The 57,671-nt window shown below is 56.0% G+C and carries 49 protein-coding genes (1 of these 49 cut by a window edge); 10 read left to right on the top strand and 39 right to left on the bottom strand.

The window, feature by feature from the left end; all coding sequences use genetic code 11:
• Positions 1–8: 8 nt before the first annotated feature.
• The 17 genes from J2W36_RS22330 to J2W36_RS22250 all read right to left on the bottom strand — a co-directional run bounded on the left by J2W36_RS22330 (position 9) and on the right by J2W36_RS22250 (position 19,305).
• Positions 9–1,124, bottom strand: coding sequence for a DUF1972 domain-containing protein (locus J2W36_RS22330; protein ID WP_307691971.1), 1,116 nt, complete (start codon positions 1,122–1,124; stop codon positions 9–11).
• A complete protein-coding gene (rfbC, locus tag J2W36_RS22325) occupies positions 1,121–1,669 on the bottom strand; it encodes a dTDP-4-dehydrorhamnose 3,5-epimerase (protein ID WP_307691970.1) in 549 nt (182 codons plus the stop codon). Before rfbC ends, J2W36_RS22330 begins: the two co-directional genes overlap by 4 nt.
• Complete coding sequence (gene rfbA, locus J2W36_RS22320) at positions 1,666–2,553, bottom strand: glucose-1-phosphate thymidylyltransferase RfbA (RefSeq protein ID WP_307691969.1); 888 nt, start codon at positions 2,551–2,553, stop codon at positions 1,666–1,668. The genes rfbC and rfbA overlap by 4 nt, the downstream gene beginning before the upstream one ends.
• A 26-nt stretch (positions 2,554–2,579) precedes the next feature.
• Positions 2,580–3,470, bottom strand: a complete 891-nt coding sequence (rfbD, locus tag J2W36_RS22315; protein WP_307691968.1) for a dTDP-4-dehydrorhamnose reductase — start codon at positions 3,468–3,470, stop codon at positions 2,580–2,582.
• Positions 3,467–4,576, bottom strand: coding sequence for a dTDP-glucose 4,6-dehydratase (gene rfbB, locus J2W36_RS22310; protein WP_307691967.1), 1,110 nt, complete (start codon positions 4,574–4,576; stop codon positions 3,467–3,469). The genes rfbD and rfbB overlap by 4 nt, the downstream gene beginning before the upstream one ends.
• Before the next feature lie 34 nt (positions 4,577–4,610).
• Positions 4,611–5,684: a glycoside hydrolase family 99-like domain-containing protein gene (locus tag J2W36_RS22305; protein ID WP_307691966.1), complete on the bottom strand. Its 1,074-nt coding sequence runs from the start codon at positions 5,682–5,684 to the stop codon at positions 4,611–4,613.
• Positions 5,668–6,804: a glycosyltransferase family 4 protein gene (locus J2W36_RS22300; RefSeq protein WP_307691965.1), complete on the bottom strand. Its 1,137-nt coding sequence runs from the start codon at positions 6,802–6,804 to the stop codon at positions 5,668–5,670. Before J2W36_RS22300 ends, J2W36_RS22305 begins: the two co-directional genes overlap by 17 nt.
• Before the next feature lie 9 nt (positions 6,805–6,813).
• Positions 6,814–7,728 carry a glycosyltransferase family 2 protein gene (locus J2W36_RS22295; protein ID WP_307691964.1) on the bottom strand — a complete coding sequence of 305 codons (915 nt, stop codon included), beginning with the start codon at positions 7,726–7,728 and terminating at the stop codon, positions 6,814–6,816.
• Positions 7,729–7,880: 152 nt separating this feature from the next.
• A complete protein-coding gene (locus J2W36_RS22290) occupies positions 7,881–9,158 on the bottom strand; it encodes a hypothetical protein (RefSeq protein ID WP_307691963.1) in 1,278 nt (425 codons plus the stop codon).
• 17 nt (positions 9,159–9,175) lie between these two features.
• Positions 9,176–10,288: a glycosyltransferase family 4 protein gene (locus J2W36_RS22285; RefSeq protein ID WP_307691962.1), complete on the bottom strand. Its 1,113-nt coding sequence runs from the start codon at positions 10,286–10,288 to the stop codon at positions 9,176–9,178.
• Positions 10,257–11,480, bottom strand: coding sequence for an oligosaccharide flippase family protein (locus tag J2W36_RS22280; protein ID WP_307691961.1), 1,224 nt, complete (start codon positions 11,478–11,480; stop codon positions 10,257–10,259). The genes J2W36_RS22285 and J2W36_RS22280 overlap by 32 nt, the downstream gene beginning before the upstream one ends.
• Positions 11,481–11,484: 4 nt before the next feature.
• Entirely contained in the window at positions 11,485–12,651 is a 1,167-nt protein-coding gene (locus tag J2W36_RS22275) for a nucleotide sugar dehydrogenase (protein WP_307691960.1), read from the bottom strand.
• A gap of 71 nt (positions 12,652–12,722) precedes the next feature.
• Complete coding sequence (locus J2W36_RS22270; RefSeq protein ID WP_307691977.1) at positions 12,723–13,322, bottom strand: sugar transferase; 600 nt, start codon at positions 13,320–13,322, stop codon at positions 12,723–12,725.
• A 281-nt stretch (positions 13,323–13,603) separates the two neighbouring features.
• Positions 13,604–15,850, bottom strand: coding sequence for a polysaccharide biosynthesis tyrosine autokinase (locus J2W36_RS22265; protein WP_307691959.1), 2,247 nt, complete (start codon positions 15,848–15,850; stop codon positions 13,604–13,606).
• The gene (locus tag J2W36_RS22260) at positions 15,851–16,297 is read right to left on the bottom strand and encodes a low molecular weight protein-tyrosine-phosphatase (RefSeq protein WP_307691958.1); all 447 of its coding nucleotides are present in this window, start codon (positions 16,295–16,297) and stop codon (positions 15,851–15,853) included.
• Positions 16,294–17,445 carry a polysaccharide biosynthesis/export family protein gene (locus J2W36_RS22255; RefSeq protein ID WP_307691957.1) on the bottom strand — a complete coding sequence of 384 codons (1,152 nt, stop codon included), beginning with the start codon at positions 17,443–17,445 and terminating at the stop codon, positions 16,294–16,296. Before J2W36_RS22255 ends, J2W36_RS22260 begins: the two co-directional genes overlap by 4 nt.
• A 663-nt stretch (positions 17,446–18,108) precedes the next feature.
• On the bottom strand, positions 18,109–19,305 hold the full coding sequence (locus J2W36_RS22250) for a GGDEF domain-containing protein (protein WP_307691956.1): 1,197 nt from the start codon (positions 19,303–19,305) through the stop codon (positions 18,109–18,111).
• A gap of 220 nt (positions 19,306–19,525) precedes the next feature.
• Here J2W36_RS22250 and J2W36_RS22245 point away from each other — a divergent pair, with 220 nt between their 5' ends.
• From J2W36_RS22245 to J2W36_RS22220, 6 genes are all read left to right on the top strand, one after another.
• A complete protein-coding gene (locus tag J2W36_RS22245; RefSeq protein WP_307691955.1) occupies positions 19,526–19,648 on the top strand; it encodes a hypothetical protein in 123 nt (40 codons plus the stop codon).
• An 83-nt stretch (positions 19,649–19,731) separates the two neighbouring features.
• Positions 19,732–20,478, top strand: a complete 747-nt coding sequence (locus tag J2W36_RS22240; RefSeq protein WP_307691954.1) for a transporter substrate-binding domain-containing protein — start codon at positions 19,732–19,734, stop codon at positions 20,476–20,478.
• A 249-nt stretch (positions 20,479–20,727) separates the two neighbouring features.
• Complete coding sequence (locus J2W36_RS22235; RefSeq protein WP_307691953.1) at positions 20,728–23,268, top strand: polysaccharide biosynthesis/export family protein; 2,541 nt, start codon at positions 20,728–20,730, stop codon at positions 23,266–23,268.
• 107 nt (positions 23,269–23,375) lie between these two features.
• Positions 23,376–23,672: a hypothetical protein gene (locus J2W36_RS22230; RefSeq protein ID WP_307691952.1), complete on the top strand. Its 297-nt coding sequence runs from the start codon at positions 23,376–23,378 to the stop codon at positions 23,670–23,672.
• Positions 23,673–23,833: 161 nt separating this feature from the next.
• Complete coding sequence (locus J2W36_RS22225) at positions 23,834–24,433, top strand: YjbF family lipoprotein (protein ID WP_307691951.1); 600 nt, start codon at positions 23,834–23,836, stop codon at positions 24,431–24,433.
• Positions 24,430–28,065, top strand: a complete 3,636-nt coding sequence (locus tag J2W36_RS22220; protein ID WP_307691950.1) for a YjbH domain-containing protein — start codon at positions 24,430–24,432, stop codon at positions 28,063–28,065. The genes J2W36_RS22225 and J2W36_RS22220 overlap by 4 nt, the downstream gene beginning before the upstream one ends.
• A gap of 50 nt (positions 28,066–28,115) precedes the next feature.
• Here the strand turns inward: J2W36_RS22220 and J2W36_RS22215 are convergent, their stop codons facing one another.
• The 18 genes from J2W36_RS22215 to cynS all read right to left on the bottom strand — a co-directional run bounded on the left by J2W36_RS22215 (position 28,116) and on the right by cynS (position 46,831).
• Positions 28,116–28,421, bottom strand: a complete 306-nt coding sequence (locus J2W36_RS22215) for a hypothetical protein (protein WP_307691949.1) — start codon at positions 28,419–28,421, stop codon at positions 28,116–28,118.
• A 117-nt stretch (positions 28,422–28,538) separates the two neighbouring features.
• A complete protein-coding gene (locus J2W36_RS22210) occupies positions 28,539–29,465 on the bottom strand; it encodes a glycosyltransferase (protein WP_307691948.1) in 927 nt (308 codons plus the stop codon).
• Positions 29,466–29,473: 8 nt separating this feature from the next.
• Entirely contained in the window at positions 29,474–30,505 is a 1,032-nt protein-coding gene (locus tag J2W36_RS22205; RefSeq protein ID WP_307691947.1) for a glycosyltransferase family 4 protein, read from the bottom strand.
• Between the two features lie 27 nt (positions 30,506–30,532).
• Positions 30,533–31,894 (bottom strand): O-antigen ligase family protein, encoded by a 1,362-nt coding sequence (locus J2W36_RS22200; protein WP_307691946.1) that lies wholly within the window; start codon positions 31,892–31,894, stop codon positions 30,533–30,535.
• Positions 31,895–31,898: 4 nt separating this feature from the next.
• Positions 31,899–33,020: a glycosyltransferase family 4 protein gene (locus J2W36_RS22195; RefSeq protein WP_307691945.1), complete on the bottom strand. Its 1,122-nt coding sequence runs from the start codon at positions 33,018–33,020 to the stop codon at positions 31,899–31,901.
• Positions 32,998–33,975, bottom strand: a complete 978-nt coding sequence (locus tag J2W36_RS22190) for a glycosyltransferase family 2 protein (protein WP_307691944.1) — start codon at positions 33,973–33,975, stop codon at positions 32,998–33,000. Before J2W36_RS22190 ends, J2W36_RS22195 begins: the two co-directional genes overlap by 23 nt.
• A 39-nt stretch (positions 33,976–34,014) precedes the next feature.
• Positions 34,015–35,352, bottom strand: a complete 1,338-nt coding sequence (locus J2W36_RS22185) for a hypothetical protein (RefSeq protein ID WP_307691943.1) — start codon at positions 35,350–35,352, stop codon at positions 34,015–34,017.
• Positions 35,353–35,380: 28 nt separating this feature from the next.
• On the bottom strand, positions 35,381–36,316 hold the full coding sequence (locus tag J2W36_RS22180) for a transketolase family protein (RefSeq protein WP_307691942.1): 936 nt from the start codon (positions 36,314–36,316) through the stop codon (positions 35,381–35,383).
• A gap of 2 nt (positions 36,317–36,318) precedes the next feature.
• Positions 36,319–37,146, bottom strand: coding sequence for a transketolase (locus tag J2W36_RS22175; RefSeq protein ID WP_307691941.1), 828 nt, complete (start codon positions 37,144–37,146; stop codon positions 36,319–36,321).
• A 9-nt stretch (positions 37,147–37,155) separates the two neighbouring features.
• On the bottom strand, positions 37,156–38,241 hold the full coding sequence (locus J2W36_RS22170) for an NAD-dependent epimerase/dehydratase family protein (protein WP_307691940.1): 1,086 nt from the start codon (positions 38,239–38,241) through the stop codon (positions 37,156–37,158).
• A gap of 3 nt (positions 38,242–38,244) precedes the next feature.
• Positions 38,245–39,621 carry a lipopolysaccharide biosynthesis protein RfbH gene (rfbH, locus tag J2W36_RS22165; RefSeq protein WP_370869367.1) on the bottom strand — a complete coding sequence of 459 codons (1,377 nt, stop codon included), beginning with the start codon at positions 39,619–39,621 and terminating at the stop codon, positions 38,245–38,247.
• The gene (rfbG, locus tag J2W36_RS22160) at positions 39,609–40,691 is read right to left on the bottom strand and encodes a CDP-glucose 4,6-dehydratase (protein ID WP_307691939.1); all 1,083 of its coding nucleotides are present in this window, start codon (positions 40,689–40,691) and stop codon (positions 39,609–39,611) included. Before rfbG ends, rfbH begins: the two co-directional genes overlap by 13 nt.
• A gap of 1 nt (position 40,692) precedes the next feature.
• The gene (gene rfbF, locus J2W36_RS22155; RefSeq protein WP_307691938.1) at positions 40,693–41,466 is read right to left on the bottom strand and encodes a glucose-1-phosphate cytidylyltransferase; all 774 of its coding nucleotides are present in this window, start codon (positions 41,464–41,466) and stop codon (positions 40,693–40,695) included.
• 17 nt (positions 41,467–41,483) lie between these two features.
• A complete protein-coding gene (locus tag J2W36_RS22150) occupies positions 41,484–42,476 on the bottom strand; it encodes an FAD-binding oxidoreductase (RefSeq protein WP_307691937.1) in 993 nt (330 codons plus the stop codon).
• A 17-nt stretch (positions 42,477–42,493) separates the two neighbouring features.
• Positions 42,494–43,216 (bottom strand): sugar transferase, encoded by a 723-nt coding sequence (locus J2W36_RS22145; protein ID WP_370869366.1) that lies wholly within the window; start codon positions 43,214–43,216, stop codon positions 42,494–42,496.
• The gene (locus tag J2W36_RS22140; protein ID WP_307691936.1) at positions 43,194–44,516 is read right to left on the bottom strand and encodes a GumC family protein; all 1,323 of its coding nucleotides are present in this window, start codon (positions 44,514–44,516) and stop codon (positions 43,194–43,196) included. The genes J2W36_RS22145 and J2W36_RS22140 overlap by 23 nt, the downstream gene beginning before the upstream one ends.
• A gap of 847 nt (positions 44,517–45,363) precedes the next feature.
• Positions 45,364–46,194, bottom strand: a complete 831-nt coding sequence (locus J2W36_RS22135; protein WP_307691935.1) for a 2OG-Fe(II) oxygenase — start codon at positions 46,192–46,194, stop codon at positions 45,364–45,366.
• A gap of 193 nt (positions 46,195–46,387) precedes the next feature.
• Positions 46,388–46,831 (bottom strand): cyanase, encoded by a 444-nt coding sequence (cynS, locus tag J2W36_RS22130; RefSeq protein WP_307691934.1) that lies wholly within the window; start codon positions 46,829–46,831, stop codon positions 46,388–46,390.
• Between the two features lie 168 nt (positions 46,832–46,999).
• Here cynS and galE point away from each other — a divergent pair, with 168 nt between their 5' ends.
• Complete coding sequence (gene galE, locus J2W36_RS22125; protein WP_307691933.1) at positions 47,000–48,022, top strand: UDP-glucose 4-epimerase GalE; 1,023 nt, start codon at positions 47,000–47,002, stop codon at positions 48,020–48,022.
• A 58-nt stretch (positions 48,023–48,080) separates the two neighbouring features.
• Here the strand turns inward: galE and J2W36_RS22120 are convergent, their stop codons facing one another.
• The 3 genes from J2W36_RS22120 to J2W36_RS22110 all read right to left on the bottom strand — a co-directional run bounded on the left by J2W36_RS22120 (position 48,081) and on the right by J2W36_RS22110 (position 52,688).
• A complete protein-coding gene (locus J2W36_RS22120) occupies positions 48,081–48,881 on the bottom strand; it encodes an aspartate dehydrogenase (protein ID WP_307691932.1) in 801 nt (266 codons plus the stop codon).
• Between the two features lie 11 nt (positions 48,882–48,892).
• A complete protein-coding gene (alaS, locus tag J2W36_RS22115; RefSeq protein WP_307691931.1) occupies positions 48,893–51,517 on the bottom strand; it encodes an alanine--tRNA ligase in 2,625 nt (874 codons plus the stop codon).
• A 148-nt stretch (positions 51,518–51,665) separates the two neighbouring features.
• Positions 51,666–52,688: a carbon-nitrogen hydrolase family protein gene (locus tag J2W36_RS22110; protein ID WP_307691930.1), complete on the bottom strand. Its 1,023-nt coding sequence runs from the start codon at positions 52,686–52,688 to the stop codon at positions 51,666–51,668.
• 218 nt (positions 52,689–52,906) lie between these two features.
• Between J2W36_RS22110 and J2W36_RS22105 the strand changes: the two genes are divergently transcribed.
• Positions 52,907–53,872, top strand: a complete 966-nt coding sequence (locus J2W36_RS22105; protein WP_307691929.1) for a helix-turn-helix domain-containing protein — start codon at positions 52,907–52,909, stop codon at positions 53,870–53,872.
• 10 nt (positions 53,873–53,882) lie between these two features.
• Here J2W36_RS22105 and J2W36_RS22100 read toward each other — a convergent pair whose 3' ends face one another.
• On the bottom strand, positions 53,883–55,304 hold the full coding sequence (locus J2W36_RS22100; RefSeq protein WP_307691928.1) for an aminotransferase-like domain-containing protein: 1,422 nt from the start codon (positions 55,302–55,304) through the stop codon (positions 53,883–53,885).
• Between the two features lie 176 nt (positions 55,305–55,480).
• On the opposite strand from J2W36_RS22100, the gene gabT reads away from it, so the two are divergent.
• Together gabT and J2W36_RS22090 are read left to right on the top strand one after the other, a co-directional pair.
• A complete protein-coding gene (gabT, locus tag J2W36_RS22095; protein ID WP_307691927.1) occupies positions 55,481–56,773 on the top strand; it encodes a 4-aminobutyrate--2-oxoglutarate transaminase in 1,293 nt (430 codons plus the stop codon).
• A 28-nt stretch (positions 56,774–56,801) separates the two neighbouring features.
• On the top strand, positions 56,802–57,671 hold the 5' portion of the coding sequence (locus tag J2W36_RS22090) for an ABC transporter ATP-binding protein (RefSeq protein WP_307691926.1). It continues 225 nt past the right edge of the window; only the first 870 of its 1,095 coding nucleotides appear in the window; the start codon lies at positions 56,802–56,804; its stop codon lies beyond the right edge, outside the window.

The raw sequence follows: 57,671 nt of genomic DNA, 5'->3' as shown, positions 1-57,671 counted from the left end.
GCAATTGGTTATTTAACTCGGCTCTGCCAGCTCATAAGCATCTCCTCATACTCCCCAAGCACCCGTGTCCACGTAAACCGCTCGTGAAAACGACTGGCGCTTCCATTCTTCATGAGCTGAAGCTTTCCGTCATCATTCAGTAGCTGATCGAAGAGCGCTTCGCACTCCTGCTGGTTCTTGAAGTAAGCGGCCGACTTACCTGCCACCCAGCGATTGAACTGGTTGTCATGCGCGATCACAGCGCATCCCGCGCCCATCGCTTCGACCAACGACGGATTTGTCCCCCCCACAGTGTGCCCATGCAGATAGAAGCGGCTGTAAAACCGCAGCGCACCCACCACAGCCTTGTCGTAGATGGCGCCTGGAAAGATGACATCCGGGCCACCGGCCTTGATCACTGCACGGTGATAGGCATTGTTCTCTGCGTCGAATTTACCCAGCACCACCAGCTTGTGCGCCCGCGGTTTGGCGGAGAACGCCGTCACCATTTCCAGGAAAGAGTTCTCTGGTTCCGGGCGCGCAATGATCACCGAGAACTGGCCGGGTTGCAGGCCGTACTTCTCCAGCTTTGACACGTCGGCGGTGGTTACTTCATCGCCACCATAGGGAATGGTGGTGATCTTCGATTCACGCACCCGCGTTGCAAGGTGTGCCTTGATGGCGGGGTGATCGGCGACCAAGTGGTTGCCTACATAACAGCCCGCCCGTTCGTTCAGCCAGAACCACGCCTTGGCCACGCCACTCCACTTGTCGCGCTTCCATTCAATGCCATCCATGTTGATGACATTCACCTGGCCTTTGACGCGCTGGATGATGTTGAAGATGGCCGTGTTGTAGCCGAGGGTCAGGATCAAGCCGGTTTGCTTGCTGGCATGCCAGGCGGCGTGCCAATCGAAGATGACGGAGCCGGCAGAGCCTTCGCGCGCCACGGGAATATGAACGCGCTTTACGCCTTCCCACACGCTTTCGAACACCGGGCCTGCGCCGTCTTCCTGGCAATAAACGACCACTTCCCAGCCTTGGGCGACCAAGTAAACCGACAGCTTTTCAGCAAAGGTTTCGAAGCCGCCGTGCTGCGCAGGTACGCCGCGCGTGCCGAGAATGATCAGTTTTTTCTGGCTCAAGAGAAGACCTCTGCTGTGCTGAGTTGCTGGCCGACTGCGTCTTTGGCAGACAACTTCGGCGCCATCCCAATGTCCGGCCACTCAACCCCAATATCCGCGTCATCCCAAAGAATCGACCGCTCATACTGCGGCGCGTAGTAATCGGTCGTCTTGTACAGGAAGTCCGCCGTCTCGCTGAGCACCACGAAGCCGTGCGCGAAGCCCGGCGGCACCCACAGTTGCTTGTGGTTGTCTTCGTTGAGCTCCACGCCCACCCATTTGCCGAAGGTCGGTGACGATTTACGGATGTCCACCGCCACGTCGAACACCGCGCCGCGCGTCACCCGCACCAGCTTGCCCTGCGGCTGCTGGATCTGGTAGTGCAGCCCGCGCAGCACGCCCTTGCCGCTGCGGCTGTGGTTGTCCTGCACGAACTCCACATGCCGGCCCACCGCATCGTCGAAGGCCTTGCCGTTGAAGCTCTCGAAGAAGAAGCCGCGCGCGTCACCGAACACCTTGGGTTCGATCACGATCACCTCGGGGATCGCCGTGGGGGTGGCCTTCACTTGTGCACTCCTTCGGCCAGCAGGTGGTTCAGGTACTTGCCGTAGCCGTTCTTCTGCAGCGGTGCGGCCAGCTTCTGCAGCTGGGCGCTGTCGATGAAGCCCGCGCGCCAGGCGATCTCTTCGGGGCAGGCGATCTTCAGGCCCTGGCGGTGCTCCAGCGTGGCGATGAACTGCCCGGCTTCGAGCAGGCTGTCGTGCGTGCCGGTGTCCAGCCAGGCGTAGCCGCGCTGCATGATCTGCACGTTGAGCTGGCCTTGGTCCAGGTAGGCCTGGTTGACTGCCGTGATCTCCAGCTCGCCGCGCGGGCTGGGCTTGACGGCCTTGGCGATGTCCACGACCTGGTTGTCGTAGAAGTACAGGCCGGTGACGGCGTAGCTGCTCTTGGGCTGGGCGGGCTTTTCTTCAATGCTGCTGGCCTTGCCCTGGGCGTCGAAGGCGACCACGCCGTAGCGCTCGGGGTCGTTCACGTGGTACGCGAAGACGGTGGCGCCGCTGGTCTTGGCGTCGGCGCCGCCCAGCAGGGTCTGGAAGTCGTGGCCGTAGAAGATGTTGTCGCCCAGCACCAGCGCGCTGGGGGCGCCGGCCAGGAAGTCTTCACCGATCAGGAAGGCCTGCGCCAGGCCGTCGGGGCTCGGCTGCACGGCGTATTGCAGGTTGATGCCCCACTGGCTGCCGTCGCCCAGGAGCTGCTGGAAGCGCGGAGTGTCCTGCGGGGTGCTGATGATCAGGATGTCGCGGATGCCGCCGAGCATGAGGGTGCTCAGGGGGTAGTAGATCATCGGCTTGTCGTACACGGGCAGCAGCTGCTTGCTCAGGGCCAGGGTGGCCGGGTGCAGCCGCGTGCCGGAGCCGCCGGCGAGGATGATGCCTTTGCGTTGGGTCATGACGGGTTCGGTTCGAAGTTTGGAATTCAGAGGGTTTCGCGCAGCATGCGGGCGACGCCGGCCTGCCAGTGCGGCAGCGTGAGGCCGAAGGTGTCTTGCAGCTTCTGGGTGTTCAGGCGCGAGTTCTGCGGGCGTTTCGCCGGCGTGGGGAAGGCGCTGGTGGGCACGGGGTCGACGGCTTCGGGGCCGGCCTTCAGTTCGACGCCGGCGGCCTTCGCCTGTTCGAGCACGAAGCGGGCATAGCCGTGCCAGGTGGTCTCGCCACCGGCGACCAGGTGGTACAGGCCGGCCTTGGCCGGGTCGACCAGGGTGGCGCGGATGGCGTGGGCGGTGACGTCGGCCAGCAGCTCGGCGCCGGTGGGCGCGCCGAACTGGTCGTCGATGACGGTCAGGCGCTCGCGCTCCTTGGCCAGGCGCAGCATGGTCTTGGCGAAGTTGCCCCCGCGTGCGGCGTAGACCCAGCTGGTGCGCAGGATCAGGTGCCGTGCGCAGTGCTGGGCGACCAGCTGCTCGCCTTCGAGCTTGGTGGCGCCGTACACGCTCAGCGGGCCGGTGGCGTCGTCTTCACGCCAGGGCGTGCTGCCGCTGCCGTCGAAGACGTAGTCGGTGGAGTAATGCACCATGAGCGCGCCGATCTGCTGGGCGGCCTGGGCGACGACGCCGGGCGAGGTGGCGTTGAGCTTGCGCGCAAACTCCACTTCGCTCTCGGCTTTGTCCACGGCGGTGTGGGCCGCGGCATTGACGATGACGTCCGGGCGGATCTTCAGGACGGTGTCGGCCAGTTGCTCGGGGCGGCTGAAGTCGGCGGCGTAGTCGGTGCTGTCGAAGTCGAGCGCAACCAGCTCACCCAGCGGGGCGAGGCTGCGTTGCAATTCCCAACCCACCTGCCCGCCCTTGCCAAGCAGGAGGAATTTCATGCGGGGGCCTTGGCGGTGCCGGCAGGTTCAGTCGATTCGGCGTCGTACTGCTTCTCGACCCATTCGCGGTACGCACCGCTTTGCACGTTGCTCACCCACTGGGCGTTGGCCAGGTACCACTCGACGGTCTTGCGGATGCCGCTGTCGAAGGTCTCCGCGGGCTTCCAGCCGAGCTCGCGCTCGAGCTTGCGTGCGTCGATGGCGTAGCGCCGGTCGTGGCCGGGGCGGTCGGTGACGTAGCTGATCTGCTCGCGGTAGCTCTTGCCGTCGGCCTTGGGGCGCAGCTCGTCGAGCAGCGCGCACACGGTGTTGACGATCTCGATGTTGGGCTTCTCGTTCCAGCCGCCCACGTTGTAGGTTTCGCCGAGCTTGCCGTCGGCGAGCACGCGGCGGATGGCGCTGCAGTGGTCCTTGACGTAGAGCCAGTCGCGCACCTGCATGCCGTCGCCGTACACGGGCAGGTTCTTGCCGGCCAGGGCGTTGACGATCATCAGCGGGATGAGCTTCTCGGGGAAGTGGTACGGGCCGTAGTTGTTCGAGCAGTTGGTGGTGACCACCGGCAGGCCGTAGGTGTGGTGCCAGGCGCGCACGAGGTGGTCGCTGGCGGCCTTGCTGGCCGAATACGGGCTGTTGGGCTCGTACTTGTTGTCTTCGGTGAAGGCGGGGTCGGTGGCCGACAGGCTGCCATACACCTCGTCGGTGGAGACGTGCAGGAAGCGAAAGGCGGCCTTCTCGTCGGCCGGCAGGGTGTTCCAGTAGCCGCGCACGGATTCGAGCAGGCGGAAGGTGCCCAGCACGTTGGTCTGCACGAAGTCCTCGGGGCCGTGGATGGAGCGGTCCACGTGCGATTCGGCGGCGAAGTTGACCACGGCGCGGGGCTTGTGCTCGGCCAGCAGGCGCGAGACCAGGGCGCTGTCGCCGATGTCGCCCTGCACGAAGACGTGCGATGCATTGCCCTGCAGCGAGGACAGCGTCTCCAGGTTGCCGGCGTAGGTGAGTTTGTCGAGGTTGACGACCGCCTCGGCAGAGCCTGCGGTGCCCTGGGCCAGCCAGTCGAGGACGAAATTGGCGCCGATAAAGCCGGCGCCTCCGGTGACGAGGATCATTTTACTTTTCCAAAAAATAAATATACGTCAATTTTCATTTATTTCCAAAAATATCTCGAACGGCTTCCAAATATTGGAAACCGTATTTTTTAGTTGGCTCAATATATGAGCCCTCACCATATTCATTCCAGCAGCATATAACAACCCCATCCGACTTTCCGTTGTATTTGTTTAGCATATCTTTTCCCTTCTGCAAATGAGCTTTGAACTCCGCCGCATCACTAATTGAAAGATCGTGTAACGGGTCAGTACTCCCACCCCACGGACGCTTGTCCCAACCAGAGCTGAGGGGAAGAAAGTAAGGCAATGAAGAATTCTCCAATATCCAACGCCAGCTCTGCATGTAACCATCCGTCAATTCCGAATAGGACCTCGAAAATCTTCTGCTTCGGTCCATCTCTCCAGAATAGCCAACATGATAATTGTATGCACTAATCGCAGAATACCCCGCAGTAGGAAGAAGCTTCTTAACGTCGAAATTAATAGCCTGCGAGCCACCAACAAAGTAGATGCCCGGCAACCCGCGGGTTTTTACATAACTTTGAGCTCTACGAAAAAGCTCTTCGGTATTAGAGCCAAAAAGTGCAGAGTTTTTCTCCAGCCGCTTTGGATCAAAAACAAAAACAACTGGCATACCATTATTTTTTAAATAACTTTCATCCAGAAAGTATTTATCAACCCAATACTTAACCATCTCATCAAAATCGGCCAAACTACTAGGTTCATCAGAATGATTAGCCCACATTATCGAAAACCTAACACCATGCCGATCAGGCAATCGACCGTAAGCATCAATAGCATGAGAAAGCTTCACACCCTTGCCTGCACGCCAATACCAATCATAAATAACATAATCGATACCGTATTTGGCCATCCATCGCATCTGTGTGTCGACAACTTTGTCGTCGCCTTCAGGATAAAATCCTAGCAACGGCTCGATCCCTGCTCGCTTAATTCTTTTCCATGGATCTGCCTGACCATCAGCCGGAACATCCTTCCACCCCGGATAATAGTAAACACCTACGCTGTAATCTTTAGCAAACGAAAAACCAGCAAAAAAACAAAATAAAAATAGGAATGAAAAGATCTTTTTATTTAGAAAAATCATGGCCCCTCCCCATCAAATCCTCATATCCGTCGACCAATACTCGAGCTGAATCACCCCAGTTAAATTTTAGAAGTCGGTCATAGCCTTTTTCAACGGCCGAAGCACCATTCAACACTCCACCCTCTAAAGATTTCATGGTATTTGCGATATCCTCAACAGAATTAGGATCCACATAGAACGCAGCGTCCCCTCCCACTTCCGGCATCGAAGTAGTATTAGATGAAATTACGGGCACCCCATAAGCCATGGCCTCAAGTATTGGCATGCCGAATCCCTCAGCAAAAGATGGGTAAACAAACGCAAAAGCGCCCGAATAAAATGCCGGCAGCTCAAAATCAGAAACGGAATCAAAAAACTTCACTCTCGACTCACAACCCAGCTTAACAACCTCTTCAAAAATAGAAGCAAAGGAAAAGTCACGCTGCCCGACCACCACTAGATCATAAGAAGAATTGGCGGAGAACCAAGCCCGAATCAAATTTAAATGGTTTTTACGTGGCTCCAACCTTCCAACAATAAGCCAATATTTTTTTGGAATGAGCTCATACTTACTCAAAACGGATAGAACATCGTCTTTAGAAATTGCCTTGTACGATCCGACCCCATTATGTGTTACGAGAACGCGACTGGGAGCCACCCCATAGATCTTACAAATCTCGCTTTTTGAATATTCGCTAACGGTAAAAAGCAAATTCGAAACACGCGCAGAAAGGCGAAAGGAAAGCGAGGCAATAGCCCTGAAGGCACCAGGAAAAAACTCACGATGAGTTTCCACAAGAACGTCATGAATAGTGCAGGCAGTCAGTCCGAAAGACAGTGGCGACGCCCTATATTGAACATGAAGAATGTCGCAGCCATGCTTCAGCCGCAAAAAAGGCAACTGAAAAAAAAGACGAAATATGCCCGACATCGGCTTCATATAAACCAAATCTACGTTACTCGCAGCAAAGACAGGATACTTATCTATCAATTCCTTAGGATTTGCCAAAAAAAATACAAAGCGAATTTGCGGCGCCAACATTATTGCCTGCGAATAAATTCCAAGCAAGTAACTCCTTGAACCCTGATAAATTCCATCAAAAGTATGAAAATCAACACCTACGGAGAATTTTTTCAGCATTTCTTCATCCTACAAACTCGCCATAGCATACATCCACATCTTCTTCCCAGCGACTTTAAATCTATTTTTTCGAGAAAACAGATAAAGCCAATAATAAATAAACGATCTAGCAAGAAAGCCAAGAAAAAATATCATTTGTGCAATTTTCTTTGCCCCACTACCCTCTCGCTGCTCATACTCACTCAAAGTTGAGGTAATCCATCGAGTCTTGGTGCTTTTTTCCGTTTCAGATCCACCATGGATATGCATGAGCTTTGCCCCAGGGAAATAGGCCACAGAATATCCAATCTGCTTAATGTTCCTGCATAGTTTTATGTCTTCCGCATACATAAAGTAATCACTAGGAACACCGCCCACTTTGACAAGGACATCTCTCCTTGCAACAAGGCATGCGCCCGATACCCAATCAACCAACGTCTCCTTGCCAGAGGCAATACAAACACGTTGATCCAAATATAACGGCGGAAAATATTTAATACTAATCTTAGACAGAAAGAAAAAATGCGCGACGTAAGAAATTAAGCCCTTATCAAATCCGCATGCACCCGTCTGAAGTCTTCCATCAGGAAGAACTAAGGTTGGCGTCATCGCACCTATCGACGGATTCTTCTCCAAAAAAGAAATTATTTTTTTAAAAAAATCTTTATCGGCAATTCTGGTATCGTTATTCAGAAGAAAAACATAGTCTTCCGTGCAATGGCGAAGTCCAATATTATTACCTTTCGCATAGCCCAAATTCTCATTTGAAGTTATGAGATTTATTTTTGGGTAGTTTTCCCGAATAAATTCAACACTTCCATCAGAAGAAGCATTATCGACAACGATACATCGCAAAAACAGTTCATCCGAAATCTTGGATATATCTTCGAACAAGTCTTTGCAGAATTGCAAACCATTCCAGTTAACTATAACAACATTGAACACGAAATAAACTCCATAAACAATCAGGTGCAGCCATGCATCAAATTGAAAACACAAGGAAACACCCGGATGAAATTATTTCATCAAAGAAATTTAAAAAACACCTCTTGCAAAATAATTGCACACTACAAATACACCAAAGAATTTTAAAGCCGCTAAATCGCAGCCAGCGGCTTAATTCTTAGCAAACGCATCTTTTTGTATGCAACTAACAATGCAAGGCCGCCGAAAAGTCCATTTGTATAGTTATCCCAAATCGGTGTCGCGTAACCAGCAATAAGTGTAGCAACCACGAGGACAACTCCAAAAATCGAAAATCGAATTACATTTCGATCGCGACTTTTTAAAAAACCTCCGGCATACCCTCTAAATAAAAGTGCGTAAAAAATCAAATACGCAACCAAGAACGGGATACCGGCAAACAAAATCGAGGCGAAGAAAAAATTATCGATCAAAGGAGGCGTATATTCCAATATATTAAATCCGCTTTGCATCAACAAAAGACCGAAGACCAAAGACATTAAATTATTTTCGACGGCATTGAAATAATAAGCCCAAGACATCTGTCTACTATCGAGTGTTTGGGTGTTGAAAATAGCATTGGATGCGTAATTGAAACTATAAAAGAAATCTAATGCAAAAAACAACCCGATAACAAATAAAGCTCCAAGCAGCAGAAAAAGAAGAGCGCCCAACTTCCCCTTTCCAGCCATTGACTTAATTTGGTATACCAAAATAACTGACACCATCAAAAGAAATATCAAATAGATCGTTCGTGTATATGTGTAATAAACACAAACGCCAACTGCGATCGCAACTAAGACACTGAAAATACCTCTTGCATATCCCGCCGCCCAAAGCAGACCTAAGCAAGTGACGAGAAAAAATCCGTGATCCTGGCCACTTTGGAATATTCCAGTAAGACGATACGTTCCATCGAATTCAATAGAATTAAGTCGCTGATTAGTAGAAAAAATACCGCCTGACGGGTCAACGAAGGTAACGTAATAGATTTGAAAAGCACTAATCAACAAATCAATGCCAAAAACATAAACGGAAATGAATTTGAGGCAACGATCCAAATCATTATCACGTTTATTAGAAAATAGCGAAATCCAAATTAATGGAAAAAAACTATTAAATGCCGTGATTAATGTATATCCCTCGTACTTTGATGGATATGTAACACCTGGACGGATTAGATACACAAAGAAAGCTATCACTGACAGAACTATGAGAACTCCACATGCGAGCGCAATTAACCTGTCATCGCCTTGCTTGGAAAAGAAAATGGCTTTTGATACCAAATCAAAAACCACAAACATTAATATTAATAAAAACAAGAAAACTGTAGTGCTAAGTGTGGCACCAAAATATCCGAAGAGAGTTCCCAGAGCAACAATCAAAGGAACCCAATAAATCAAACGAATCATCGTTTCCCTTGATATTTCTAATTAAATAAAAGATTTTTCCAAATCTTTGATATGTTAGATTTTGAATACTTTCTTGCAACCTCCGATGAAGCCAGCTTTCTCAATCTAAGCTCATCCGGATACAACTGCCAGCGACGTAAGCAATTGCTGGCATTAACGAAAAAATCTTCTTCACTAAAAACAAGATCACTCAATTCACTATTCTCGAGAATTAGCTTTGGACCGACATGATCTGTAACGACGGGAATGCACCCACAAGCCATTGCCTCGATTAGAGATATTCCAAATAGCTCTTCCCAATTTTTTCTTCTCATGGAAGGCAACAAAATAACATCACTCTGTCGAAATAAGTTAGCCATTAACTTAACATTTGAGATGAAGCCTTTGTACTTAACATTAGGCAATGAGCACGATTCCACCTTTGCAACCAATTCACCTTTCCCTATAAAGCAGAAATCAATATCAGGAAAAACTCTAGCCAAGTCAATTATCTTATCTATGCCCTTACTCTCAATTAATCTACCGGCATAAATTACTCTTAAATTTGTCAGCGACTTCTCTTTAAAATTCTCATCATACGAAAAAAAATCGTCATATGAGTGAAAGACCGTAGCAATTTCCTTCTTAGACGGTTTGATAAATTGCGCGATACTTTCAGCGCAAAGTGGCGTCACAACAGCAATTTTATGAACTCGATATCTCAGAAAAAAGAGCCAAATTTTCTTTAACACAGGAGAGAACCGATTCATTCCAAAAGGAAATCGAGTTCCATCCCAGATATTCCAAGAAGTGTGGTAAATTAAATCAGTTTTTTTGAAAATTCGACTAAGAAAAAAAACTCTCCAATCCAGCGGCGCAACACCCAATATCACTTTATGCCGCTTCAAAAGACCAGGAAACAAAAACCAAAGCCCTAAAAGCATGGCATTTCGAAGGGCTCGCCTCAAAGATTTTAAATTTCGTTCAACAAGAAGTGCTTTCCCTAGCTTTCTTAAAATTGAAAACTCAATATAAACCACATCGGAGGCAAGTTGCTCAAAAAGATATGCGGCTGCCAAATAATGTGCGGGCGCGCCATTTTGATGGACTATATACAGTTTACTTTTTTTCAAAGCTTTTCCAAAACGCATAAATCATCCCTACGACAATTAAGCATTGAGTAGCGAATGTTGCAAATATCACTCCCGTGACCCCAAACCTATTAAGCAGTGGAAACAAATACGTCATATGCAAAATTGCACCACCCACGTACAAAATACTCAATTTCGAACCATTCCCGCGAGCAGCGAGCCACCAGTGACCAAAAATAATCCCGACAGCAATAACCGGAATATACGGGGCCATCAATTTAAAATAAAATGGGGCACTTCCGGCATTTACGCCTAGGTATCGGCTAACAACATATTCTCCTAATAGCCACATTGCTAAGCCGATAAAAAAAGCAAATGCAAAAAATACAGTCCCATATCTTTTCAAAAGAATCAGCTTGCCAGCATCATCTACAGCACAGAACCGCGGGTATATTGCTTGCGAAATGGGGGACATAAAGTTCTGCAGCGCAAATTTCAAGCGATCTGCCGCGTAATAATTTCCAGCCGCAACGGCTCCGGTCCAATGCCCCACCACGAATACATTAATGCTTGTATAAAAAGTAATTGCGAAATTTGCCAAAAATAATGAAGAGCTGCCCTTAATACTTGCCCAAACCTCAAGAGGAGACGGAATATAAAAAACCACTTCCTTCTTAAGAATTAAATTCAAATTAAGATATACAGCCGGAATTATATAAGCCAACCCAAAAACAAAAACTGCGTTATTAGTATCAGCAGCGGTTGAAACCACTACAAACGTTAATAAAAGCACTAAGAATCTTGAAATCCCCGTAATTACGGACATGGGCAACATTTTCTCGGTGCCCTGAAAATACCATATTGGATAAAATATATTTCCGAGTACGCCAGTTATGCATATTCCAATTACGATGATTTCTTGACTCTTCAAATTAATGAAAAAAAGAAAAGGAAACAAGACAACTATTCCGATAGAAAATATTATTAACTTCGAAAAAATAGTTGTCCAGTATATTTGGGATACAGTTTTTCTATCCTGCCGCACCAGAGATATTTCTCTGGTTGCAGACAAGTTATATCCGTAATCCGTCAGCACATTGAAATACTGAATAAATGCCACTGCCATCGAGTAAATTCCATATTCTTTGGCGCCCAGCGTGCGTACCAGATACGGCAGCAAAAGAAGAGGAAATACGTAATTTGTGCAATGCAAAAACAACAAAAAGGAGATGTTTTTTTTGACCGACGCCATTTGGCTAGTTATCAAAAAAGAGATCGCGAGTGTAGATTTTTCCGCCTACATCAGTCAAATCATCGGTAACCCTGTTGGCGACAATAACATCCGAAGAAGATTTGAATTCATTTAAGTCCGCAATTACTTCGGATCCAAAAAAATTCGACTCGGCCAACGCAGGTTCATAAAGAATGACTTGGATGCCTTTTGCCTTTAATCTTTTCATGACGCCTTGGACACTCGATGCTCTGAAATTGTCCGACCCCGTTTTCATTATCAATCGATAAATGCCGACAACTTTGGGGTTTCTCGAAATTATATCTTTGGCAATAAAATCTTTTCGCGTGCTATTAGATTGAACAATAGCATTTATTAGATTCTGAGGAACCTGCTTGTAATTCGCCAACAATTGTTTCGTGTCTTTTGGCAAACAATACCCTCCATACCCGAACGAAGGATTGTTGTAATGATTACCAATACGGGGATCAAGGCACACACCTTCAATAATCTGGCGAGAATCCAAATTGTGTGTTGCAGCATACGTATCGAGCTCATTGAAATAAGCAACACGCATCGCTAAGTATGTATTTGAAAACAACTTAACTGCTTCCGCCTCTGTAGACACGGTAAACAGCGTAGGAATATTTTTCTTTATTGCTCCTTCCTGCAACAATTTAGCAAAAATCTCCGCTCGCGTAGAGCGTTCACCTACAATAATTCGACTGGGATGCAAGTTGTCATATAAGGCCTTTCCCTCTCTCAGAAATTCCGGGGAGAAAATGATATTATCAGTTTCGAATTCTTTTCGAACACGGGCGGTGTAACCAACAGGAACGGTAGACTTAATAATCATTACCGCATTAGGGTTTATTCGTTTGACATCACGAATAACCGCCTCTACTGATTTAGTATTAAAGAAATCCTGCTCAACGTCATAGTCAGTTGGCGTTGCAATGATTACATAGCTTGCACCCTCGTACGCTTCATGCATGTCAAGCGTTGCGCGTAGATTTAACTCTTTATTTTTTAAATAATCTTCTATTTCGACATCAATAATCGGACTTACTCTAGCATTCAAGAGTTGAACTTTTTCCGGAACGATATCTAAAGCAACGACCTCATTATTTTGAGAAAGCAGTACTGCATTAGATAATCCAACATAACCAGTTCCAGCGACAGCAATTTTCATAATGCATCAACTTAAAATATATAAATTCTTTATGAGCATCTTGCAAAGAAATATCTATGCATTGCTCTTTTTCATTTTGATCCGTGCCCGGTGGCAACAACCCAAATAGTTTTCAAGAAAATGTATGCATCTTGGCGGATTGACAGCCTTTCGACGTACCGAACGTCAAGAGCAACACGCCGGCTATAGCTAACAGTATTTCGACCGCTCACCTGCCACAAACCTGTTACTCCTGGCCGAACGGCGCAATAGTGATTCCAAGAGTTGCCATATAAATTTTTCTGGTCCAGCATGCATGGCCGTGGCCCGACTACGCTCATATCACCGATCAGTACATTCCAAAATTGAGGAAGCTCGTCCAAACTAGTTTTTCGGATTAAGGCTCCAAACTTTGTAATTCTCGGGTCTTTTTCAAGCTTTTGAAATTTAGCCCATTGCTGTCTTGCATTTTCGTCTGTGCGCAAGTACTCGTTTAAGATTTCTTGTGAGTTACTCACCATTGATCGAAACTTATACAATTTAAACACGCGCCCGCCTTTTCCATATCTCGGCTGTGAGTAAATTCCCGGTGCACCGGAAGTAAGCAAAACAAGCAACCAGATTAGAAGATAAAGCCATCCAAAAGCAGCGAAGAAAAATATTGCCGCGAGGATATCAACGACTCGCTTCATGATGACCAAAGAAGCGGAATGCGCACGGGGTGATGAAACGAGTCCATTGAACTCTTCATTCTCACCACGGTTATTTACTGAAATTTCAGCCATAGACATAGCATCCTCTGATTTTGAAACGATTTTTTTTTTCATCAACTACTCCTGACCAAGCATCTCTTAGTTTTGATCGAGAGCTCAACATATTTACAAACAGTAACAACGATGCTTGGTGTTCTTAGAGCTTATAAAACGAAAATTTTTACGAATCAAAAAAGCATCTTCTTTTTATGCTCTTAAATTTAAGATGCTTTGTCATCGCCGTATTTATAGGTCGTATATTTATAAGCGCCATATTTGTATCCGTAGCTCCCGTAATGCCGACGCGTCATGTCTAATGCGTTCAAAATCACCCCATTGACTACGCATCCCACATGTGCCAATCGTTTAACGCTTTCATTAATTTCGCCAAGCTGCGTTTTATCTGCGCGCGCAACCAGTAGCACTGTGCCTGCATGAGGGGCAACGGCTGATGTGTCGCCTGCGACCAAAACAGGAGCAGTATCAATGATCACGAAGTCATACTGAACTGACATCTGATTCAAAATTTCGGAAAAAGAGTCACTCATTAGAAGTTCGGCTGGATTTGGGGGCAAGACACCAGTGGTGATCAAATCCAGATTAGGAAAAACTTCACGACGAACGGCTTTTTCGAGCGAAATACTTCCAGTTATCAACTCTGAAAGCCCATTCGTACGAGCGACTGAGAAAACTTGATTTATATAGCCTTTGCGTAAATCAGCGTCAATCAGTAGAACTTTTTTGCCTGTATTAGCCACCACAGCAGCAAAATTTCCCGAGATAAAGCTCTTACCAACACCAGGAGTTCCGCCAGTCACAAGAACACGATTGTTCGGGGCTTCCAACATCGCAAACTGCAGAGCAGTTCTTAAGCTTCTTAGACTTTCTATTGCAGCATCATCTGGCGCAAAGTTCATTAACAAATGAACGCCAGGGCGTTTTGCCCTAATATCCCCGTCGATTGCAACCTGTCTAGCGCTCAAAGGAATTGTGCTATATACATTAAGTCCCGTATGCGCCTCAATTTCGCTTGGGTTATTTATGCCGCCAAAGAAAGAATTGCGAATTATTGCCACCGCAACTCCAGCGAAACCGCCAAGAATAAGCGACATCAAAGCAACAAGAGACTTCCTTGGTTTCACGGGTAATTCAGGGACAATTGCCTCATCCAAAATTCGAACATTCCCGACCTTCCCCTCTTTGGCAAGGTTCATTTGAAGCGAGCTATTTAACAAGGAAACATAAAGATCGGTATTGACCTTGATATCTCGCTCCATCCGCACGGTGTCTTGCTGTAGCAGTGGCAACTTTTTGATTCCAGAATTTACTGCCGCTATATCTGCATTAATCGCCGAAATCTGACCATCTATTGTCTGCATGCTTGGATGCTTATTCGTGAATTTTTCAGCGAGATCGCGCCGTTTTTGCTGGGCCTCAAGCAATTTTGATTGCAGATCGACAATTTGCGTTAAAGCATTTTTGGCTTCATCGTCTAAGCTTACAGTTCCCTTTTCATTTCTATATTGATTGTAAGTCGCCTCCGATTGCTCCAACTGCCTTTTATATGCTGGAAGCTGTGTGCTCAAAAACCCCAGAGTTTTTTCAGCCTCGGCCGCTTTGCGCTCAATATTTTGACGAACATACAACCGACCAATTTCGTTCAGCAATAACGTAAGTTTTTCGCTATTCGAGCTTTGCCAGCTGACATCTAGAACACCGGATTGCTTCCCTTTTTCAATAACTCTAATATCATCTTGGAGCGAGTTCAAAGTCAACTGTTTTGAATTTCTTGTTAAATTAAATTTAGCGCCTTGTTTAGCATTGATATCGCCAACCAAAATGGTAATTTTTCCGAAGCCAGAAATATCTTGTTGAACTAGACTACCAACTTTGCCCTTGATCTCTTGATCAAATTTAGGATGAGTTATTGTAAATTCACCATTTGCTCCTGAAGTCAAAGTGAATTCGGAAGCCTCCAAAGCCGACGGGACATCGAAACGAGGGACTAAAATACTTTCTGTCCCAGAAACGAATCCGCCCACTCCAAAAATACCTGGATCGGATAATTCTTTTGCACGACCCGCAAGCCACCTACCAATTAATGGGATGTATCTAGGCGAGGTATCAATATATAATTTAGTATTCTCTACCGCTTGACCAAGAATCATGCGCGATCGAATAATTTCTATTTCACCCGCGGCAGGTGTTTTCACATCAAATAGACTAGATGCGGCGTCACCTAAAAAACTACCTGCAGATTTTTCCGAATCCTCAACTTGCACCATCAAGTTTGATTCATAAACTGGTTTTGTAAGAAGCGCGTATACGATACCCAGCATTAGGCATGCCGACGCTATTGATGCAACCAACCATCGATGGTCGATGACGATATCAATATATTCCGAAATATTGACGTCGCTATTTTCTTGCGACTGCGCTGCTGTATTTGCTTGATTTGAGAAGGCCATCTAGATATTCTTTTCTTGTGACACAATTTTTTCAATGCGCGCTATCCAATGCTGAGAAGCATCTTCAATTTGTCGCAAGACATCTTCGAAAAAATATTTTGAACGACGATATGGGTCAGGTACATCAACCATCGAAAGCCGAAAGACCTTCCCACGGGTGGAGCGGAAATTATTCTCGATGAACTTTTTCTGTTCTTCATCCATCACCAGTATTAAATTTGATGCATTGCAAATGGATGGTGATATTTGACGTGCGATATGGGAGGCTATATCAATCCCTTTAGCTTCCATGAGTTCTATCGCAATAGGGTCAGCATGATGTCCAATTAATGCACCTATCCCTGCTGAGCGCACATTGATTTGCGGCAGGGCATTTGCGAGAAGTCCTTGAGCCATTGGACTTCGGCAAATATTACCTATGCATACAGTTAAAATTTCGCGGATCACTTTGTTGATTCACTACCATAATAAACCACTTGCGCGGAAGGTAAAATCAAATTCACGATGCGATTCCACACCACCAAAGGTACGGGATCAATGTAAACGACGTCACGCGGTTTAAGCGGAAATCTATCAGCTAAAGCCAGAGCCGTGGGGTTCTTCGCATTCAAATGGAAGATTTGCGGATTTCCCTCGCTATTGTTTCGGATAACATAGATTTGACCAGTGTTCGCTGTAATCAAATTAGGTCCACCCGACTCGCCCAAGGCTTCATTTAAGCTAAGTTTTCCGTTGCGCATTAACAGTGCCGAAGGCCGAGCAATTTCCCCCATCACATAAACTTTGCTCTCATCACGATTCCTCACATTAATGACATCGCCATTTTGCAAAGGAATCTTGCTCGCATCTGAAGACAAGTCTTGCAATAGCTGTAAATTTATGGTGAATGTTTTATCGTTGCGGGTCAATGTGATAAAGGACCTGTCGCCATTGGCTGTGATCCCACCAGATCGGCTTATCGCTTCAGCCAGCGTCATCGGCACATCTGTAAATATCTGCAGGCCCGGCGTTCTTACTTCGCCTTCGACGTACGCTCGTCTGCTTCGGAAAGATTGGATCCGAACGGTTACTTGCGGGTCCTTGATGTATTCGGCAATACGATTCCTTATCAAATCGGATGCTTGAATTTCCGTAAGACCCTGCAGCCTTACATGGCCTATATAAGGGAAGCTGATCTCTCCATTTGCGCCAACGATAAATCCAGGCGAAACATTTACTGCCGTAGAGTCAGCTTGTTGAGAAATCACTGCTCCGGCGTTCGGCAAAAGTTCGGGATGGTCGTAAACAAGCACTCCAATTACATCGCCTGGCCCGATGGTGTATACAGGAGGTTTGCCAAACAGCGATTTAATTTCTGGCGAGACGTTCCTAGGCTGAGTTTGAGCAAGCGTTCTAATTAGCGCGGGAGAGATAGAGGTAATTACTCCTTCCGGTGCGCCATCTGCAGACAAATATTGAAAATCGGGCGGCAAAGACTGGTCCGCATCCATAGGCCCAGCGAAGCCGAATCCCGGAACAGCGCAACCTTGCAGGCTCAGCAAACCAGCAAGCCCCAGGACAACGCCCGCTCTCCCAATCCAAGTTTTTGTGCTCATCCTTGCCATATTTGCGTTCGTTCTCAAAGTAGTCAGTGCTGAAAAAGTAGACCTATGCCCGGCTCCAGCAACATCTGGACCGGGTAGGTGACATTCGTTAAAAATTTGTGTTCTCCTTGGCTGCGCCGCCGGGTGTCAACGGGCTTGCTGAGCAGCTTCTTCTGAAGGTAAGGTTGCGGCGGGGAAGGCCTGCCGGGTTGATGGGGGCCACCGTGGGCAGCACGCACAGGCGAGGGGCGCGCAACGCACAAACAGCACTTCGCCGCACCCTTACAGTGCAAACGACCGCAGAATATAGCCGAGGAAGCCTGTTTTCGAGAACGAATGCACAGCTTCGGGAAATCGATCCGACACCCTCTGCAAGGGCGCGAGCCGCCTTCCCCGCCTCAACGATCGAGTCCACCAGCCTGACGTCCGTCGGCAACATGTGTGTCGGAGATTCGCATGGCTGGTCCTTTGGGGAGTGGTTCTTAGGGCCGGGCTCGCAACAATGGTGTTGCAGATGTGGCGATCACAAGGGAAAACACCACTTGTAAATGGTAGTTCACAAGCTTGTGACAATCATGAAACAAGTCTAGACGATGATGATGACAGTCGCGTTTTTTTTTCACGCTGTAACCAAAGGGCGGTCAAAAGGCCTATTGACAACCCGAACTTCTGGTATTAGCCGGCGTGTTCGACGCGGTTTCTGCCTAGCGCCTTGCTTCGGTATACCGCGGTGTCTGCGCGCAACAGCATGTGGTCGAGGGTCTCGCCCTCCCCTCTGTGGCTGGCAATGCCAAAGCTGGCGGTAGGCGGTGTAGGCGGCTTCGGGGACGTTGCCCACGTGCTTGCCAAGTAGGTGTCGGCATCGAAGGGTTGAAGCAGGGCGTTGCGCAACTGCTCCGCGGTGTGCTCGGCGCGGGCGCCACCGCTGCCGGGCAGCAGCGCCAGAAACTCTTCGCCACCGTAGCGGCCAAGGTGCCCCCCCTCCCCCAGCACGCGCTGCATGCGTGCCACAGCCAGGCGTAAAACGGCATCGCCCACCAGATGCCCGTAGGTGTCGTTCACTAATTTGAAGTGGTCGATGTCGATCATCAGCAACGCCATGTCACTGCCGGTGCGTTGGCAACGGTCCAGCTCCTGTTCGCACAGGTTGAGGATGGCCCTGCGCGTGAGGGCGCCGGTCAGTGTGTCGTGCGTGGCCATGAACTCGAATTCGGCACGCATGCGGTCAGACGCCAGCACCACCGCGCCAATGGTGAGGAACAGCGCGGTCAGCGAATACATGACCAGGTAGCCCGACTGCAGCCAGGCGTTGTCCATGATGCCGTGGCCAGCCAGCCCGGCCACGGCGCTGATGCCGCGCAGCCCCGCCACCACGGCCTGGGCAACGAGCACACCGGTCATCAGGCGCATGCCCAAGTCGTCCGAGGAATGACGCATGTACAGGCGTGTGTGCATCACGAACATCAGGGTAACGGCGCCGGTGAAGAGGATGAGCCGTGCGGGGTAGTTCGGGTGCACGGCCATGAACCAGAACAGGCCCACGCCGAGCAGCAGGTTCAGGACGGTCCACTGCCGCGTACTTCCGCTGTCGCCCAGGAAGCGTTGGCTACCGACGTAGTGGTAGATGCAGGCCTGGAACAGCACCATGTTCGCCACGACGATGCTCACGAAGTCGGGCACAAAGCCGCGGGCGGCAAAGAGCAAGGTGCTGCCAAAGCTGAGCACGGGGCCGAGGGTCCATTCGCGCAGGCCGCCGACAGAGGCAGGGTAACTCCGACGCAAGAAAAAGATGACGAATGCCATCATCAAACCCATCACGCCGGCAACGAGGATGATGGAACGCGGGTCTAGGACAGAGGCGGTTTCAGACATGGCTTCTTACAGGGCTGCACCACGTTGTGGCGTACCCAATTTTGGGGACGAGGAATGCCCCATTTCCGAGCTGGGGGAAAACGTGTACGCCAAACGGCTGATTGCCTCTGGAAAACAAAGGTGTTCAGGACTAAAGTCACAACACGGTGACGAACAGGTCACCGTTTGGACACAAAAGGTTGATAGGCAACCTATCCAACACTGAGCTAGGAGACACGTTATGACTGCAAACATCCTGACCGTCCTCGGACTCGTCTGGTGCGCGGCCGGTGTGGCGGCATACAGCCTGATCAAGGTTGCCAGCCAGGCCGACGCGGCGGACGACATGGCAGCGCACCATTGAGCATGTATCGCCCTCGCGATACCCGCGACACCTGCGATTCCCGATTACTTTCATAGGCTTGTTTGGTCTATAACCGGCGGATGATGTCCGCCGCCGATTTTCCCCCGATTCCTTCGTCCATCGTTCGTGCATTCGCCCCGACAGGCGTACTGCGCGCTTCGATCAACCTGGGCAACCCGATCCTCGCCAACCGCGATGCGACCACCGGGCTGCCTTCAGGTGTGTCCATCGATCTTGCTCACGCGCTCGCTGCACGCCTGGGTGTGCCGGTCGAGCTGGTGGTGTTCGACAAGGCCGCGCAGTCGGTCGAGGCGGTGAAGGCCGAGCGCGCCGACATCGGCTTTTTCGCCATCGACCCGGCCCGCAGCGACGGCCTGCGCTTCACCGCTCCCTATGTGCTCATCGAAGGCAGCTACCTGGTGCCGGGCGCCTCTGCGTTGCAGGACAACGCGGAGGTCGACCGGGCCGGCGCGCGCGTGGGCGTGGGCTCCGGCAGCGCTTACGACCTGTTCCTCACGCGCGAACTCAAGGCCGCGCACATCGAGCGCGTGTTCAACGCCCAGGCCGTGGTCGACGCGCTGCGTGCGGGCACGGTCGACGTGGCCGCGGGCATTCGCAAGCAGTTGGCGACGATTTCGCAAGCCGATGCGTCGCTGCGCCTGCTGCCGGGGCGCTTCATGGTGATTCAGCAGGCGATGGGCTTGCCAGCCGGTCGCGGTGAAGAAGCCGCAGCGGCGCTGGCTGCGTTCGTGGAACACGCCAAGGCCAGCGGGTTCGTGGCCGACGCGCTGGCACGGCATCACATCGATGGAGCAGACGTCGCGCCTTAACGGGCGCAGAGGGGCGCGCAGAGGGGGCTCAGATGCTCGCGGCCATGTCGAGCCAGCCCCACCCATGGCGGCGACCAGCCATTTATGCAATTGGCGAACTGTGCGGAATGACGCAGATTCGCCACATATCGGTGCGTAAGGCCTCCGCGCGGTGCGACGCGCACGCGGGCACGCCGCTCATCAACGGATAATTGCGCGCCCCTGCTCGTCAAGGTTTTGGGTATTTTTTGCTCACAGGATTTTCGATTTATGCATTCCAGCCCAGTGGCGTCTTACGGCACTTCGCTCGCCGCTCACCGTGCCACGCTCAAGCCGACCTTGCGCGTGCTCAGCGCCTTGATGCTGACCGCAGGTTTGGCGTCGGCAGCGTTCGCCCAGCAAGGCATGGGCACGCAAGACCAGCGCAGCCAGTGGGGCATGTCGAGCCAGACGGCCACCCAGGGCACGACCGGCGGCACCGACAGCGGTGCATCGGGCACCACCGGCATGGGCGGCGGTGAGCAGTCGCAGCGCCCGGTGATCCGCTCGGGCAACTCGCCGTCGGGGCAAGGCAATGGCAATGCGAACGGCAATGGCCCGGGCAACGCAAATGGCAATGGCAACCTGCCTGCGGCGCGCACCGAGGTCGAAGTGCCCTCCACGCCCAACGAGTTCCAGGTGTTCGTGCAGGAATCGATCGGCCAGCCGCTGCCCATCTACGGTTCCGACTTCTTCCTCAACGGCGCTTCGGCAGCCGGCGGCGGCAGCCCGTTCGCACCCATCCAGAACATCCCTGTCACTGGCGACTATGCCTTGGGCCCGGGCGACGAACTGCTGATTCGCGGCTGGGGCGCGGTCGACATCGACGTGCGCGCGACCGTCGACCGCAACGGGCAGATCTCGATTCCACGCATCGGCACGATCAACCTTGCCGGCGTCAAGGCGTCGCAAGCCGAAGACGTGGTCCACGCCGCCATCGGCCGCGTGTTCAAGGACTTCGAGCTGAGCGTCACGCTGGGCCAGCTGCGTTCCATCACGGTGTACCTGGTGGGCCAGAGCCATCGGCCAGGCGCCTACAACCTGAGCAGCGTGTCGACGCTGGTAAGCGCGCTGTTCGCCAGCGGCGGGCCCAACCCGAACGGCTCGCTGCGCCATGTGCAGCTCAAGCGCGGCGGCCGCGTGGTGACCGAGCTCGACCTGTACGCCTTCCTGGCGCGTGGCGACAAGTCGGGCGACTTCAAACTGCTCGACGGCGACGTGATCTTCATTCCGCCGGCCAAGGACTATGTGGCACTGACGGGCAAGGTGACCTCCCCCGCCATCTACGAACTCAAGGGCCCGGAAGAAAGCATTGGCGACCTGCTGAGCGTGGCGGGCGGCATGCCCGTGGTGGCGGACCCGCGTCGCGCGTTCCTGGAACGCATCACGCCCGGCAAGCAACAGCCGCGCACGGTGGAAGAGTTTGCGCTGGACGCGCAAGGCCTGCAGAAGACGGTGCGCGCGGGCGACGTGCTGACCGTGCTGACGATGAATTCCGAGTTCTCCAACGCCGTGACCTTGCGCGGCAACGTGAACCAGCCGGTGCGCCAGCCCTTCCGCGAAGGCATGCGCATCAGCGACCTGATTCCCAACGCGGCGGCGCTGCTCAACCGCACGTCGGTACGGCGCCAGAACGAAGTGCTGCTGACGCCATCGCAGCGCCTGCAGGCCGAGCGGTTGCGCAGTGCCAACGGCGCCGTCCGCGGCACTTCCGCCGTACGCCAGCGCGACGACGAAGAGGTGCGCGAATCTTCGTACACGCTGGCCAGTCGCATCGGCCAGCTCACCGAACAGGTGAACATGGACTACGCGGTGATCGAGCGCGTCAACCGCTCGGACCTGAGCGTGACGCTGATTCCATTCAACCTGGGCAATGTGCTGAACAACCAGGGCTCGACGGACAACCTGCCGCTGCAGCCGGGCGACATCGTGACGGTGTTCTCGGTGAACGACGTGCGCGTGCCGATTGCCAAGCGCAGCGTGTATGTGCTCATCGAGGGTGAAGTGGGCAAGCCGGGCGTCTATCAGATGATGCAGGGCGATTCGCTGCAGAGCCTGGTCGACCGCGCCGGTGGCCTGACGCCAGACGCCTACCTGTTCGGCGCAAGCTTCTACCGGGAAGACGTGCGCAAGAACCAGCAGGAGAACCTGGAAAAGCTGGTGCGTCGCCTGGAAGCGGAGTCGAACTCAAGCCTGTCGCAGACCCTGCAGAGCCAGGGTGCCGCCGCCGATGCATCGTCTTCTGCGGTGCAGCTGCGCCTGCAAGCCGCGCAACTGGCCCAAAAACAGGCGCTGGAGCGGCTGCGCACGGTCAAGGCGACGGGGCGCATTGCGCTGGGTCTGCCGATCGACAACAACAATGTGGTGGCACGCCTGCCGGCCATGAAGATGGAGAACGGCGACCGCCTGGTGGTGCCCAACCGGCCGGACTACGTCTACATCTTCGGTTCGGTCAACACCGAGTCGGCCCTGGTCTACCGCACCAACGCGAGCGTTTCCGACTACCTGCTGCAGGCCGGTCTGTCGCGGGGCTCCGACCGCGACAACGTGATCCTGTTGCGTGCCGATGGCAGCGCGCAGACCAACACGAGTTCGTGGAGCAACAACGTGCTGAGCGCCACCGTGATGCCGGGCGACACGATCATCCTGCCTGAAAAGCTGGACCAGGAAACGACGTGGAGCGCGGTGGTTCGCAACGCCAAAGACTTCTCGCAGATCTTCTACCAGCTCGGGTTGGGTGCGGCGGCCATTCAAGTACTACGTAAGAATTAATTTACAATAATTTCACAATCATTTGACAAGTTGGAATATTTTCAGCGTTGTTTGGCCTGGTTGTAACTGATAGCATGAAATCTACTTTTACAACCAAAGAGGGTTTCATGAAATTTCGTCAATTGATTTCTGCTGTCGCTCTGACCGCCATGGTCGCTACGCCGGTGTTCGCCCAAACGGCTGGCACGGGTGCAGGCGCTGGCGGCACAGGCACGACCACTGCGGGTGCGGGCGCTGCAAGCGCAGCCGGTGCAGCGGGCGGCCTGGGCCTTTCCGCAGCCGCCATCGCGGTGGGTGTGGCTGCTGCTGTGGCCGTGGGTGTGGCCGTTGCTTCTTCGAGCAGCAACAACGGCAATTCGACGGGGACGACCGGTACGACCGGCACTACGGGTACCACCCGCTGATGGATAGCGCCCTCTTAGCCGGAGGGCGCTGCCGTTTACGCGCGCACGCTGCGGCGGTACGCCCTGCCTGGCGTGTGCGCGTTTTTCTTCAATGCAGCCTGTGGGCGGCATTGTCATTGGGCATATTGGCAATTGCGGGATGCTCGGTCGGCTCCAACGCAATGATCGATTCGCTCAAGCACATTTACCCCACGAAGAATGCCGATCCTGCAGCGGTATTCAACCCCCAGTATTCGTATTTGCGCACTGTCATCAATGGCAGCGTGAATTACCTCGTGCTCGGTTATGTCGACCCGGCGCCCGAAGGCGCCGTCGAGGTCTGGTACAGCAGTGCCGGGGAGGTGGTCAAGCTGCGTGACGGCCACCTGGCGGGCACCGCCGGCTTGCCCGCGAACTGGCTCGCCGTGCGTCATGCGCAGCCGATGCCGCCTGCCACCACTTTGCCGACGGCCAACCAGCCGATCACCTATGCGCGCGAGCGCGACGTCATGCCAGGCTACCGCTTCGGCGTGCGTGACCAGGTGACGCGCGTTGCCGTGCCCGCCCCCGCGCCGGGCGACACCCGGCTCGCGGGCGTACCGCCCTCCTCGCTGCGCTGGTATGAAGAGCGCTCGACCTCCACCCGCGCCGACGGCGCGCTGCCGGCTTCGCGCTTTGCGGTGTCGACAGGCCCCGGCGCGCCGGTGGTGGTTTACTCCGAACAATGCGTCACCCCCGACATCTGCCTGAGCTTCGAGCGATGGACGCCCGCAAGCCCATGATGCCATTCACCACCCGCCGACCTCAGCCCTGCCGCCTCAGTCAGATCGCCACCGCCTGTCTCTGGCTGGCCGCTTGCTGCAGCGCAGCCGCGCAGTCGGCGGCGGTCGATGTTCAACCCGGCGAGCGCCTGAGCGACTGGCTGCTGCGGCAGCCGCCGGGCAGCAGCAACATCGGTTTGTCGTGGCGCGTGCCGCAGGAGCGCACCGCGCAGCAGGTGCTCAAGAACAACATACTCGCCCAGTTGCAGACCGAACCGGCTGCCGCGGGCAGCGCCGTAACCGATCGCCAGCGGCTTGCAGCCTGGCTGCAGGGCCTGCCGGTGACGGGGCGGGCCGCGCTGGGCAGCGTGGAAGCGCGGTGGCTGCAGAGCAACCCAGCGCAGGATCCGGTGTTGGCCGCAGGCCAGCAGCTGGTGCCCGCACCGCGCCTGACCACGGTGGCCGTGGTGCGCTCAAACGGTGCGCTGTGCCAAGTGCCCCACACCCCCGGGCGCATGGCCTGGGACTATGTGGCCGCCTGCAATGCCGGCAGCGGGACGGCGGCAGCGTCGTCGTCGTCTTCCTCGGCCGACTGGGCCTGGGTGGCGCAGCCCGATGGGCGCCAAGCGCGCGTGGGGGTGGCGCACTGGAGCGCCGAGCCAGCCGATGAGCCCGCACCAGGCGCGTGGATCTGGGCGCCCCCGCGCAACGACGCCACGCTGGTGGCCGTGTCGGACGGGCTGATCAAGTTCCTGGCGACGCAAGGCGCGTCGCCGCAGCCGGTCGATGCCGCGCTGCCACCGATGGTGTCGGTGCTGCCCGAGCCGGCACCGCGCTACAGCGAACATACAGCGACCAGCAACGACTGGGGCGAGGTCGGCCTGCTGCAGACACCCACGGCGCGCATGAGCGGCACAGGCACCATGCGCACGTCGATCTCCTACGTCGAGCCCTACACGCGGCTGAACGTGATGTTCCAGCCACTCGACTGGCTGGAAGCGGGCTTTCGTTACACCTCGATCAACAACCGTATCTACGGCATCAGCGACCAGGACTACAAGGACAAGAGCATCGACGTCAAGGCGCGGCTGTGGCGCGAGTCCGCCTACGTGCCCGAGGTGGCGTTGGGTTTTCGCGACCTGGGCGGCACGGGTCTGTTCTCGTCGGAATACCTGGTGGCCAACAAGCGCTATGGCGACCTGGACTTCAGCCTGGGCCTCGGCTGGGGCTACTTGGGCAACAGCGGCAATGTGCGCAATCCGCTGATCGCGATCAGCGACAAGTTCAGGACCCGGCCGACGTCCGACACCACCGGCACCACCAATTCCAAAACGTACTTCCGCGGGCCGGCCGCACTGTTCGGGGGCGTGCAGTGGCGCACACCATGGGAGCCGCTCACACTCAAGGTGGAGTACGAAGGCAACAACTACCAGAACGAGCCGCTGGGCAACAATCAGGTGCAGCGCACGCCCGTGAACGTGGGGCTTGTGTACCAATACGCACCGAGCGTGGCGTTTTCGGCCGGCATCGAGCGCGGCAACAAGTTCATGGTGGGCATGACGTTGACGACCGACCTGGCGACGCTGCAGATGCCCAAGCTCGCCGACCCACCCGCGCCGCGCTTTTCGCCCCAGCCGCCTTCGGCGTCGCCGGGCTGGCCGAGCACGGCCGCCGACATCGAGGCGCGCACGGGCTGGAAGGTGCAGCGCATCGATCCGCAGGCCACCTCGCTGCATGTGTGGATCACCGACAGCAACACCGTGTACCGCGAAGCGCGCGTCGAGCAGATCACGGCAGTGCTGCATCGCGATGCACCGGCAGAGATCAAGCGCTTCGTGATGCACTACAACGAGCGCGGCATCGCCTTGCATGCGCAGGAAATCGACCGCGACGCCTGGGTGGCGGCGCATTACCAGGCGCTGCCACCGACCGCGGTAGCCGCGGCGGGCCGGCTCGACTACGCACCGCCACGCACGCGGCCCAATGACATCAGCACGGGCGACGCCTCTGCGGCGGACTCATCTGCCGCCAGCGACCCGCTCAGCCAGTGGACGCGCCCGAGCGACAAGCTGACCTTCGGCGTGACGCCAAGCACCACCCAGATCCTCGGTGGGCCGGACGCCTTCCTGCTGTACCAGATCGGCTTTCAGGCCTCGGCGGAATACCGTTTTTCTGAAAGCACCTGGCTCAATGGCGCGCTGAACCTGCGTGCCGTCGACAACTTCAACAAGTTCAGCTACACCGCGCCGAGCGATCTGCCCCGCGTGCGCACCTACCAGCGCGAGTACGTCACGTCCTCGCGCCTGACGATTCCCAATCTGCAGCTCACGCATGCCAGCCAGTTGACGAGCAACAGCTACTACAGCGTCTACGGCGGCGCGCTGGAATCCATGTTCGCGGGCGTGGGGGCCGAATGGCTGTACCGGCCTTCGCAAAGCCGCGTGGCCTTCGGCGTGGATGTGAACCGCGTGCAGCAGCGCGGCTTCGACCAGGACTTCAGCCTGCGCGACTACAAGGTCACCACCGGCCACGCCACGCTGTACTGGGACACCGGCTGGAACGGTGTGCTGGCCAAGGTGAGCGCAGGCCAGTACCTCGCCGGCGACCGCGGCGTGACGGTGGACATCAGCCGCCGCTTCAACAACGGCGTGACCTTGGGCGCCTACGCGACCAAGACCAATGTGTCGGCCGCGCAGTTCGGCGAAGGCAGCTTCGACAAGGGCATCTACCTGTCGATTCCATTCGACGCACTGCTGCCACGGTCGAGCAGCTTCACGGCCAACTTCCTGTGGAACCCGCTGACGCGCGACGGCGGCGCCCGCCTGGCCCGGTCGAACACGCTGTACGACATGACGGCAGCCCGCGACCAGCGCGCCTTCCGCTTCGGCTCACCGGGCAGCGGCAAGAGGTCGGCCGGCGACGACATCTTCGGCCTGGGAAGCGGCAGCGAGGACGACAACGCGGGCGAACGCGGGCCGCTGTGGCTGCTGACCGATCTGGGCCGCAGCGCGCGCACGATGGGCTACCAGATGACCGCGCCGTCGGCCGCGTCGAGCTGGTTGTGGGCAGGTGGCCTCATCCTGGGTGCGGCCACGCTGGACAAGAGCGTGGACAAGTTTTCGCAGAACCACCTGCAAGGCAGCGGCTCCCTGCGCGCCGGCAAGGCGGCGAGCGCCCTGCCCGTGCTGCTGGGCGTCGGCGCCGGGGCCGCCGCCATCGGCCTGTTCGGCGACGGGTACACAGACACCGGCTGGACCTCACTCAAGGCCGGCGCCCTGACGCTGGGCGTGACCACCTTGACACGCTACGCAGTGGGCCGTGCGCGGCCCGAAGACGGCATGGGATCGAGCCACTTCGACGGCTTCAAGAGCGGTTCCGCCAGTTCGGGCTTTCCATCGAACCACACCGCCCTCGCCTTCGCCCTGGTCACGCCGTTCGCGCAGCAATACGACATGCCCTGGCTCTACGGCGCCGCCGCCCTTACCGGCCTCGGCCGCCTGCCGGGGCGCAAGCACTGGTTGTCCGACGTGGTGGCCGGCGGCGTGGTCGGCTACGCCATCGGATCGATGCTGTCAGACCAGGAAAGTGCGCAGCGCGGGCGGCCGCAGGTGTCGATTGGGTTGGGGAGTGTGCACGCGCGGTGGGCGTTTTAATATCCGCTCTATCGGAATGCAGCCTAGACCCGGTCTTTTTGACGAAAACCTCACAAGCTAAAGGCGCTTGAGTGGCCAATCTGCGTGATGGTCAGGTTACACCCGACAGTGTTCGAAAAATCTGCAGAGGCAATCAGATTGGACGAATTCATAGAAAACGCCGGGTATGGCATGTTACCCCCATAGTAGTCAATCAACTGCGAAATCACCGTCACGCTCTGCACTCCTTCAGCAAATGCAACAGCCAAGAGGTACGTCTTTCTTGCAGGCCCTGCATTATCCAAGAATTCGACCCTGACCAGATAGGCTTCATTGCTTACAACAGGAAATTCAGCAATCAAATTACTGCCGGACACCAAGTTTTTCTCAGGAATTTGATAAGGTTTCCTTGGCGCATTGACGGTGCCATTCGTTGCAATTTCGACTAGAAGGCAAAAACTTATCAGTCGGCGCTTTGGAACTCATCTGCACTTTTAGATGTAGCCAAGCGCAGCAGCGACAGATAACACGCCACGATCTGGCAGCTTGCGGCGCCCATGTGCCAAGACCTGGATAGCCAAAATGGCACGCTTTGCACGGGCTCGGTGCCGCTCGATCAGTTTCAACACCAACGGATCACGCCCACCTGAAGCCAAATAGATCGCACCTGCCATCTCAATCTGCCGCCGATACCATCCGTCGGAAATCATGGTCAATCGACGCATGACAGATCTGATCCCTTTTCTCGCCCCGATTTCATTACCTGCATGCTGACGGTAGCGAATCCACGAAGCCTGATCGAAAATCCAATTAAAACCTCGCGCTCGAACGATAAGGTAGATTAGCCAATCGTGATAGTGAAATGGCAGGACCAATGCTTCGTTTTTTTTACAGAATAACTGAACGTGGCTGAATGTTTCTGAAGGAAGAACAAAAGTACATCCTTGCCCAGCGCCTTCATAAAGGAAATCTGCCCTGCGAAGAATGGGGCTCTGTCGAAGAACCTTTTTTCTTCCATCATCCCAAAATGCTTCCGCTGCGCAAGAATAACCTCCCTGGGCTCCAGCTAGCGCCGTCACCGCATGCAGGAGCTTTTCTTCGTTCCAAATATCGTCTTGATCGGCCAGCGCCACGAAATCGTAATCGAGGCAATCCGTTGCATCGCGGATCATGCTTCCAAAATTGGCCCCAGCAGAGCCGCTGCTCTTCTCTCGTTCACGAATTTCAACGCGCGTGTCGGAACCGAAGATAGTCTGAAGCATTGACACCGTTCCATCTTTGGAACGATCGTCGCTGATGACCAAATGAACGTCTACGCCCTTTTGCGACATGATGGAATCAACCTGGGCCCTCACCCAGGGAGCTCCGTTGTAGGTCGCCATCAAAACAAGTACGGAGGGGCGATCTTTTTTGCTGTTCATCTCAGCTTTCAGAGAGCAGCCTCAATGGCCTTAAGCGTGAGCTCCCCCGTACGCTCCCAATTGAATTTCGCAGCATGCAGGATGCCCCTCGTCCGCAAATCGTCTCGCAGCGCATCGTCACGCGACAAATTCATCATCGATTCCGCAAGTGCGACAGGGCTTCCTGCATCGAAATAAATCGCACCCTCACCACAAACCTCAGGAATACAAGAACGATCAGACGCAATCACCGCACAACCAGCGGACATTGCCTCCAAAGGAGGCAATCCGAAGCCCTCAAAGAGAGAGGGGAAGACAAATATTTCAGCTCTTCGGTACCAATCTATCAGCTCTTTATCAGAAACATATCCAGTCAGGACGACACGATCAGCCGGAATATTTTTCAAAGCTTCGGCAATAGAGTTATCCGTAGAGATTATGGAGCGCGCTCCACCGACAAGAACCAACTTATGCGGAATCTTGTCATGCACAGAGGAAAACGCATTCACCAACGCAGTAATATTCTTGTGCTTGTTCAAAGAGCTCACAGCTAATATGATTTTCTCTTTCGGCGCTACCGAATTCGAAACCCGAAACTCATGCCCCACACCAGAATATACAACACTGATCTTCTTTTCTATACCAGGGAAATAAGAGACGATATTTTTTCGCTCAACTTCAGTAAGCGCAATGATCGCGTCTGCTCGCTTGACCACTGCGGGCAACAGCACTTTGTAGTAATTCCTGAATGCGGATGAGTACATATCCGGGAATCTAAAATATGCCAAATCATGAATAGTCACAACCAGCCGCACGGATCTTGGCAAAAACACAGGTCCAGCCGTCACAGGGCAAAATAATGCGTCTGCCTTAGCTCGCATCGTGGCCATTGGTAGCCCAGTTTGAACCCACAGATGCTGCGAATAACGATCGTGCGATTTTGGCACTAACAATTCAACGTCCGAGATTTTCTTCAGCTGGTCATAGAGCGACTGTGCATAACGCTCAACACCGCCGATATTTTCATGGCGAAATACTCTGCCATCAAATGCCAATTTCATAATTCCCCTTCGTAGAAAGAAGGCATATCAAAGCCCAACCCGCACGCCAGGCATGTAATCCGTTCGCTGAACTGACATCACCACACTCACACCCCATACAACCCAGAATATCGGCCAATTAATATCCGGTATTGCCAAGATCATTGCCGCCAATAAAGAAACGAATGCCCACATGGCACTCATGCGAGGCAACTGAATCTTCCTGGAGAAATTATAATTAACCCAAAGCCACGACAAATGAAGGAAGACGCAGAACATCATCAACAAAAAACCTATCAGACCAAAGTTGGATAACGTGGTTGATATGAAACTCGAAGCACGATTCGACCCCAACCCGACACCGAGTCCAAATGTTTCAAAAAATATTTCGATGGCACGCTGATCAGCCGCAAGCCTATGCAGCGTGGACAGGGTATCGCCTTTTTCCAAAAGTGTTTTAATAATCAACTCTTGGCCAAAAGGTGTAAGTGCAAAAGCAAAAATAGAAAGAACGAAAACCAACAAAGTGACGACGCCATAAAGAAAGGCCTTTGTCTTCCCATAACTCTCCACAATCAGCGCGAAAAGAGCAGTTGCCATCAACGCGAGATAACCAGTCGTCGACCCTGTCAATGCAATGCAGAGCAACACGACCCCCACGCAGGCAACACCAAAAAAGGAGAGAACAAAATCTTTATTCTTCGCGAAAATAAAATAAAAAAGATACGCCGTCAAATATGCCGCACAGTACGAGGACTCCGGGAAAGTCGAGAATATTCGCGAGTAGCCCTGCATATCATCAGGCATAGCCTCACGAATTTGAGCATTGCTATAGATCAAATCAAAAGGAAAAGGCACACCAAACATCATATGCATCCACTGATATAGCCCCACAATTACGACTACACCGGCAGAAAAATCGAATGCCTTACCAATCAACTCTCGCGGGCCGAAATTGGACGCAAGAAAAAATGCACGCAAGACGGAGGCATTCAAAATCAAATACACAATATGCGAGAGATTACCAAAACCAAATGCCAAATCCGTCAAACTACCATATTGCTCATCCACCCCAGCCCGTGGGTTATAAACAGGCAACCCTGAAAACAGAAACGGCATCGTCATCGCCATGACAACGACAACGACAACAAAAAAGCACAACCAAAACCTCAAATTCGGCCAATACGCCAATACAACAGGCTCTATGAAGGTCAATTGCTTCACAAAGACCAATGAGGCTATAAAGTAATACGGCGACAAGCCGTAGGCAATGCCACCACTGAGATTAAATACCGCAGCACCTTGAAAAATAGCTGCAAAAACCAAAATCGGAAGAAGATATTTCGGTCGCGCAGCAAACGCCAGGATCCCTGCAAGAAAGAAAAATACCCCAAGTACGGTGATCGCCATTTATCTATTCAGAGGCACGAAATGATCGAGCCAATGCCTCCGCACCACGTCGCCATGTTGGAAATTCGTCTCGATCAGGGGATTGGCGAATCGTATTTGAGTAAAACTGCTTCAATGCGTTACGAATGGATGAGCCTACGGGGAAGTAGTAAGCACCCCGCCCTCCTGCCTCCCTGATTTCAGGTATGTCTGAGGCGATAATCGGGGTCTCACAAGCCCGCGCCTCTAATACAGGCATTCCGAATCCCTCATAAATCGACGGAAACACAAAAGCAAAAGCTCCGCTATAAAGCACCGGAAGGTCAGCATCATCGACAAAACCGAGCGCGGCGATTGCGTCGCTCCCAGCGGTCTGGATGAGCTCGACGAGTTTTTTGTTTTTCCAGCCTCCCCCGCCGACCAACAGTAACTTAGTACTGCCGAGTTCGCCTGCCCGCTTTCCGGCAGAAAATTCATGGATTAGTGACTCGAGATTTTTTCTAGGCTCAAGAGTACCAACAGTCAAGAAATATGGTCCATCAATATGGTATTTCTCCAATACCCTCGTCAGCGACGAAGCATCAGATTTGCAAAACATGGGAGCAATTGCGGGCTGCACCACGTCTCCCGAGTCCACGCCAATCATTTTCTTCAAGCGCTCTTTGGTTCCGAATGAGTTGCACAAGATGTCATCCGCCCTTGCAACATCCCTTCTAAAGAAAAGCCGGAACGCCCAATACGTCACCGTTTTCATCGTCTCAGGAACCAGGAGGTACGCCATATCATGCACGGTAGAAACCACTCTTACCGAGCTTTTAAGCCTAGGCACAAAAGTCGCATTAGCCCAAAATACGTCAAGATCATCTTTTGCACATAAATGGCCTGCTCTGATCTTGAGCCACATGACACTTTTCAGCTTCTTAGCCCATTTTTTTTCATCAACTCGATAGACCCACCGATCGGAAACGACAGGCATTTCGACGGGCTCTGCACTATACACAAAAAACTTTGCATCGGGCATCAACCGATCAAGCTCCTTGCAAAGCTCGAATACGTAGCGACCCGTCCCCGCACGATGACCTTGCAGTGCGCGCCCATCAATTCCAACATGGATCATTTGGTAATTACTTTTTTCGAATGGAATCAAATACGGCTGTAATTCTTTTGCCCGCCAAAATTGCGACAGCAATTACAGGCCAAGACACAACCACACCAATGCCATCGACAACCAGAAGTGAAGCAAATAAACCTGTGACCGTCAGAAACGCATTCTTTTTTCCAACTGCCGAACTAAGTCCCGTCATGCCGCTAAACATGTGGCGGTTGCATAACCATCCGTGACGAGCACCGCGCACAAGCCGCAACACATCACGTCGAAGGCCATTTCTGAATGGCAGCTGATAAAGCGAATTTATTCCTATGAACGCCTGATACAGCGGCCAACTCGTTTCTTCGTCCGCATTGTTCGAAATGCTCCGAAATACCACTTCGTTGCGAAGATGAAATTTTCCAGAAAAATCAACGCGCGAAACACCGTCAATCATCGACACCACATGTGGCGCCATGGTGGATTGATAGAGGCATCCCAACTGTAGACCTGCCTGAATGCAATCAGTCCTGTAAATATTATTTGAAATAAAGACCAATTCATTGATAGAACTCAGAGAATCAAGGAACGACCTCAAATCACCAGAGACTACAGAATTCAACCTCTCCGGCTGGTGAATGTCCTTGGAGCAAAAATTCACCCATATAGCGTCTTCGTTCCTGATGAATTCATACGCAACGTCAAGCACGCCGGGCGCCAGAAAATCATCATCGCCAATCACCCACAAGTAAGGCGTCTTACATAACTCGATGCACTTCAAGATATTTGCGTTGGCGCCGACGTTCACCGGATTTCGATGGATATCGACATCTACAGCGGTGGAGTCAACCAATCCCTCAAGCGTTTCTGCAACAGGTGTGCGCGAACAGTTATCCAATATCAGGATACGAATCCACGCTTTCGCCTGAGAGAGAATAATCTCGACATTCTCCCTTACAATTGCATTGCGATTGTATGTGGGAATTGCAATGGTCAGCAGTGGCAATGAATTCATTTTTATTTATAGGGCTCGCATAACTTTATCACGCGTCACTCATGCACGACGAAAATATCCGCGCAGAAGCATTAATGTCCAGGGGAGAGTGATCAATGCGGAAATAGCTGCATAGCATGCCATTACCCAAGTAACACTCCACGAAGCAGTGATGTAAGTTGCGCCTAAAATCGCGATTCCGCTTGCCAGTGAGGGCATCAACATCGGCTCTTCCTTATGAGCCCTCATATAGATCGCCGCTGCAAATACCACTCCATTTGCAATGGTTGCGATAGCCAAGCACACGAGCACCTCTATAGTTGCAAGTCGCGACACAAATTTTACATTGGCATAGCTCAGAAGCGCGACGGATATAACCACCGCACTGCATGCCAGAACAATGAAGAAAATCGATCGTTTGAGAACCGACTTGAATTCCAAATTCAGCTCTTTGCGCTGTCCCCGTGCAATGTAGCCGGCGAACACTGGTATTTTAGCGGCGACCCAGCTCATCCCAACAGAAGTCACAGCCGTGAAAATGCTCAAAGAGATACCAAGCCGGCCAGCCTCAACTGCACCCTGCCTGGAAAAAATCATGGGCGTAAAAAGCTGAAAGATAAAATACCCACTTACCCAGCTCAGTGCAATACGCCACTGAAATGGAAATATTTCATGTCGCCATATCACTCGTCTCGCTTCATCCAACGGGCTTCTCGCTATCAACCATGCCCGGACATTGGAGGTCTTCCTGAGCCAAGCCCCCGTGTAGATGCAAGCGACAGCAGGAACAAGTGGGGTTGCCCAAAGTCCTGCGCCGCAACTCAGAGCAATCCATAGAAGCAAGAACCCGATGATGGATTGATGGAGGCGCAACTTGGCCACCTCGCCCACTCGGCCACAACCTTCAATAAATGCCAATGCAGGACTGTAATAAAGATTTCCTGCTGAAAATACCGTCAAGGCGATCCAAGGGATCAACCATCCGGCCATTGGAAGCTCACTTCTTTCCCGGAAGAAATAAAATCCTACAACCCCTACCGCAATCGCGAAAAACATGGCGGCAATTGCATACCACTTTTGCAACAAACGCGCGAGAGATGTCAATCTATCCAGATTGACATCGTCACCCTCCAAAAGATTGACGGGCCCTTGTCGAAGATGTGCGACTTCATGTCCTACAAGTTGAACGACAACCTGATTCATCCCCAATTCAAAAAACACCTGCAGCGCCAAAAGACTGGCGAAGGTGTAATAATAGCCTTGCTCCACCTGTCCAAACCAGACAGGAACGAAGAGCACCATCGCGGCACCAGCTATCACGGTCCAGCCGCGAAATAAAAGTGTTCCTAATACATGAAAATCGACACCGCTGATGCGTTTTATACGTTCAATTGACAAGGTATTTTTTTCCGTCAAGTGGCATCACTCAGGCCGTCTTCACGGATGCGGGCAAACCTACAAAGGAGGAAATTTTCTTCCTAATATTTTCGAGATCGAGACCATGCTCAACTCGCAAATATTGGTACGTACCACACTTGTGGGAAAATCGGTCATTGACCCCAATACGAAGGGTTCGTACAGGGTGAAATTCAGAGCATAGCTCCGTGACTGCAGAGCCGAGCCCACCTATCGTAGAGTGCTCTTCAAGAACAATAAATGCATTGAATCTGGATGCGAGCTCGAGGATGGAGGCATTGTCTAGCGGCTTGATCGACGGCACGCTCCATACTGATGCATCCGGGAAGAACTGCTCATGCGCATCGACCGCCGCTTTAGCCATGGAACCGGTCGCCAGAAGGGCAACCCGCGTGTCCGAGCCAACGCGCAATTGAATCAATTCCTCGATAGACCCCGACAAGGCGCCCGCATGCACGTCGCCCAGATCCGCTTTACCCATCCTCAGATAGACCGGCTGTGCGCATTCGTAAGACTGTGTCATGCATCGGACCAGTTCGAAGCGGTCGGCCGGTGAATAGATCCGAAGCTGGGGAATGGCTCGCGTGCACGCGATGTCTTCCGTGGATTGGTGGCTGGTGCCCAGATGGCTATAGACGAAGCCTGCACCGTCGCCGCACAGCACCACGGGCAGATTGTCATGGGCGATGTCCAGCTTGATCTGCTCGATGACTCGCACTGGGATGAATGCACTCAGCCCATACACGAAGGGGCGAAATCCAGCGCGCGCCAAGCCGGCCGCCATGCCGACCATGTTCTGTTCAGCGATGCCGGCGTTGATGTACTGCGCAGGGCATTCCTTGCGAAATGCGTCGAAGAGCGCGTAGCCATGATCACCTGTCAGCAACAGGACATTGGGGTCTGCCTTGGCGAGGGCGACGAGGGTATCGGAAAAAGCTTGACGCATGATTACGCCCCCTGTGCCACGGCGGCAACAGCCTCGGCATGCGTCTTGTCGTTGAGCCGCGTGTAGTGCCACATGTTGTTGTTTTCCATGAAGGGCACGCCCTTCCCTTTGACTGTCTTGGCAATCAGCGCCTTGGGTCGCTTCGATGGGCTTGCCCACAATGCGGCAATGGCGCCGTCGAGAGCGGCTTCGTCGTGACCATCAATGGTGACGGCCTCGAAGCCGAAGCTCTCGAACTTGGACTCGATACTGCCGAGGCTCATCACGTCCTTGGTGGCGCCCATCGCCTGGAAGCCGTTTTCATCGACGATCACCATGAAGTTGTCCAGTTCATGGTGCGCGGCGAAAAGCGCACCCTCCCAGATCGGGCCCTCATTGATCTCGCCATCACCGACGATGGCGTAAGTCTTCTGATCGGTAAAACGCAGCTTGGCCGCGAGCGCGAGGCCTACACCGACTGAAAAACCATGCCCCAAAGAGCCCGAGGTGACTTCAAGCCCCGGGATGCGGGAGTCCGAGAGTCCCTTGAGTTCGCTCCCATCAGCGAAATAGTTCTGCACCTGCGTATCGGTGAGCCAGCCGCGCTCGTACATGCACGCGTACTGCGCCATCACGCCGTGGCCCTTGCTGAGCACCAGATAGTCGCGGCCGGCGGAATCTGGCGTGTTGTCGGGGTACCGAAGGTGGTTACGGTAGAGCACAGCCAAAATCTCGATGATCGAAAAAGCGCAGCCGATATGAACGGTCGAGCCGGCGTATGCCATGTCGAGCACGGTCTTGCGCAACACCGACGGCTTGAATCGGTCGCTGGAATGAATGGATGTCTGCATGAACGCTTTTCAGTGCGCGGCAAGCGCCGCAGGGTCTGAGGAGTCAACGCGCGCGTGACCATGCCACGCCGCGGTCCGCGCAATGGCCTCGTCGAGTGGCAACGGTGCTGGCAGCATGAGCGATGCGCGTGCCTTGCGGGTGTCGGGCACATAACGGTCGGGCGCCATGCCTGCCGTCGCCTGCTTCCTTACCACCACCCCGCCCTCGGCGCCCAGCACGTGGACGACGCGTTGCGCAAGCTCCGCCATTGAAACGGCCTCGTCGCCTCCGACGTTGTAGGTGCCGCCGTGCTCGCCCCTCAACAGGATGGCCCACAACCATGTGGTCATGTCGGCTGCATAGAGGTAAGTGCGCTTGGCCGTGCCGTCGCCCTGGATCACGATGGGCAGGTTGGCCATCGCATCTCGAAGAAAGTTGCCGAGCGCAAAGTGCTTGTCCAGCGGAAGATAGGGTCCGATAAACGCAAAGCAGCGCGCCACCCGAACATCCAACCCTTTGAGGCTGGCATAGGCGGCGCCCAACCATTCAGTCACCCGCTTGCCTTCGCCATACGCAGAGCGCACGTCGCCTATGACCGGTGCTCCTTCATAGTCCTCCGCCACGCCCGCATCGTCGTTGGGCTGTCTGCCGTACATCGCCCCCGAACTCACCAGCAATACGCGTTTCGCGCCGCTGTGAACGGAGAAATCGAGCACGCGCCGCGTGCCCTGTACGCAACTGTCGAAGATGTCGAGCGGTTCGGCGGCCGCCACGACATCGGTCGCCGCATGAACGACGATGTCATAAGCTGCATTCGGAATCTCGAAACTCCGCACGTCGCCCTGCACTAGGCGAAGCCGGGACCATGACGCCAGAAATGAAGCCTCGGCCTGAAATGCTGCCGGACGGCGACTCAACACTGTGATCTCGCAGCCGAGTGACAACCGGTCGTCAGCACGTCGCAACGAGGCCAGCATCCATTTCCCGAGAAACCCGGTTCCTCCGGTGAGAAAGATGCGTTGGCCTCGCAACGCGTCCCAGCACGGCGCACCGACGGCATCGACGATGCCGTCGAGGTCCAGATCAAAAGGGGCCTGTACGCCTGCTGGAACCATGACTTAGAACCCGACGCCGAAGAACTCTTCTATCTTCTGCACGATGAAGTCGAGGTGCTCCTTCGTGAGACCCGGATACACCCCCAGCCAGAACGCCTGATTCATGACGTTGTCAGTGTTGGTGAGTTCGCCACTCACGCGGAATTCCCGACCAATCATGTAAGGCTGACGCGTCAGGTTGCCGGCAAACAGAAGACGCGTACCAATCTTGTTCTGGTCGAGATACGTCAGCAGGTCGACGCGCTTGACGCCCGCTTCAGGCTTGACCATCGCCAGAAAGCCGAACCACGACGGATCGGAATTGGGCGTAGCCTGCGGCAGTTCGAGGAAGTCACCGCATGACTCCTGCAGACGGCTCTTCAGGTAGTTGAAGTTGTCCTTGCGCGCCTGCACGAACTCGTCCACCCGGTCCATTTGCGCCAGAGCGCATGCGGCCTGCATGTCGCTGATCTTCAGGTTATAGCCGAGGTGCGAATAGATGTACTTGTGGTCGTAGCCTTCAGGCAGGTCGCCCAGCTGCCAGCAGAAACGCTTGTTGCAGGTGTTGTCCTTGCCGGGAGGGCAATAGCAGTCACGCCCCCAGTCGCGGAACGATTCCGCAATCAGCTTGAGTTCGGGGTTATTGGTGAACACAGCCCCGCCCTCGCCCATCGTGATGTGGTGCGCAGGGTAGAAACTCAGCGTACCGATGTCGCCGAAGGTGCCAACCATCTGGCCGTTATAGGTCGCGCCCAACGCATCGCAGCAGTCCTCGACCAGCCACAGGTTGTACTTCTTGCACAAGGCTGTGACGGCATCGAGATTAAAGGGGTTGCCCAGGCTGTGGGCCAGCATGATGGCCTTGGTCTTGGGCGTAATGGCTGCCTCGATCAGGTCGGCATCGATGTTGTGCGTGTGCGCATCCACGTCGACGAAAACCGGCACAGCGCCAAACTGCATGATCGGGTTGACCGTCGTTGGGAAGCCTGCCGCCACACCGATGACTTCGTCACCCTTCTTGATCGCTCGTTCGCCCAAGCGAGGTGACGTCAACGCAGAGAAAGCCACCAAATTAGCCGATGAACCAGAGTTGACCGTGATGAGGTATTTCACACCCACATACTTCGCCAGGCGCTCTTCGAACGCAGCGTTGAAACGGCCCGTCGTCAGCCAGCCGTCGAGTGACGCTTCGACCATCAACTGCAATTCCTTTGCACCGATGACCTTGCCGGACACCGGAACGATCGACTCGCCCGGCACAAACGGTTTGGGGGCGTAGGTGATGTCGGCGTACTGTTGGACCAATTCGGCAATCTGCTTGCGCAGTGCTGCGGTTTCGACAGTCCCACCGACCGGCGAAGCGGGAGCAATTGGGATCACGGTAGCGTTCACGAGAGAGATTCCTTATTCATCGTTGTCATGTATTGCGAGATCTGATCCAGGCAGACCTTCTGCACATCTTCCTTGGCGAGCCATGCCTTGTGCCACTGCATGATGTGCACCAGCGCTTCAGACAATGCCCAGCGGGGCTCCCAGCCCAGACGCTGCCGAGCCTTGGAAATATCCAGTTTGAGATAGCCGGCTTCGTGCGGATGCTCTCCTCCATCGAGTTGCCAGCGAGCACCTTCGCCCCATTCCCGAACCATATGCTCCACGATCCACTGCACGGGCTTGGCATCCTCATCGCGAGGGCCGAAGTTCCAGCCTTCGGCAAAAGATTGGCCCTCGCTGAAGAGGCGTTCGGCCAGCACGAGGTAGCCGGACAGCGGCTCCAGCACATGCTGCCACGGCCGCGTGGAATGCGGGTTGCGAATGACGACAGGTTCCTTGCGCTCGAAGGCGCGGAGAATATCGGGCACCAGGCGATCTTGAGCCCAATCGCCGCCGCCAATCACGTTGCCTGCGCGCCCGGAGCCGAGCGCAATGTCGCTATTCTGGAAAAATGACCGACGGTAGGCACTGGTGATCAGCTCGGAGCAACCTTTGCTATTGCTGTACGGGTCATAGCCACCCATGGGCTCATCCTCGCGATAGCCCCAGACCCACTCGCGGTTCTCATAGCACTTGTCGGTGGTGACATTGACCACAGCGCGAACGGAACCTACGGTACGCGCGGCCTCGAGCACATGAACGGTGCCCATGACATTCGTCGCGTAGGTTTCAACTGGCTCCAGATAGGACAGCCGTACCAGTGGCTGCGCAGCCATGTGCACGACGATGTCAGGCTGGAATGCGTGCATGCTCGCTTTCACGGCAGCCAGATCGCGAATGTCGCCGATGGTTGACGACATACCGCCGGCGACCCGGGCCTGCTCAAACAAGTTGGGAGTCGTTGGCGGCTGCAATGCAAAGCCCTGAACCTCAGCACCCATGGTCTGAAACCAGAGCGATAGCCAACTGCCCTTGAAGCCGGTGTGGCCGGTCAGGAACACGCGCTTTCCGCGCCAGAAATCGGATTGAACCGCACTCACGTCAGCTCCAGACCTTCCAGGGTGCCTTACCGGAATCCCACAGATTCTCAAGGTGCACCTTGTCGCGCAGCGTATCCATCGGCTGCCAGAAGCCCTGATGTTCAAACGCCATCAGCTCTCCATCCTCAGCCAGTTGATTCAACGGTTCTTGTTCCCAAATCGTCGAGTCGTCCTTGATGTGCTTGAGCACAGAAGGCGACAACACGAAATAGCCACCATTGATCATGGCGCCGTCGCCTTTAGGTTTCTCACGAAAGCTACGCACTTGCCCATGCTGAATATCCAGCGCACCGAAGCGGCCTGGCGGATAAGTAGCAGTCAACGTGGCGGCTTTGCCGTGCGATTTGTGAAATTCGATGGTGGCACTGATGTCCAAATCAGCAACGCCATCACCATAGGTGAAGCAGAAAGCTTCGTCATCTTTTACATACTGCGCCACCCGTCCCAAGCGTCCGCCAGTCATTGAGTCGTCGCCTGTGTCGACCAACGTGACATTCCAAGGCTCTGCGCGTTTGTGATGCACTTCCATACGATTGGACCGCATATCGAACGTCACATCGGACATGTGAAGAAAGTAGTTCGCAAAGTACTCTTTGATCACATAACCTTTATAACCACAGCAAATTACGAAATCATTTACGCCATGATGTGCGTAAGACTTCAAGATGTGCCAGAGAATAGGCTTGCCGCCGATTTCTACCATGGGTTTCGGGCGCGTTGCGGTCTCTTCGCTCAATCGCGTGCCGAGCCCGCCTGCCAAAATGACAGCCTTCATTCTTTTTTCCAATCGATTCAAATTGCGGAACTAACAAAAGCATCAGAAAAAAATCTGCGTTCAGGAAGACCTCTAACACGAAGTGTGGCAGAGGCACTGCCAATCATTTCAGGAGATCCGCATGCGTAAACCACAGTATTTTTCAGATCGGGTCGCTGTACAAGCAGGACGTCCTGCACGTACCCTCTAGCACCTTGCCAATTTTCATCACCACGCGACAGCACTGGTACGAAGCGAAACTCCACCGTTGAAAACGGCGTCCAGTAAAGATCGGCAGCGTTACGCCCGCCCCAGTAGACAGTCACGGATTTCGGCTTGTCACCAGCCGGCCTAGTGCTCAATTCAGCCAGCATTGCCTTGACAGGTGCGATACCCGTACCCGTCGCAAGAAAAACCAAATCAAGACCTGTGACATCGCGAAGAAAAAATGTGCCCTTGGGTCCTTCTATGCGAAGCAGATCTCCGACCTTGGCTTCAGCAAACCAATATTGGCTCAGGACGCCGCCTTCGACCTTGCGAATTTCGAGGTCAATTTTTCCAGCAACATCTGCATGATTTGAAATCGAATAGCTGCGGCGCACGCCGCCTTTACCCAAAACGTCAACATATTGACCTGCAAGATATCGCAGACCGTTTGAAGGCGGAAGGCGCAACTTGACGCCCATAACATCTGGCGCAAGGCGCTCAATAAAGTCAATCCGCGTTGGCGTAATTTTCACCGGAAAATCAGCAAGTATGCCCACGTCTTCTACATCAAGCCGAACAACGTCGCCGCGCGCGGAAGATACACAGGTAAGGATCCAGCCTTGGGCGCGCTCCTCACTGGAAAGACTGGTGTCCTCGCCACATGGATTTACCTCTCCCTCAAGGACGCGAGCTTTGCAACTACCGCAACGACCAGTCCGGCAACTGTGCTCCAGAACCAACTTCGCATCTTGGGCAGCCTGCAATAAAGTTAAGCTGCCATCCGCAGAAAATTTTTTCTCATTTGACAGAAAAACTATTGTCACAAAAACCCACCCTCAGACTAATACGAACCACTGCCAGAAAATACAACCTTGATTGTTCTCCAAAGAATAATCAAATCCCCCTTGGTGGACCGGTTTTTTACATATTCACAGTCGAGCAAAACCCGATCCGCATAACTCAAATCAGATCGACCGCCAATTTGCCATGGCCCAGTAATTCCAGGCTTCACTGCAGCGTAAATTTCCGCAGCACCACCATAAAAACAATCAAGCTCCCGCTGCACCACCGGCCTCGGCCCAACAAGGCTCATATCACCTCTTAGAACGTTCCAAAACTGCGGCAATTCATCAAGGCTCGTTCTTCTGATAAATCTTCCAAATTTCGTTATTCTGGGATCTTTTTTTAATTTAAACGTCTCATCCCATTCGGCTTTTGCAGCAACATCCCTTTGAAGCAAATCACTCAGGACGGCGTCAGAGTCAGGGACCATTGAACGAAATTTCAAACAATCAAAAGGCACCCCACCTTTTCCAATGCGGGAGTGCCGATAAATTGCGGGCGCGCCGGTTGTAACAAGCACACCAATCCATACGGCGACGTAAAAAAATCCAAAAAAAGAGAAAAATACCAAGGAACCAATAATATCGATCAATCGCTTGGCAGCACCATTACTCAAATGCAATCTATCAGCCTCCGACCACAAATTGCCAGATGCCACAGAATTGACCGCACCATCGTCGTCCAATTTAAACAAAATATTATTTTTTGAATCCGAGTGCACGCTTAAGTCCAATCCTCAGTTTGGAAAATTTCTCTGCCAGCCTGGAATCATCGCTCTTTCTTTTAAAAGCATTTCTAACAAGCACAAAAATTATAGTCAAAATGAAAGATAGAAACGTTGCCGCCAATGCAATAATTTCACGCTTTGGCCCTGATTTTTTTTCCGGAATTTGCGCGACATCCACAACCTGAATAATCGCCCCTTCCTTGCTTTCATCTACGCGAGCGGCTTCATATTGACGAGCAAACAATTCAAACAATGTCTCGCTGTACTTGAAGTCTCGGTACAATGCGATATAGTCACCCGCCCCCTCCTTAGCAGCTTGCGGCTCCTCCTGTTGCGCACGAATTAATTGGCTTTTTATTGCGTTCAATTCATTTTGCGCCTGCTTGAGATCAGGAGATGCGGGCATGAGATATCCACGCATAGATGCCACTTTTACTTCCTGGGCAGTAATCTGGGCTTGCAGACGAGCGATACCTTCAACCGCCGATTGCGGCGATACACGCAACACAGAACTACTCACGCCACTGGCCTTGAGTGCTTGTTCTGACTTGATAAGCTTATTCTTTGCATCGAAAAGCTGCTTTTCGAAAAAAAGGCGCCGCTGCTGTGCTTCAGTCACCGCCAAGCGACTCAAAAGCGAGCCAAGGCCTTTCACATAAGCATTGGCTATTTCAGCAGCAATTTTAGGATCTTGATCATCGTAATCGATAACAATTAATCCATCCTTGCCGTTGCTTATGCGCGTCCTACTTTCCAGCACCCTTCGTGCATCTGAACGATATTTCACATCGAATCGATCGACCAATCCAAATTGGTTGATCAAAGGATCCTGAACGCTTTCACTTTTCAAAAATCCAATATACTGGTCAGCCGGATTTTTCAAACCCGATGCCCCCGCAGCAAGCCCTCCCAGTGAACCCAAAGACTGCAACATGGCGGCCGCCGCCCCCTGCTGCTGCTGTGGCGGAAGAAATTTGGTGCTCGCAGTAAAAATCGGTTTTATGAGAAAGCTAATTGCCAGCGCCAAAATTCCGACGATTAGCGGAAAGATCACCAAAACCCGAAGGTTATCAATCAGAATCTGAAGGACATCCAGAATACTGATCTCGCCGGCGCCGGATGTAGCCCCTCTCAATGAGGTGGTCTGCTCTGCGCTTCCGTTGGAATTTGGAAATGTCATGCAAATTAAATAATCAAAGAAACGCTTTATGGAACCGTCGGCTACCGTTATAACTAACAGCTTCGCTGAAAAACCTTGTATCTTTGCTTTTCCAAAACGATCGGCACGCAGCAATCAATCGCATGACAAAGCAAAATTTGAAGGTGCGTGCCCGCGCGTACAAGGAGGACCCATATCGGTCCCTCGCATTTTCGTCGACGAGCGCGATCGGCAAATGGGTAATCACTGAGGAGATAACCCCTCAGTTACAGGAAAGATAAATTTGACAGAAGCCTCGAAACCACTTAGGCAACCTATAGCACTGTTACAAATCTGTTTCTTAATAAGTGCAATTAAGCATAAAAAGTGTGATTTGTCACCGCTTGCCATACACGCTCGGTACTTTTTTGGCTGAACGCAAACCACCTGAATCGTTGTATTTTCGGTACATTTGTAAGAATTCAGCACAAAATCAGTGCGTTACGGTCGCAAATGGTAATCGCCTAATTTTCGAATTTGTCTCGTATTTGCAACGAATCACCGTGTCTCAAGTGTGATCGGGCTTCTTCGAGGCGCCGGCCTACGCGCGCGCGCAGCGCGGAGCTGGAGGGCTAACTCCGCGATGCGGACGTAGAAATGGACACGAACCGCCTCGAACGCGCCCTGCGCGCCGGCAATGGCGCGCCACACGGAGCTCGGCGTGGGGCTGGCTGTTTGTTATCGGCGCGCATGGCGCCGCCCTGTCGGCCAGGCATGCCACAGAGCCGAATTCATGCGTGCGGATTTCGAAGCTGCTGCCATGACAGCCCCAGATCGTCACCGCGATCGACATCCCATCGGAGCACCGAAGCCGTGGGCCTAAGCTACGGCATCGGAAAGAACGTCGGGATATGGGGCGATCGCGACGTCGGCTGTGCCGTGCAGCCCCTGCAGCGCGGCCCACACCGAGGTCCAACTCAGGATCGACGTGCGCTGGTGAGAATCAATTCTCGGGCGGGGTGTCGCGCTCGTAGTAGTGCTTGTTTTTCACGATGCCCTTCGGGAATACTTTGCGGATTCCCATGCGCAGGGCCGCGTCGCCACGCAGCACCAGGTCGCGCAGCGGCTGCTCCGGACGGCCGCGGTATGAGGTGACGTGGAAGTAGTCTTCCTTCTCTGCAGGAAACTGCGAGAAGTAGTAGTTCGAGACGCAGCACCGCTGATCGTCGACCAGCACGGGCGACACCGAGTGCAGCGACGACTTGTTCGTGATCATGATGGCCAACCGGTTGAAGCGGCTCTCGATGGTGACCTGCTTGCCATCCAGGCCGTCCGGCCACAGTTCGAGATTTCCGCCGTTCGCCAAGCCCCAACCCGGGGACACGTAGTACAGCAGGTTCAGCACCCGGTAGCGCACGCGATCCCGGTCGTGCGAGTTGTCGACGTGCGGGTTCAAGAAGTGGCCCTTGGACATGACCGAGATGCCACCCGCGTACAGCAGCTCGTCGGGTTCGAGCGCGCGCAGCCCGGTGATCTGGCCCACTGCGGCCACCACGCGCGGATCCTGGAACGCGTACAGCGACTCCTCGAGGATTGGGTCGTACTGGTTCATCTGCGCCGCGACATGCTTCAGCTCGCGCAGGCTCTTGAGCGTCCTCATGCCCCCACCAGAAGGGTAGGCGTCGCGAATCTTGTGCGCCAAGTCGTCCGGCAGCAGGTTGTCGATCGCGCAGTGGTGAATGGTACCGGCCGACGCGGCCCACCGCTCGCGCAGTTCGGGCACCGCTGGCGCCAGCTTCTCCATGATCCGATCGGCGATCTCGGTTCGCTTCATTTATAACTCCCGACTTGTAGGTTTGCGCTGACTCTAGCAGCTTGTCGGGCCTTAAATGTTGTGCAAAGTTGGCGTGATCCGAGACAATTGCGCCACTACCTTGAGCACAGTTCCGCAATGCGATCTGCCCAGGCAATACGCGGGCCGCAGTTCAGCCACACATCGCCCGGCTGTGTTGTTGGGGCTGGTAAGACTAATACTGCTTGTAAGGCAGGAACTTCCCCGAGAGCACCACGTTCACACGATCGCCCTTCGGGTCGGCCGTGCGCTGGATGTCCATGCTGAAGTCGATCGCGCTCATGATGCCGTCACCGAACTCCTCATGGATGAGTTCCTTGATGGTTGTGCCATACACGTTGACGATTTCATACCAGCGGTAGATCAGCGGGTCGGTCGGCACTGGCGTTGGCAGCGAGCCTTTGTACGGCACCACTTGCAACCACTTCTGCTCCTCGGCCGTCAGGCCGAAGATTTCGCCGATGACCTGGGCCTGCGCGGCGTCGAATGTCATCTGGCCGAGGCAGCCGGCCGTCGTCCATTCCTTGGACAGGCCGACCTTGCGGGCCACGTCGGCCCATTGAATGCCGTGGGCCACCTTCGCGGTGATGATCTTTTCGGTAACGTCGTTGCGGTTCATGCGTAGGCTCCTTGCCAAGTGGATGCCACAGCGCGCTGCAAGAGGCGCGCCTGCCCTCTCCATGGGCCGAGCCCAACGCGGCGGACATGCAGGAAAGGTAAGCCATGCATGGCACTCGGCTATATTCAATAGCGACCTTTTCCGCTTCTCTCCCTCAACCCCCATCCCATGCCGACATCCCACATCCTCGTGACCGGCGGCGCCGGCTTCATTGGCAGCCATACCTGTGTCGCGCTGACAGCAGCCGGCTACACGCCCATCGTGCTCGACAGCTTCAGCAACAGCGACGTGCGCGTGCTCGACCGCATCGAGCGCATCAGTGGTCAGCGCCCGTTGCTGGTGCAGGGCGACGTGCGCGACGGCGCCCTGCTCTCGCGCGTGTTCGAGCAGCACGCCGTGGCTGGCGTCATTCATTTCGCCGGCCTGAAGGCGGTGGGCGACTCCGTGGCCGATCCGCTCCAGTACTACGACGTGAACGTCGGCGGCACAGTGATCCTGGCGCGTGCCATGGCGGCAGCGCAGGTCAAGACCCTCATTTTCTCGTCATCGGCCACGGTGTACGGCGAGCCCGAGCGCTCGCCCATTCCTGAAGAAGCGCCTTACGCGGCAGCCAGCCCCTACGGCCGCACCAAGCGCATGGTCGAGGAGATTCTGGCCGACCTGCACTTTGCCGACCCGGCCTGGCGCATTGCGCGGCTGCGCTACTTCAACCCGGTCGGCGCGCACGAAAGCGGCCTGATCGGCGAGCATCCCAACGGCAAACCCAACAACCTGATGCCCTTCGTGTCGCAGGTCGCGGTGGGCCTGCGCGAGCGCCTGACCATCCACGGCGGCGACTACCCGACCCCCGACGGCACGGGCGTGCGGGACTACGTGCATGTGATGGACCTGGCCGAAGGCCACGTCGCGGCGCTGCGCCACGTGATGGCCCACCCCGGCCTGTTGACGCTGAACCTGGGCACCGGCATCGGCGGCTCGGTGCTCGACGTGGTGAGAGCCTTCGAGCGCGTCAGCGGCAAGACGATTGCGCGCGACGTCGGTCCACGACGCAGCGGCGACGTGCCCGCCTATTGGGCCGACGTGACCCAAGCCAAGGCCACGCTCGGCTGGGAAGCGAAGCGCGACATCGAACAGATGTGCGCAGACAGCTGGCGCTGGCAGCAGGGGAATCCGAAGGGATATGAGGGCTGAGGAGCCTCTGGTTTCGACAGCTGGCCGAATCGACGCGGGAATACTGCGATGAACCGGCTCAGATGGCCAGCGCCGCCACGCGGTTGCGCACCGCCCGCACCAGGCTGTACACGGTGAGCGCCGACGTCTTGGGATTGGCTGCGAGCGGCCTGTTGCGCATCGTCAGTTCGAAGTTGCCGAAGGCGCCCGACGCTTCGACGGCATGAATGTTGTCGCTCACGGCCGGGTCGGCGATGAGCTGCACCCGCGTCGCGTCGAGCCCCAGGCCCGCCAGCGACACCATCGCCGCCACGTTGGCGTTCTTGGGGTAGCGCAAGGCGGCGTCGCGCGCGCTGCCCTCGAAGATGACCGTTGCCTGCGTCAGCGCATCCAGGTCATGGGCCTGCTCGGCCGGCGTGCCCTTCCAGGCGCGTGGCGGCTTGCGGCCGGTGTAGCGCACGGCGTCCAATCCGCCGATGCGGGCGGCCGCCAGCACGTCGATGGCGCCGATGCCGCCAGAGATCAACTGCACCTGGGTGCCGCCCCGCACCGCCGCGGCCTCGACCTGCTGCGCCACGCCCTCGGCCGAGAGCGCTCCAATCGATGCCACGATGCAGGCGACGCCGCGCTCGAGCGCAGGCAGCACGTGATGCGCAACGGCGGCGTGCCCGGCGGCTTCGACCAGCAGGTCGATGCCTTCAGCGGGCACTTCGCTCGCCACCACGGCCTGCGGCGCCAGGCGCCGTGCCACCTCGCGCGCAGCCGCCTGGCCCGTCGGCGTCACGACGATGGCGCTGACCTGCAGGCCCGGGTCGTTCTGCAGCAGCTCCAGCACAGTGGTGCCGATGGCACCGCAACCGATCAAGGCGATGCGCAGCACCGTTCGGACGCTCAGACGCGCTCGGCCACCCAGCCCTGCACCGACTGCAGTGCCGCGGGCAGCGCTGCTGCATCGGTGCCACCGGCCATGGCCATGTCAGGCTTGCCGCCACCCTTGCCGCCGACCTGCTGCGCGATGAAGTTCACCAGTTCGCCGGCCTTGACCTTGCCCAGCGCACCGCCGCTCACGCCCGCGGCCAGCTGCACCTTGCCGCCTTCGGCGATGGCCAGCACGACCACGGCGGTCTTGAGCTTGTCCTTGAGCTTGTCCATGGTGTCGCGCAGCGTCTTGGCGTCACCGCCTTCGAGCTGGGCCACCAGGAGCTGGATGCCGTTGACGTCGATGGCCTGCGCCACCAGTTCGTCGCCCTTGGACGAAGCCAGCTTGCCCTTGAGCGTGCCGATCTCGCGTTCGAGCTGCTTGACCTGGTCGAGCATCTGCGCCAGGCGCGGCTGCAGCTCGGCCGGCGACGCCTTGAGTGCATGCGCGGCGCTCTGCACGGTCGATTCGAGCGACTGCAGGTAGGCCAGCGCGTTGGCGCCGGTGATCGCCTCGATACGGCGCACGCCGGCGGCCACGCCGCCCTCGCTGGTGATCTTGAACAAGCCGATGTCACCGGTGCGGGTGACGTGCGTGCCACCGCACAGTTCACGGCTCGAACCGATGTCGAGCACGCGCACGTTTTCGCCGTACTTCTCGCCGAACAGCATCATCGCGCCGGTCTTCTGCGCCGACTCGATGTCCATGACGCGCGCCTGCGTGGCGGCGTTGGCCAGGATCTCGGCGTTCACGCGCTTCTCGATCTCGAGGATCTGCTCGCGCGTGACGGCCGCGTTGTGCGCGAAGTCGAAGCGCGTCTTGTCGGCGTCGACCAGCGAGCCCTTTTGCTGCACGTGGGTGCCGAGCACTTCGCGCAGCGCCTTGTGCATCAGGTGGGTCACGCTGTGGTTGCGCATGGTCGCGGCGCGGCGCTCGGTGTCCACACGGGCGGTCAGCGCGTCGCCGACCTTCAGCGTGCCCTGCGTGAGCACGCCGTGGTGGCCGAACACGTCAGCCTTGATCTTCTGTGTATCTTCCACGCCGAACTGCACGCCTTCGGCCGCCAGCACGCCCTGGTCGCCGACCTGGCCGCCGCTTTCCGAATAGAACGGCGTGCTGTCGAGCACAACCACGCCCTGCTGGCCTTCGCTGAGCTGCTCGACGGAGGTGCCTTCGAAGTACAGCGCCGTGACCTTGGCTGCGGTTTCCAGCACTTCGTAGCCGGTGAAGGTGTTGCTCGCGCCGGCGTATTCCAGCGCGCGGTCCATCTTGAACTTGCCCGCAGCGCGGCCGGCCGCCTTCTGCTTTTCCATGGCCGCGTTGAAGCCGGCTTCGTCGACCTCGACGTCGCGCTCACGGCACACATCGGCGGAAAGATCGAGCGGAAAGCCGAAGGTGTCGTGCAGCTTGAAGGCGACCTCGCCCGGCAGCACCTTGGCGCCGCCTGCCAGCGCGCTGTCGAGGATTTCCATGCCGTTGGCCAGCGTCTCGAAGAAGCGCTCTTCCTCGGCCTTGAGCGTGTCGATGATGCGCTGCTCGTCAGCCACCAGCTTCGGATAGGCGTCGCCCATCAGCGCGACCAGGTCGGGCACCAGCTTGTGGAAGAAGGGCTTCTTCTGGCCGAGCTTGTAGCCGTGGCGGATGGCGCGGCGCACGATGCGGCGCTGCACGTAGCCTCGGCCTTCGTTCGACGGAATCACGCCGTCGGCCACCAGGAAGGCGGTCGCGCGGATGTGGTCGGCGATCACGCGCAGGCTCTTGTTGCTTTCGTCCTTTTCGCCGGTTTCGCGCGATGCAGCCTTGACCAGCTTGTCGAACAGGTCGATTTCGTAGTTGCTGTGCACATGCTGCAGGATGGCGGCCAGCCGTTCCAGCCCCATGCCGGTGTCCACGCAGGGCGCCGGCAGTTTCTTGACCGAGCCGTCGGGCTGCATGTCGAACTGCATGAACACGTTGTTCCAGATCTCGATGTAGCGGTCGCCGTCTTCGTCGGGGGAGCCGGGCGGGCCACCGGCGATCTCCGGGCCGTGGTCGTAGAAGATTTCGGAGCACGGACCGCACGGGCCGGTGTCCGCCATCATCCAGAAGTTGTCGGACATGTAGCGGCCGCCCTTGTTGTCGCCGATGCGCACCACGCGCTCGGGCGGCAGGCCGATCTCTTTCGTCCAGATGTCGTAGGCCTCATCGTCCTCGATGTAGACGGTGGCCCAGAGCTTGTCTGCCGGCAGCTTGTAGACCTGCGTCAGCAGTTCCCAGGCCCACGTCAGCGATTCGCGCTTGAAGTAGTCGCCAAAGCTCCAGTTGCCGAGCATCTCGAAGAAGGTGTGGTGACGCGCGGTGTAGCCCACGTTTTCCAGGTCGTTGTGCTTGCCGCCGGCGCGCAGGCAGGCCTGCACCGAGGCAGCGCGCACGTAGGAGCGCTTGTCCGCACCGAGGAACACGTCCTTGAACTGGACCATGCCGGAATTCGTGAACATCAGCGTCGGGTCGTTGCCCGGCACGAGCGAACTCGACGGCACGACCGTGTGGCCCTTGGATTCGAAGAAGTCGAGGAAGGTCTTGCGGATGTCTGCGACGCTGAATGTGGGCTGGCTCATCTTGGAATCTTGTGGGTGCCGAGGTGCCTGGATGCACCTGAATGCCCGATAGGGGCCGAACCTTCTATTATAGGTTTTGGGCCATTCCAGCGCCGCGCGTGCGCCATCGAGCGGCGCAGCGGGCGCAGGGCAGTGAATCTCCCTTGAATCAGGCAACGGCCGCCGATGCGGATGCTGCCGACGCAAGATCGTCGACCACCGCGCCGACGGGCATGTGCGACACCACGCGGTGACCCGGGGTCTTGTTGAGCAACAGGCGTGCGACGTCGGGCCGGGCATAGTGGCCCACCGGGTCGGCCACCGACTTGGACAGCGAGATCAGGCTGAGGTCGATCTCGGCGATCACCAGCCCCTCCTCGCCTTCCGGAAGGTTCTGGCCCAGTGGCGAGCCGTCCGGGCCATAGATGCGCGCAAAGCCGCCGCCGGTCTGCAGCAGTTGGCGCTGCATGTCGTCGGTGCACAGCACGTCCTGCATGTCCTTGGACACCACGCCACAGGGCGCGAGCACAAAGCAGCCGCCTTCGACCGCGTAGACCTGGCTGACATGGTTGTTGACCTCACCGCTCAATGCGTAGGCGGCCCCGGTGTACAGCGAGAAACTGGGCCACGCGCCGATGTGGATCTGCTCGTGCTGGGCGTAGAGGGCGTATTTGCTCAGCGGCTGCAGATGCTCCCAGCAGTTGAGCATGCCGACCTGGCCGATGGCGGTATCCGCCACCGTGAGGTCGCTGCCGTCGCCGTCGCCGAACACGGTGCGCTCGACGTGCGTGGGCTTGAGCTTGCGGCGGGTGGTCACGATCTGACCCTGGTCGTCGATCAGCGCCTGGGCGATGTAGAGGCTTCCGCCGTCGCGCTCGCTGAAGCCGAAGGACAGCCAGACCTTGAGCGCATGGGCGGCGTCGGCCAGCCGTTTGAATTCTGCCGAATCGATGCTCAGGGAATTGTCGAAGTAGCGTTGAACAAAACGCATGCCGGCCGCGGGCGTGTTGAGCCAGATCCACCAGGGATATCCGGGGATCCAGGTCTCCGGAAAGGCAACCAGCGTGGCGCCCTGCGCGGCGGCCTGCTTCATCAGCGCGATGGTCTTGTCGATGGTGGCGTCGATGTCCATGAAAACCGGGGCGGCCTGGACGGCGGCAACAGTGAGCTTCGGATGCGTCTTGCTGGGCATGGTGTGTTCCTTGGGTACGGTGGGAATGTGGAAATCCGGGAAAAAGCGGCGGTCGAACAAGCCCTTGAGCGGGCCAGTGAATGGTCGATCCAGCCGCCGCAGCCTTCTTGCCCAGGGGTCGCGCAAAACTTGACCGGGCGTCGCATCGCGTGTTTTCCGGAATGTTTTTTGCATGCGCCCGCAGTAGCATCTGCACGCACGCACCACCGGGAAGCACCATGAGCCAGACCCTGACGACCGACGTTGTGGCCCCGCGCGACCGGCTGGGCTATTGGGTCGACGGCATCTGTTCGACCTACGTCGACCTTGAATGCGAGGCGGGGCCGGGCGACGGATTCGGCGGCTCCATCGTCAATCACGCGTTGCCGGGCCTCGATCTGTCGGTGGTGGACTCTCAGCCGCAACGCGTGATGCGAACGCGCCGCATGATCTCGCGCGCCGAGAACGACTTCATCATCGTCAGCCTCCAGACGAAGGGCCGGGGGATGGTCTCGCAGGACGGGCGCGATGCGGCCATGGTGCCGGGCGACTTCGCCATCTACGACACGGCACGCCCCTACACCCTGCGTTTCGGCGAAGCCTTCGAAGAGATCGTGCTCAAGCTCAATGGCAGCCGCCTGCGCTCGCTGGTCTCGGGCTGCGACCAGCTCACGGCCACCACCATTTCAGGCCAGTCCGGCGCGGGCCGCCTGATGGGCAGCATGGTGCGCGCCTTGAAGGAGGAAGCCGAAGACCTGCCACCAGCGACGGCCGCGTCCATGGTCAGCGGCCTGGTGAACGTGCTGGTGGGTGGCCTGCAATCCCTGTCGAGCGACCCGGCCCGCGATCATTCGTCGCTGCAGGCCTACCACCTGGCCCGCATCAAACGCTGCATTGACGAGCGCAAGCGCGATCCCACGCTGACGATTGAAGGCGTGGCCGCCGAAATGGGTCTGTCGTCCAGCCACCTGCATCGCCTGTTCGCCACCGAATCGCAGTCGCCGGCGCAGTACCTGTGGTCATGCCGATTGCAAGCGTGCGAGCGGGAATTGCTCGACCCACGTCGCGCCAAGGCCTCCGTGTCGGAAATCGCGTTTGACTGGGGCTTCAACGACGCGGCGCACTTCAGCCGCGCCTTCAAGGACCGCTACGGCCAATCGCCACGCGCCTGGCGCAAGCAGACGCTGGCGGCATCGGGCCGCTGACGCGCGGCGATCAGGCTTCGGGCGCCAACTCCACACCCTGCTGTGCAATGCTGCGCTCCAGAAAGCGCCAGAGCCGTTCGTCCTCGCAGAACGCCACGTTGAAGCGCAGCCATCCGGTGGGCCGCGGATGCACCAGAAACAGTTGCCCCGGCCCGAGCATGATGCCCTCGCCTGCCGCGCGCTTGGACAGCTCGGCGCCGTCGCTGATGTCGGGGTGTCGCGCCCACAGGTACATGCCGGCCGCGGATTCGACGAACAGCTCGAAGCCCAGGCTGTCGAGGCGGCGTGCCACCTGGCCATGCGCCTGCGCCAGCCGCTCGCGCAGCCCCTTGAGATGCTTGCGCCAGCGGCCGTCGGTGACCACGCTGAAGGCCAGCCGCTCGGTGATGTCCGACGAGGTCAGGCCCGACACCATCTTCAGCTGGGCCAGGTCGGCCAGCAGTTCGGGCTGCGCGACGACGTAACCCACGCGGATGTTGGGCGAGATGGTTTTCGAAAAGCTGCCGACGTAGACCACCTGGCGCAACTGCGCCAGGCTGGCGAGCGACGGCCGCATGGAGGCGTCCATGTCGGCGTAGATGTCGTTTTCCACCAGCACGAAATCGTGCGCCTGCGCCAATTGCAGCAGGCGCACCAATTGGGGCATCGACGCCATCGAGCAGGTCGGGCTCTGCAGGCGCGGCTGCGTGAAAAAGGCTTTTGGCCGGTGCACGGCGAGCAGCGCCTCCAGCGCCGGCAGGTCGTAGCCCTGAGGGGTACGTGGCACGCCGATGAGTTCGACGCCCAGGAATCGCAGCATGAACATCAGGTTGGGGTAGCCCGGGTCGTCCACCAGCACGGCGTCGCCGGGCTTGAGCAGGCGGCGCGCCACCAGATCGAGCGCTTGGCTCGACCCCTGAGTGAGCAGCACCTGGGCCGCATCGACGACGATCTGGTGCTCCGAGAGCGATTCGGCCACCGCCATGCGCAGCGCCATGTGCCCGAAGGGCAGCCCGTAGCCGCCGATGTCGGTGCCTTCGGAGGCCAGATGGCGCAGGCTGCGGCGCATGCCGTCCTCGAACAGCCAGTCATGCGGCAGCCAGCCGCAGCCCGGCTTGAGCGGCAGGTTGCGGTTCTCGAAGATCTGCTGCAGGTACCAGCGTGCATCGAAGCGCGGGTCGGCCCGCGGCGCCATCGCCGGGCCGCCGCCCTCCTCGCTGCGCCGCTTGACGAAAAAGCCCGCATTGGCGCGCGACACCAGCAGCCCCTGCGCCACGAGCCGGTCGTAGGCCTCCACCACGGTGAACACGCTCACGCCATGCGCCGCCGCAAAGGCGCGGATCGAGGGCAGCTTGGTCTCGGCGCGCAGCTTCTGGGTGCCGATCAATCCGCGCAAACCTTCCACGATCTGGCTGACGAGCGGCGTGGGGAGGTCGGGGCGAAGAATCAGCATGAAAGAAGAGGCCAGATAAGAAAGGCCCGATGCGCAGAAATGCACCAGATTGAGGAAAGTATGTACAGGATACAAGACCAGCACAGTCCACAAAAGCATCGCTGCGGGTGTACATGGCGGCGCTGCCGGGCAAAACCTAAAGTTGTCCCATTCCTCCACAAGCACAGGTTGTACCCATGCAGCGCGAACCCCATCTCAGCAATGCGGCCCTCATGGCCCGGCGCCATGCCGCGGTTGCCCGCGGCGTCGGCCAGACCCATGAAATCTTCGTCAGCCGCGCCAGCAACGCCGAAGTCTGGGACGTCGAAGGCCGCCGCTATGTCGACTTTGCCGGCGGCATTGCCGTGCTCAACACCGGCCACTGCCACCCGCAGATCAGCGCGGCGGTCAAGGCGCAGGTCGACCTGTACTCGCACACCTGCTTCCAGGTGCTGGCCTACGAGCCCTATGTCGAGCTGGCCGAACGCCTGAACGCGCTGGCACCGGGCAATTTCACCAAGAAGTCGATCTTCCTGAGCACCGGCGCCGAGGCGGTGGAAAACGCCGTCAAGGTGGCGCGCGCCTACACCCGGCGGCCCGGCGTGATCGCCTTCACCGGCGGCTACCACGGCCGCACCATGATGACGCTGGGCCTGACCGGCAAGGTCGCGCCGTACAAACTCGGCTTCGGCCCGTTCCCGGGCGAGGTGTTCCATGCGCTCTACCCGAACGCGCTGCACGGCGTGAGCGTGGACGACGCGCTGCATTCGGTCGAGCTGCTGTTCAAGAACGACATCGAGCCCGAGCGCGTGGCGGCCTTCATCCTCGAACCCGTCCAGGGCGAAGGCGGCTTCTATGTGGCACCGCACGATTTCGTCGCAGGCCTGCGCGCGCTGGCCGACCGCTACGGCATCCTGCTGATTGCCGACGAGGTGCAGACCGGCGCCGGCCGCACCGGCACCTGGTTCGCCTGCGAGCAATGGCCAGTGGCGCCCGACCTGATCACCACCGCCAAGTCGATGGCCGGCGGGTTCCCGATTTCCGGGCTGGTCGGCCGCGCCGAAGTCATGGACGCACCCGCCCCCGGTGGCCTGGGCGGCACCTATGCCGGCAGCCCGATCGGCTGCGCTGCAGCGCTCGCCGTGCTCGAGGTCTTCGAAGCCGAGCAATTGCTCGCGCGCAGCCGCACGCTGGGCGAGCGCCTGACGGCCGGGCTGCGCGGTATCGCAGCCAGCGAGCCCGCCATCGGCGACGTGCGCGGACTGGGCGCGATGGTGGCCATCGAACTGTTCGAAGGCGGTGACCTCGCCAGGCCCGACGCCGCGCTCACCCGCAACGTGGTGGCCGAGGCCGCCCGCCGAGGCCTGATCCTGCTGTCGTGCGGCACCTACGGCAACGTGATCCGCGTGCTGGTGCCGCTGACGGCCTCTGACTTGCTAGTGGACGAAGGCCTGTCGATCCTGGCAGCCAGCTTTGCCGCCCTGCGCTGAGCGCACCTACTGTTGAGCACCTCTTCCAATGACTGACGAACCCCTGGTCCGCTTCCAGCGCGTCCAGAAGACCTACGACGGCGAGCACCTGGTGGTGCGCCAGCTCGACCTGGACATCCGCCGGGGCGAGTTCCTGAGCCTGCTCGGCCCATCCGGCTCCGGCAAGACCACCACGCTGATGATGCTGGCCGGCTTCGAGTCGCCGACTTCGGGCGACATCCTGCTCGACGGCCGCCAGATCACCGGCACGCCGCCGCACAAGCGGCACTTCGGCATGGTGTTCCAGAACTACGCGCTGTTCCCCCACCTGACGGTTGGCCAGAACGTGGCCTATCCGCTGACCGTGCGCAAAGTCTCCAAGGACGAGCAGGTCAGCCGCGTGAAGCGCGCGCTCGACATGGTGCAGCTCAAAGGCATGGCCGACCGGCTGCCCGGCCAGCTCTCGGGCGGCCAGCAGCAGCGCGTGGCGCTGGCGCGCGCGCTGGTGTTCGAGCCGCAACTGGTGCTCATGGACGAACCGCTCGGCGCCCTCGACAAGCAACTGCGCGAGCACATGCAGATCGAGCTGAAGGACCTGCATCGCCAATTGGGCGTGACCTTCGTCTACGTGACGCACGACCAGGGCGAGGCGCTCACCATGAGCGACCGCGTGGCCGTGTTCAACGAAGGCGTGATCCAGCAGCTGGACACCGTCGACCGCCTCTACGAGATGCCTGCCAACCGCTTCGTGGCCGGCTTCGTGGGCGACAACACCGTGCTCAAGGGCACGCTGCGCGTGGCGGGCGACCGGCCTGCGATGGCACTGCCCGACGGCCGCGTGCTCGAAGGACTGAACGTGAGCAACGCGGCTGCGGACGCGGCAGTCGAGCTGTGCATCCGGCCCGAACGCGTGGTGCTG

This window comes from Variovorax ginsengisoli (assembly GCF_030811835.1).
Classification (GTDB): Bacteria; Pseudomonadota; Gammaproteobacteria; order Burkholderiales; family Burkholderiaceae_C; genus Variovorax; species Variovorax ginsengisoli_C.
This window is presented reverse-complemented; position numbering and strand designations above follow the sequence as displayed.

Excerpts from the sequence above, each read along its gene's own strand:
- gabT (WP_307691927.1), top strand. The coding sequence starts at position 55,481 with ATGCAGCGCGAACCCCATCTCAGCAATGCGGCCCTCATGGCCCGGCGC.
- J2W36_RS22275 (WP_307691960.1), bottom strand. The coding sequence starts at position 12,651 with ATGAAAATTGCTGTCGCTGGAACTGGTTATGTTGGATTATCTAATGCA.
- J2W36_RS22255 (WP_307691957.1), bottom strand. The coding sequence starts at position 17,445 with ATGAGCACAAAAACTTGGATTGGGAGAGCGGGCGTTGTCCTGGGGCTT.
- J2W36_RS22280 (WP_307691961.1), bottom strand. The coding sequence starts at position 11,480 with ATGGCGTCGGTCAAAAAAAACATCTCCTTTTTGTTGTTTTTGCATTGC.
- J2W36_RS22175 (WP_307691941.1), bottom strand. The coding sequence starts at position 37,146 with ATGCAGACATCCATTCATTCCAGCGACCGATTCAAGCCGTCGGTGTTG.
- J2W36_RS22190 (WP_307691944.1), bottom strand. The coding sequence starts at position 33,975 with ATGAATTCATTGCCACTGCTGACCATTGCAATTCCCACATACAATCGC.
- J2W36_RS22245 (WP_307691955.1), top strand. The coding sequence starts at position 19,526 with ATGACTGCAAACATCCTGACCGTCCTCGGACTCGTCTGGTGCGCGGCC.
- J2W36_RS22200 (WP_307691946.1), bottom strand. The coding sequence starts at position 31,894 with ATGGCGATCACCGTACTTGGGGTATTTTTCTTTCTTGCAGGGATCCTG.
- J2W36_RS22180 (WP_307691942.1), bottom strand. The coding sequence starts at position 36,316 with ATGCGTCAAGCTTTTTCCGATACCCTCGTCGCCCTCGCCAAGGCAGAC.
- J2W36_RS22265 (WP_307691959.1), bottom strand. The coding sequence starts at position 15,850 with ATGGCCTTCTCAAATCAAGCAAATACAGCAGCGCAGTCGCAAGAAAAT.
- J2W36_RS22105 (WP_307691929.1), top strand. The coding sequence starts at position 52,907 with ATGAGCCAGACCCTGACGACCGACGTTGTGGCCCCGCGCGACCGGCTG.
- rfbF (WP_307691938.1), bottom strand. The coding sequence starts at position 41,466 with ATGAAGGCTGTCATTTTGGCAGGCGGGCTCGGCACGCGATTGAGCGAA.
- J2W36_RS22235 (WP_307691953.1), top strand. The coding sequence starts at position 20,728 with ATGCATTCCAGCCCAGTGGCGTCTTACGGCACTTCGCTCGCCGCTCAC.
- alaS (WP_307691931.1), bottom strand. The coding sequence starts at position 51,517 with ATGAGCCAGCCCACATTCAGCGTCGCAGACATCCGCAAGACCTTCCTC.
- J2W36_RS22100 (WP_307691928.1), bottom strand. The coding sequence starts at position 55,304 with ATGCTGATTCTTCGCCCCGACCTCCCCACGCCGCTCGTCAGCCAGATC.
- J2W36_RS22240 (WP_307691954.1), top strand. The coding sequence starts at position 19,732 with ATGTCCGCCGCCGATTTTCCCCCGATTCCTTCGTCCATCGTTCGTGCA.
- J2W36_RS22205 (WP_307691947.1), bottom strand. The coding sequence starts at position 30,505 with ATGAAATTGGCATTTGATGGCAGAGTATTTCGCCATGAAAATATCGGC.
- J2W36_RS22305 (WP_307691966.1), bottom strand. The coding sequence starts at position 5,684 with ATGATTTTTCTAAATAAAAAGATCTTTTCATTCCTATTTTTATTTTGT.
- rfbA (WP_307691969.1), bottom strand. The coding sequence starts at position 2,553 with ATGACCCAACGCAAAGGCATCATCCTCGCCGGCGGCTCCGGCACGCGG.
- J2W36_RS22290 (WP_307691963.1), bottom strand. The coding sequence starts at position 9,158 with ATGATTCGTTTGATTTATTGGGTTCCTTTGATTGTTGCTCTGGGAACT.
- J2W36_RS22110 (WP_307691930.1), bottom strand. The coding sequence starts at position 52,688 with ATGCCCAGCAAGACGCATCCGAAGCTCACTGTTGCCGCCGTCCAGGCC.
- J2W36_RS22135 (WP_307691935.1), bottom strand. The coding sequence starts at position 46,194 with ATGAAGCGAACCGAGATCGCCGATCGGATCATGGAGAAGCTGGCGCCA.
- J2W36_RS22220 (WP_307691950.1), top strand. The coding sequence starts at position 24,430 with ATGATGCCATTCACCACCCGCCGACCTCAGCCCTGCCGCCTCAGTCAG.
- J2W36_RS22225 (WP_307691951.1), top strand. The coding sequence starts at position 23,834 with ATGATCGATTCGCTCAAGCACATTTACCCCACGAAGAATGCCGATCCT.
- rfbD (WP_307691968.1), bottom strand. The coding sequence starts at position 3,470 with ATGAAATTCCTCCTGCTTGGCAAGGGCGGGCAGGTGGGTTGGGAATTG.
- J2W36_RS22300 (WP_307691965.1), bottom strand. The coding sequence starts at position 6,804 with ATGCTGAAAAAATTCTCCGTAGGTGTTGATTTTCATACTTTTGATGGA.
- rfbB (WP_307691967.1), bottom strand. The coding sequence starts at position 4,576 with ATGATCCTCGTCACCGGAGGCGCCGGCTTTATCGGCGCCAATTTCGTC.
- J2W36_RS22210 (WP_307691948.1), bottom strand. The coding sequence starts at position 29,465 with ATGAACAGCAAAAAAGATCGCCCCTCCGTACTTGTTTTGATGGCGACC.
- cynS (WP_307691934.1), bottom strand. The coding sequence starts at position 46,831 with ATGAACCGCAACGACGTTACCGAAAAGATCATCACCGCGAAGGTGGCC.
- galE (WP_307691933.1), top strand. The coding sequence starts at position 47,000 with ATGCCGACATCCCACATCCTCGTGACCGGCGGCGCCGGCTTCATTGGC.
- J2W36_RS22285 (WP_307691962.1), bottom strand. The coding sequence starts at position 10,288 with ATGCGTTTTGGAAAAGCTTTGAAAAAAAGTAAACTGTATATAGTCCAT.
- J2W36_RS22250 (WP_307691956.1), bottom strand. The coding sequence starts at position 19,305 with ATGTCTGAAACCGCCTCTGTCCTAGACCCGCGTTCCATCATCCTCGTT.
- J2W36_RS22170 (WP_307691940.1), bottom strand. The coding sequence starts at position 38,241 with ATGGTTCCAGCAGGCGTACAGGCCCCTTTTGATCTGGACCTCGACGGC.
- J2W36_RS22230 (WP_307691952.1), top strand. The coding sequence starts at position 23,376 with ATGAAATTTCGTCAATTGATTTCTGCTGTCGCTCTGACCGCCATGGTC.
- J2W36_RS22270 (WP_307691977.1), bottom strand. The coding sequence starts at position 13,322 with ATGAAGCGAGTCGTTGATATCCTCGCGGCAATATTTTTCTTCGCTGCT.